This window comes from Burkholderia paludis, from assembly GCF_000732615.1.
GTDB lineage: Bacteria > Pseudomonadota > Gammaproteobacteria > Burkholderiales > Burkholderiaceae > Burkholderia > Burkholderia paludis.
On sequence record NZ_JPGL01000053.1, the window covers coordinates 1 to 56,166 of the forward strand.

Genomic DNA, 56,166 nt, shown 5'->3' on the forward strand with positions numbered 1-56,166 from the left:
TCTCACGCCGGCAAGATGGCCTCAGTCTTTTTTTGCGAGCGCCTCCGCCACGATCTCGGCCTTGATCTTCTCCTCGACGTACATCTTGCGCAACCGAGCATTCTCGGCCTCCAACTCCTTCATCCGCGCGATCAGTGAGACGTCCATGCCACCGTACTTCGAGCGCCATTTGTAGAACGTCGCCGTGCTGATGCCCAGTTCCCGGCACAGGTCCGGCACCGACAGCCCCGATTCCACGCGCTTGAGCGCGTCCATGATCTGGCTGTCCGTGAATCTCGATTTCTTCATGCTGTAGAACTCCCTCAACGAGAAAATTCTACTTCTGATCACACCGGTCTTTTGGGGGGGATTACCGATGCACCGAAGCTCGACCAACCTTTCGAGCCGGTGGCAATGAAGAACGGATACCCGATCCAGGCAGTGAAGGACGGCGACAAGGCGGTGAGTTTCTTCAACGAAGGCAACGACCCGCCTGCTTCGGACCGAGATATGAACAAGGCCGCGGTGAACAAGCGCGGAGGAGACGCGATTGACCAATATGATGGGTCTGCACCGGCAGAAGGCAATGCAGCGAGTGAAGCCGGGCTTCGATACGAGATGCATGCGATCGTGCGTCAAACAGCTCGCCGCGACCAAGACGCAGACGGCCCGATGTTCGGTCCGAACGGCAGCGTGATCTCGGAAACACCAGGTTACAACGCAGCCGATGATCGCACGCGATATGCGAATAGTACGGTTACGGCCTACCTCAAGAGCACTGAGAAGAACAACCCGACGAACCATTCGATAACCATGACGAACCCGATGCATGCGGAAAAGGCGCTCGCGTATGATCTGGCAATCGGCGTGTGTCGATTGACGTCGCAAGACTGGGCCGATCTGCGCATTGAGGCCGATTGGCGATTCAGCGGAAGCGTTAGCCAAGGCAATTCAAGTAAGAAGTACTCAGAGTATTTCAGTAAAGGAACAATGTCGAATGCCCCGCTCGAGGCGTGGCTCAAGACCGATCCAGATGCTGCAATGCCGAAGCGCATCTCGGACGAGCGGGATCCGTCGTGGATGCTCGATGTGGCCAAGTTCGTATGAACGCGCTGCTTTCGACATGGCCACGCAGGATCGGCGCGATAGCGGCACTCCTGCTGATAGCCTTTGGTGTGGCAACGGTTTCGCTCTACTATTCGACTCGTGGTGCCAGCCAACCCTTGACCCGAGGAGAAGTAATGAAGCAAATCTTGGTGCTGCCGATCCTGATCATCGTAGCGATCGTGGCGCTCAGTGTCGCATTTACGAAGTCGCGTTCGCCCAAAACAACGACTCCTGAGGCGATTCCCACTGCTGCCGCAGCATCGACGCAAAACAAGCCGTTTCGTGCACAGGTAGTCGGTCTCGCGTGGCTAAACCCACTCCAGCGACGGGACTACCCGACTGAATGGCAGTTGCTGTGGACCTTGGGTCTCGTCAAGCCGAACGAGCAAGACGATATGGTTAAGGCCGAGCCTCAGAAATTCACCACGCTACAACCGATCGTTGGTATTGCCGACGGCAACAACGGGCGAGAAACGTTCAGCGGTTTTTACGAAAAATACGTCGATCAGCTCCTCGCCCTGTTCGGCGAAATCTATGTCATGAGCCCGGTGTATTTTTATACCGTCCATTCGAAGAACCCAAAGGAATGGCGCGAACTCGCTGGCACACATATCGAGTTCGCCATCCCTGAAAAGCGCCTTGATCCGGAAGAGACTCGTAAATATTTGGACAAGGAATTTGTCTCCACGTTCGAGATAGGAAACAAGTACTTTCCGGATCTGTGGAGCAAAGATACGCCACCTGACATACACATCACTGCCGGTGGTGCAAACGCAGGATTTACATCGCTTAACCGCGCTCTCGACTTCTTGCAGGCCCATCCGGACCAAAGCGTTTGGGTCATGAACTGGGACGCGCCGAGCTTCCCGCCCAAAGATGGGCAGATGAACGAGAACATGGTGCTGTTGGTGCTCACGGGGCCCGATTTCAAGACCGACCGCGAACCACTCGCGTGGCTTGGTCGCGCTGCTGTTGGGAACGTGAACGACTTCGAGAAGAAAGCGGGTACGACACGCGGAGTCGAGGCGTGGAAATCAACCATCGACCAAGCGGCCCAGAATGCCGGCGTGACGACTACAGACCTGCACTATGTCATTCATGACGCCGGCAAGGGCAGTGACGCCGCGTCCGCCCGTCTCAGCGCGCTGTCACAGACGTTGACGGAAGTTCTACCCGAGTACGATTACCAGAAGCAGACGTTCAACACGTCGGCGTTACTTGGCGAGATGGGCGCCGGCACCGCGCTGACCGACGTGGCACTAGCCATCGGTCGTGCGAATCATCTCGGCGGCAATACGTTAGTGGCCGGCACAACCGATGCCGATCACCCAACGGCAGTCGTCGTTGCGCCTCCGACAAAGCTTAATTCGGTTGATCCGAAAGCGCCGTGGTTCCGCGCACGTGGCGGCGGATCGGCCTTTCTACCTTGGTGGGGAAAACGCCATGACATCGACTACAGCCGCTACGAACAGGGCTATACATTTTAGAGGCGCAGCCGAAGGCGCTTGTCCGATTCGGTGTCGCGTAGATCGGCACCGCCGGCTATTTCGGCTCGCGGGGAAAGTATGAATTCGGGGGTGTACAAACAGTCTCGCCCTCACCGTTTCTTGGCGTGGGGTGCCGGGATGCTTGTCGCGGGATTCGGCCTCTTCTCGGTCTTTTGCATATCCCTGGCGATCGGTGTGTTCGATCAGCTTGGGATCACGATGGACGACGTTTCATTTATTGTCATCGTCGCAGTCCTGATGGCGGCGATCGGACTGATCCTTATCGTTGTGGGGCTCGTGAATGCATTCCGAGCGCGCAGATCTGTCAATCAGGCCGAAGTCCGTAGATGATCGTGACGTTGATAGTTCGACGGGATCGTAGGCAGAATCCGCGCCGAGCTTGAACCAGGAGTAGGAGCTTTTATGCGCGGCGTGATTCGGGTAGGAGACGTGCACAGTCACGGCGGCCGTGTCGAGTCTGGTGCACCGAACAGCGAGGTCATGGGGCGACCGGTCGCGAGAATCGGCGATCGCTGTACCTGCCCGATCCATGGAGAGTGTGTGATCGTTGAGGGCGATACGGCGTTCGACGTCGAGGGAAGCTTCGCATCGTTCGACGGTCACAAGACTTCGTGCGGTGCAGTGCTGATCACATCCCTCCCTACGTCCGGGCGAACGTAGGCTCACCACACAGGTGCCGACCGCCTGTTCCGACCACAACGACCCGGTGTTCGCGCTATTGGTCTCGCGCGGCCACTACGGGCGAAAGTCGCACCTCCAGAGATCAATATGAGCGTGTTTCCTGACTTCGCGCAGGAGATTGCAGACGCGGCGCGAGTGACATATCGAGCCCTTCTCGCGGCATACCCGAACGACCATTTTTACGCGTTTGCACTCTTCACTGACGGTGGTGCGATGACCGTCGTGCCGGCCGCAAATTCTGATGAAGGGCTGAAGCGGGTCCGCGAGCTGATGGAGGTCGGTGAAGATGAGGATGCGCCCGAGTTTACATGGGCGCCCGCCGAGTGGGCATATGAATCAGCCGAAGCAGATTCGTTCAATTCGCTTTGCAAGAGGCTGGCCGATACGGTACTGAGTCCGAAATTTCAAGAAGCCAAGTTCGGCGAGTTTTTCAAAGACCTTCAACACGACATGATCGAGGCACTCAGGCTGCTCGATCAGGAAGGGTTGTTCGGTACGGGGGCGGAGCGCGAGAAATTCACGCTGTTCGTCTCGATCAGTGATGACGACGGCGCCGTGCAACTGGAGAACGAATCCGCCAAGGTCCTGAATCCTCCTGCCGCATTCGATCGCTTTATCAAACGCTACGAATAGAGGCAGAAAGGCCGACACGAGATGTTGACGGGATTTTGCAAACGGCAAGGTGTGGTGCCGACGGTCATTTACTGATCAGCAGGATGCGTGAACTCGTCGGCTTCACAGAAGAAATCTCGTTGACCGGGTGCCGATGACGTCGGTCGGCGCGCAGCGCGTGGCCGCGCGTGCCCTGCCCGTTTCAGCATGCGCGCGATTGCCTGCAATTGCACCCAAAGATGGTCGGCATCCTCCACAGACAAAGTATCCGCTGCAGCTTCGAGTGCAGCCACAATCGCTTCGAATTGCTGCGGGGCGCCGGCAAGAACCGGCATGGCTCGCGCACGGGCCTGATCTTCTCGATAGAGAAACATCCAGCATGCGAGCGTTCTGCGCTCATCGCGAGATAGCTCGTCGAGCAACTCCGCTGGTAATGGCTCGTCGATACGAAACGACCCGACGTACTCCGCGGCCGCCAGGCCGCGATCGCGCGACTGCGCCGGCCCCTTTCGACGGTTCGATGCGCACCAACTTGACTAGGCGTCCCTGTTTGCGAATCAGCATGGTGTGATGTCTGGGTTGATCCGCTTTAGGAATTCTGGACCAATCTGAGAGCGAGTTTTGCGGCAAACTTGACCCTGAACCAGGAGGTGGTTTGCCATGAAACGGAAGCGCTTTTCGATCGAACAGATTGTGGCCGTACTGAAGCAAGCAGATCCGGCGAGAATAACGCAAGCTGTCATCAACACCGTCTGCTTCCATGGAAAATCCCCGACTGGGCGATTACCGAAGCTAGAGGGGCAGATAACTATTAAAGAATAGAACCGTTTGACGGGAAAGCAAGTCCGCCCCCTCCGCGATGTGTCAGGAGGGCGTGAAAGTTACAAAATTGCTTTTCTCGTACGGCGAAGGAACAATTTCTCCAAGAATTTTATAAAGAAAAATTATTCCCATAATAGGATAAAACGCCCGATCCATGCAAAAACGGCAGGAACCAAATTACTTAAACGGACGATATCCGTCTGTTCAAGTAATTTGGTTCCCGGCCACCTCACCGAAGTGCCGAACTGCACGATCGAGCAAGTAATCCGGCTCTATGCGTCGAACCGGATCGCACCGTTCTCGATGACAGCCTGGCTGCCGTATTGCCAAGTGATGTTTCGGTGTTCATGTCCGATCGGCAAGCCCGAATATATTGGCAGATCGAGGGCGCCCAGTACGTCGACCAGCATCTGCTCGAGCGTGAAATCTGCGCCGTCCGGAATCGGGCAACGCGTGAATTGCCCGAGCACGAACGCGCGAGCTCCGTCGAAAGCACCGCTCAGTCGCAGTTGCGTCAGGCTTCGGTCGAGCCGATAGCCGAATTCCGTCACGTCCTCGAGTAGCACAATCGCGTCGCGCGAGCGAAGCGGCCAGCGTGTACCCGCGATGCTCGCCAGCACCGTCAGGTTACCGCCACACAGATGCCCCTGCACCACCCCGGAGTCGCCGGACAGGTGCCGCAGGTTCTGTACGGCGCGTTCGTCGCCGCTAAGCACGGCGCGGATATCGGCGCGCGTCGCATCGTCGACCTTAGTCGCCAGACTGTGAAATGTCGGACCATGCAGCAAACGCACGCCGGGCCGATCTGCGAGTGCGCAGAACAGCGACGTTGCATCGGAAAAGCCGATGATCGTCTTTGGCGTCGCGATCTCGTCGGGTAAGTGCTCGAGCAGATGCGCGCACCCGAATCCCCCTCGTGCGAGCCACACGATCTCGATCGACGGATCCATCAGGGTACGCCGCAGGTCGTCTGCGCGCTCCTCGGCGGTACCGGCGAAATAACGGTATCGGCTGCCGAGATGCGCGCCCGCCCTGACTTCGAAGCCCCAGCTTTCAACTAGCGCGATGCCACACGCGATGCTTTCCGGATCGGGAACACCAGCAGGCGCGACCACGCCCACCGTCTTGCGTCGTGATTCCATTGAATGGCTACCTGGACGATGGAGAACTCGCTGAATATACCCGCACCGCCCGCTAACGACTCAGCCTTGCAACGCGGCGTCAAGCGCGCGGAAATCACGATCGCCGGAGTCGTAGAGCAAAATGAAGTCGTCACCCTCTGCGAAGCAAAAATGTCAATTCGCCGACCGTTTTCGAGCGAGGATGCGAAACCCTCGTGAATTCACAACCATCCCTGATCAGCCAACCAGCTGGATGCGATCATATTGCACCGCGCGCACGCGCTGCCATGCACTGCAAGACGCCAGGCGGCGCTGAACTCTTTTCCACTGGAGCCTGAACAATGTCGTCGATCGATACCCCGATGGATACCCGGATCGATACCGTTACGCGGCGGTCCATCGTCCGCGCGAGCGCCGATTCCGTCTGGAAGCGGGTCACCGATCCAGCCGGCATCAACGACGAGCTTTTTCCAATCCTGCGCATGACCGTGCCGGCATCCATCCGAGGCAAAGTCATCGAGGAGATCCCGCTCGGCGTACCGGTCTGCCGCAGCTGGTTCCTGCTGTTCGGGGCGCTGCCGATTGACTATGACGACATCACCATCGCGCGCTGCGAACCAGGCCGGCAGTTTCGCGAGGAATCGACGATGTTCAGCATGCGTTCGTGGACCCACGAGCGCGTATTGCGCGACGTGCCAGGAGGCTGCGAGGTCACCGATACGCTGACCTATCGGCTGCGTTTTCCGTTGCGCTTCAAGCGATGGCTGATTCGCGGTGTCCTCGGCTATTTGTTTGCGCACCGTCATCGCCGGCTTGCCGAATGGTGCGAGAGACAGCCGCAGCAACCTCAAGCCGTCCGCGAGCGATAGCGGGCGCAGCGTCCGAGTAACGTCGCCGGCATAGCGTGCAGAATGGAATGCGCCGTGATCTACGTGACGCAATGGCACCATGGAAAAGCCAGCCCGACACACCTACCCGCCCGATACTGGCCGCCACGCCCGGACGATTCATCGCCGGTTGCCTCCAGGGCTGACGCCCATCCGCTGCCGATACATCTCGATAAAAGCCGATGCATTTCGATAACCCAGCTGATATGCAACCGCCTTCACGGACACCCCTTCGTCGAGCAGCGTGACGGCCCTGACCAGCCGCAACCGCTGTCGCCACTCGTTGTACGACATGAACAGGCCGCTTCGCCAGCGCCGCGATAACGTGCGCTCGGTCGAGCCGATCTGGTCGGCCCACTGGGCAAGCGTACGCCGATCGCCGGGGTCGGCTTCGATCGCCCGGATGATCGGCAGCAGCAACGGATCGTCCGTCAACGGCAGATACGTCGAGTAGCGCTCCGCGGCAACCATCTGGTCGATGACAACCTCGACCATGCGTCGATCCGCCGGCGTACGGGGATGCCCGACGCCACGCTTCGTCAAATCGAACACGAGCGTCTTGATGACCTCGCTCAGCTCGAGCGTACAAGGATTCCCCGGCAGATCGACACACCGGTGACTTGCGAGGTGAACGACCACAAACTCGGTCTCCGATGTCGTGACCGACTCATGTTCGACCTCAGGCGGAATCCAGATCGCGTACGCGGGCAGCGACAGATAACGCGCCCCCGCAATGCTGAACTCTACGATTCCGGACACGGCAAACAGCAACCGCCCCCACGGCTGACGCTGCGCCGGCACCGACATCTCCGGCCCGAAACGCGCGCGACGCAGCCAGACCGGATCCGGAGCCTCGCCGAACAGATTGGTCACGGGAGTACCCGTCGCAATATCGATATTCATTGTCCGATTACCGGCATTTACACAGATAAAGACATCATCGATCATAACTGCGTGGCGTGGTTGACGTAAATCACCCGCCCTCTCCCACTCATCACGAGCATCCAACATGTCCAGAAAAATCATCGACTTGTCCGTCGCCCTCCAGGAAGACATAGCCTCGGATCCCGAAGCATTTCTCCCGCGTATCGACCGCGTCCTTCATCGGCAAGGCGCTCGCCAGCTGGCCGATTGCTTTCCTGGCCTGGAGCCGGCGGCGCTCCGCGACGAGGAAGGCTGGGCCGTCGAGTTCGTGCAGATGAGCACGCATGCCGGAACGCACATGGACGCGCCGTTCCACTATCGATCGCATCAGGACGACGGCACCCCTGCGTTGACCATCGATCAGATCCCGCTCGACTGGTGCTTCGGACCTGGCGTGAAACTGGATTTCAGGCACTTTCCGGACGGATATGTCGTCACGCCGGCCGACATCGACGCCGAACTTGCCCGTATCGGCCACACACTCAAGGCCGGTGACATCGTTCTCGTGAACACCGCGGCCGGCGCACGCTACGGCCACGACGATTTCATCGACAAAGGGTGCGGGATGGGACGGGACGCGACCTTGCATCTGACCCGCCAAGGCGTGCGCATCGTCGGAACCGATGCCTGGAGTTGGGACGCCCCGTTCCGCTACACGAAGCAACGATTCGACGAGACCCGCGATCCATCCATCATCTGGGAAGGACACTTCGCCGGCAGCACCGTGCCGTACTGCCAGATCGAGAAGCTTGCCAATCTCGAACAACTCCCGGCCCACGGCTTCGATGTGATCTCCCTCCCGGTCAAGGTGGCCCGGGGATCCGCCGGATGGGCGCGCCCCGTCGCCGTCATCGACGCCTGAACGTCACGCCTCGAACTGGCTTCCCGCCTCTTGATTTTTAAACAGGACTCCATAATGTCACGCATCGAAATACCCTCCATTGACACACTTTCCGTCGAACAGAAGGCTCAGTACGAACGCTTTCCCGCCAACCTCACCCTGGCACTGCTGCGCACGACCAGTTTGACGTCGGGCTATCTGACGCTCGGCGGCGCTTTCCCGCGCGGTGCGATCCTCGACAAGGATCGGGAGATGGTGATCCTGCGCGTGGGCGCATTGAGTTCCAGCCGCTACGAAAAGATGCAGCACGTTCCGCTTGCGCTCAAGGCGGGATGGACCGAATCCGAGATCGAAGACATCGAGCACGGTCGCATGTCGGACCCGCGTTCACAGATCATTCTGCGGTTTGTCGACGAATGCGTCAGGGACATCAAGGTCACGTCACAAACTTTCCAGGCAATCCGCGGCTATTTCACCGAAACCCAGGTCGCGGAACTCACCTTGTTGGTCGGCCACTACATGATGACGGCCCGGTTCCTCGAAACACTTGAAGTACCGCTGGACGAAGCGGCAACATCCTGGGACAACATGTAATCCGGCGAGGCTCCACATGACCCATATCCAGACCGCCAGAGCGCCCAATCCATTGAAGGGCTGGCAAGTCGGTCCCGATGCAGTCAAGACGATCGGGCATGATCTGCAACGCCCCGAATGCATTCTTGCCGAGCGCGACGGCACATTATGGGCAGCGGATGCCCGAGGCGGCGTCATGCGTATCGATGCCGACGGTGGGCAGACGCTCGTCACGTCGCGCGTCGACAGTCAGTTCGACCTGCAGGCCAACGCAATCGGCAGCCTCGTGTCCGGGACCTTGCCGAACGGTCTCGCGTTTGCGGACAACGGCGACATCCTGATCGCCAATTTCGGTACCGATCGACTCGAACGAATGACGCGTCGAGGCGAAACGAGCGTGCTCGCCGACAGCATCGACGGCAAACCACTTGGCAAGGTCAACTTCGTGCTCCGCGATTCGAGGAATCGTATCTGGCTGACCGTCTCGACGCGCGTCAATCCGTGGACAGATGCCGTCTGTCACGACCTGGCCGACGGCTATATCGCCGTGCTCGACCAGCATGGCTTGCGGGTCGTCGCGGACGGCCTGCACTTCGCCAACGAAATCCGCTTTGACGCACGCGAAGAGTGGCTGTATGTGGCGGAAACCACTGCCAAGCGGGTTACGCGATTCCGCGTACAGTCCGACGGAGCGCTGACCGAACGACAGGTATATGGTCCGCGCGATCTGGGTCCGGGCCTGATCGACGGCATCACCTTCGATAGCTACGGCAACCTGTGGGCGACGATGATTTTCGCCGACCGACTGATCGCCATCACGCCGGAGGGTGACGCGCTCACGCTGTTCGCCGATGGCGATGAGCAGGCTCAGGCCCGGTTCGAAGCCGAATTTGCGAGCGGCAAGGCCGTCACCGACGAGACGCTCTTCGCGACGGGCGGCACCCTCTGCACATGGATGGCGAGCGTCACGTTTGGCGGTCCGGATCTGACGACCGTGTTTCTCGGTGGATTGCGCGCCAGCGCGATTCCTTGCTTTGACGCACCTGTCCGCGGTTTGCCGCCAGTGCACTGGTAAGTGAAGCGGACGCGCCTCATGTGTCGTCACGGTGATCCGGGTGTTCGCTCCGATCATCGCGCGGATTTTCATGGGCAGCGTCGCCGCTCGCGGCTGCACCGAACCCTCGTTTCAACCGGCGGGCAACGGCGACGCATGCCCTCCCCGCTGCATTGACGCTTTGCGCCGGCAGTCCGCAAACAGGTTGCCGATATCGGTTGCCCTCGCAACCACCCTGCTTCACTGCACGTTCGCCCGGGATGCAATATATTTCCCCCGTGATCGCGACATGTCCCGGCAACCGGGCCAGGAAATTCATCGTTGCCGGAATGCATCGTGTTCATTTTCATTGACCGGCGCCTGAAGCCATCAGGGGCATCCGTATCAGCAACCCATGTTCTCGACCAGATTCCGCATCCTCATCGCGGCCAGCGCAATTTTCGCGGCCCATGCATCAGCACAATCCACCGCGTCCGCGCCGGTTCCCGAACAACTGCCGTATGACATCCCCTACGGCCCGCCCATCACATTGACGCAGGCCCGCACCATCATCGCGGCAGCCGAAACGGAGGCGCGACGCCGACACTGGCAATACGCGATTGCTGTTGTCGACAGCGGCGGGAACCTGGTGTCGTGCGACAAAATGGACGACACCCAACTCGCGTCGCTTGAAATCGCGGAGGCCAAGGCGCGCGCGTCGGCTCGATTCCGCCGACAGACGCGGGATATGCAAAACGCCATCAACCACGGCGCGACCGGTAACCTGAGTATCCCGGGGATCCTCGCGGGCGAAGGCGGCATCCCGATCGTGATCGACGGGCGCCTGATAGGCGCGATCGGCGCCAGCGGTGGCGCGGGCGTGCAGGATAGCGTCATCGCTGCCGCAGGCGCCGCTGCAATCAGGTAAGTCGCGCCCGGCCATGGCTACTGTCGCAAACCCGAACCATTACCGATGCTCGCGTTGCCGACGCCCAGTTCATGCCATCGAAACAACAGTCGAATTCTGACGTTTTAATTACGATTTTCTTTCCATTTCGTTTTAAGCCGGTCTCGGTAAGCCGATAACGCGTCGAAAATACGCGATTCGACCGATATCGATACACTTCCCCCTGCAATGAACAATTTGAACGAGTTACTGGACGCCCGAATGGAACCGGTTCCATAATCTCGCATCGGCCGATACCGGGCAGGAACGGATAAAAACTGCTGCATGCGGCACGTGCAATACTTTGAGCCATCGGTGATGGTCGTTTGCCGGTGCGCTCGAACAGGTAACGCGGCGCCGCGAGGGAACGCATTCGGGTCGTTTCAGCCCGGTGCCGCGCTCAACGCAGACCATTCGGAAGAAAGAAAACAGGCGAGCAAGCGCTCGCGAAAAAGACGAAAACGACATGCCCCCAAACGATCATGAAAAGCGCGCCATTGCGCGCGGCGGCGTTACGCGGAGAACGGCGCTGAAAGTGATGGCGGCAGCACTGACGCAAGTCGGGCTGTTTACCGCCGCTCCCGGATCCGCATTCGAGCAGCAGCCGTCGCTCGACGGCAAGAGCTTCCTCGCGCTGTCGCAAGCACTGACAGGCCACGCGAACCTCGATCCGACGACGGCCTCGCGCCTCGTCGACGCATTCCACCGTACCGACCCGGGCTTCGCCGCGCGTGCGGCCGCGCTGGCGCAACGCGTGCGCGCCGGCCAGACACCCGCGCAACTGCTGGCCGATGCCGACGCCGCGGGCCTGCACGACACGGCGCTCGCGATTGTCGCGGCGTGGTACACGGGCACCGTCGGTCATGGCCAGAAGGCCGTGATGGTCACCTATGCCGATGCGCTGATGTACGACACGGTCCACGACGGAATGAGCGCGCCGACCTACTGTTCGAACGGCCCGCTGTGGTGGACCGCCGAACCGCCGCCGGCCGATGTCGCGCCACCCCGCAAAACGGTTGCGCCAGCAACTACCTCGCACCCGCAACAGCACGCGTGAACCTCATGAGAACTCCTGTTTTTGAATCGAACGGCGACGTATCGGCCGATGTCGTGATCGTGGGCTCCGGGGTGGTGGGCGGCCTGATCGCCGACCAACTGGTCAGCCAGGGCCATTCGGTGCTGATCATCGAATCGGGCCTGCGCATCGAACGTGGGCAGGCGGTCGAGAACTGGCGCAACATGCCCTTCGACAATCGCGTGGGCTCCGACTTCCAGGGGCTCTACCCGCAGGCGCCGAATGCCCCTGCCCCGCTGTATTTTCCGAAGAACAACTACGTCGGCCTGAGCGGCCGGGACGGCCAGAGTTTCCAGCAGGGCTACCTGCGCACGGTCGGCGGCACGACGTGGCACTGGGCCGCCTCGAGCTGGCGGCACCTGCCGGTCGATTTCCGGATGAAATCGATGTACGGCGTCGGCCGCGACTGGCCGATCTCCTATGACGATCTCGAGCCGTACTACTGCCGCGCGGAAGACGAGATGGGCGTCGCCGGACCCAGCGACCCGGCGATGCAGTCGCCGTCGCAACGCAGCCGCCCGTATCCGATGGACATGGTGCCGTGGGGCCACGGCGACCGGCGCTTCGCCGAAATCGTCAACGCGCATGGCTACCGGTCGATCCCGATTCCGCAGGCGCGCAGCACGCGGCCGTGGCAAGGCCGCCCGGTCTGCTGCGGCAACAACAACTGCCAGCCGATCTGCCCGATCGGCGCGATGTACAACGGCATCCACCACATCGAGCGCGCGGAGCGCAAGGGTGCGAAGGTGCTCGCGGAATCGGTCGTCTACAAGATCGACACCGACGCGAACAACCGCGTGACGGCCGTGCACTGGTACGACGCGTCGCACCAGTCGCACAAGGCGAGCGGTCGGATGTTCGTGCTCGCGTGCAACGGCATCGAGACGCCGCGCCTGCTGCTGCTCGCCGCGAACGAGCGCAATCCGCACGGCATCGCGAACGGCTCGGACCAGGTCGGCCGCAACATGATGGATCACTCGGGTTTCCACTGCACGTTCCTCGCGAACGAGCCGATGTGGCTCGGCCGCGGCCCCGCGCAGAGCAGTTGCATCGTCGGCCCGCGCGACGGCGATTTCCGCGGGCAGTACTCGGCGAACAAGATGATCCTGAACAACATCTCGCGCGTCGGGCCCGCCACCCAGCAGGCCCTGAAGCTCGGTCTGGTCGGCAATGCGCTCGACGAGGAAATCCGGCGCCGCGCGATCTACGGCGTCGACCTGTCGATCAGCCTCGAGCCGCTGCCGGATCCGGACAACCGGCTGACGCTCAGCAAGACGCGCTTCGATCCGCACGGCCTCGCCTGCCCGGACATCCACTACGACGTCGGTGACTACGTGCGGCGCGGCTACGACGCGGCCTGCAAGCAGCTCACGCACATCGGCAGCCTGTTCGACGCGGTCGAATTCAACATCACGACGACGCTGAACGCGAACAATCACATCATGGGCGGCACCATCATGGGCTCGGATCCGAAGAACTCGGTCGTCGACGGCGACTGCCGCGCGCACGACCATGCGAACCTGTGGCTGCCGGGCGGCGGCGCAATGCCGTCGGCGTCGGTCGTCAACACGACGCTGTCGATGGCGGCCCTTGGCCTGAAAGCCGCGGATTCGATTTCCGCGAGCCTGGCAAAGGGTTGACGCGATGACACACACGATTCAGCAAGACCGTCGCGCACGGCGCGGCGCCGGGTATCGCGCGGCCATTGCAGCGGGCCTTCTCGCGCTCGTCGGCGGCGCCTCCGCGTACGCGCAGGATGCGGCTGCCGGCGCGGCCCCGACATCGGCCGACGCAGCGGTGATCGAAAAGGGGCATCAGCTCGCGATCGCGGCGGACTGCATGGCTTGCCACACGGCGCTCGACGGCGGCAAGCCGTTCGCGGGCGGGTACGGCATCGCGTCGCCGATGGGGCAGATCTATTCGAGCAACATCACGCCTTCGAAAACGGCCGGCATCGGCAACTACACCGAGATGCAGTTTGCGCGGGCGCTGCGCGAAGGCGTGCGCGCGGACGGCGCGCACCTGTATCCCGCCATGCCGTATACGTCCTACAGCGGCCTCGGCGACGACGACGTGCACGCGCTTTACCGCTATTTCATGCAGGCCGTGAAGCCGGTCGACGAACCCGCGCCCGCGACGAACCTGCCGTTCCCGTTCGGCATGCGCAGCGCGATGGCGGGCTGGAACATGCTGTTCCTGTCGAACCGGCGTTTTGAAGCCGATCCGGCCCACGACGCACAGTGGAATCGCGGCGCGTACCTGACCAACGTGCTCGCGCACTGCAGTGCGTGCCACACGCCGCGCAACGCGCTGATGGCCGAAGACTTCGGCCGCAACCTGGGCGGTGCCCAGCTCGGTGCGTGGTATGCGCCGAACATCACGTCGGATCCGGTGAGCGGCATCGGCGCATGGACCGACGACGAGCTGGTGGCATACCTGAAGACCGGCCGCGCCCCCGGCAAGAACCAGGCGGCCGGCCCGATGGCGGAAGCCGTGCAGAACAGCCTGCAGTATCTGTCGGACGCGGACCTGAAATCGATCGTCACGTATCTGCGCAGCACGAAGCCGATCCGCGACGAGCAAGAGACCGCGCCGGCGTTCACGCACGGGCGCGCGGTCAGCAGCGAAGCGACGCTGCGCGGCGCGTCCGCGCTGAACGCGAACGGTACGCTGACGAGCGGCGCGGCGCTGTTCAGCGGGTACTGCGCGAGCTGTCACCAGGTCAACGGCAAGGGTAGCCCGAGCCAGGCGTATCCGTCGCTGTCGAACAATACCGCCACGGGCTCGCGCAATCCGTCGAACCTGATTGCGGCGATCCTGTACGGCGTCGATCGCGAAGCGGGCGGCCAGCACGTGCTGATGCCGTCCTTCGGCGAAGGCTCCTACGTCCAGCCGCTGAAGGACGATCAGATTGCCGCGATCGCGAACTATGTGCTCGCGCAATACGGCAATGCCGACGTTACCGTGACGCCCGACGATGTAGCCGTCGCACGCAACGGCGGCCCGGTTCCGCTGCTCGTGCGGGCACGGCCGCTGATGCTGGCAGCGCCGGTGGTGGTCGTGCTGCTGGTTGTCTTCGCCATCATGGTCCGGCGGCGACGAGCGCGTCGTACGGCACGTGCGGGCCTGACGTCCGGCAGGGCCGGATGATCGACGGGGCGGGCATACTGATCCGGGGCGCTTCTTGCAGCCCCTTGGCAAGCGGGTTCTCTTTTGTCCTGGAGGCAGGGAGAACCCGATGAAGACCGGAGCACTTGTGCCGACGACGTTCGCCCGCCCGATTCGAATATCGACGCGATACCTGCTGCCTGATTCGCCGCGACATTGCGCCTCGCGTCACCTGCGGTGATTGCCGGTTGGAGCAGACTGGCTAACGCAGATGAGGAAAGCGTGGCTTCACGACGGCGCCAGGCAGCATGTCGTAGGGGTGCCGCCATCCCGGTTGCCGCGCAATTCGGGCGCGCCATGCGGCGATGTTCGGGTGAGTCTCGTCCAGGTTGTAACCCGTCTCCTCGACGGGGAAGTACAGATAGCCGATCAGCGAAAAGTCCGCAATGCCGAGTCGGTCACCCACCATGAACGCATGACGATCAAGATGACGCTCCACCACATCGAACGCCGCGTCGATGCGCCCGCGGAGGAATGACAAAACCTCGGGATGCGGGGCTGTTTCGTCGAACGAACGCAGCCAGCGATACGTCACGAAATAGCTGGTGAACTTGTGATTGTCGAAGAGTATCCACCGCCAGATTTCGCGTTGTTCGTCGGCGGTTCGGCCACCGAATTGCCCCAGGCATTCGGCGAGGTACGTCAGGATCACGCCGGACTGCGCGAGGGTTTTGCCGCGATGTTCGAGGACGGGCACTTCCCCCATCTCGTTGACCGAGTCTCGCCATGCCCGGGTGAGCGTCACGCCACTGAAAAAATCGACGAACACGGGCTGCCAGTCGGCCCCGGCACAGGACAGCATGAGGGCGATCTTGTAGGCGTTTCCGGACTGGGCAAAGCAATGCAGTTTGAATTCGGACATGGTCATGGGCGACTATCGTCGTTCGGGAGACGATACCGATTCTGGCCACGCGATCCGGATCCCGAAAGTGGGAGAATCGGTCAATTCCGTCAGGATGATGCCAATGATGAAATCCGACGCACCGTTGGTGATTGCACTGGCCTACGACGATCTGTGCCCGTTCGAGTTCGCCTGCGCAGTGGAAGTCTTTGGATTGCCCCGCCCCGAGCTGGGTGCGAACTGGTACCGCTTCGCCGTGGCGGCGGTCGGGCCCGGCGTCATTCGCGGCATTGGCGGCGTGCGTATCGATGCCGACGGCGGGCTGGAATTGCTGGATCATGCGGCGACGATCATCGTGCCCGGCTGGCCTGGTCCGGACAGGCCGGTTCCCGATTCCCTGGTTCGGGCCCTGCGCGCGGCACATGCCCGAGGATGCCGCCTGGCGTCGATTTGCGCCGGCGCATTCGTGCTGGCGGCAACCGGCCTGCTTTCGGGGCGTCGCGCAACGACCCATTGGCATCACGTCGATGATCTGGCGCGACGGCATCCGGACGTGACTGTGGTACCCGACGTTCTGTACGTGGACGAGGGTGCGCTGCTGACGTCGGCAGGCAGTGCCGCCGGGCTCGATCTGTGTCTGCATCTGGTACGCCGGGATTTCGGCGCGCAAATGGCGAATCGGGTCGCGCAACGGCTCGTTCTGCCCGCGCACCGCTCCGGCAATCAGGTTCAGCGCGTCGCCCGACCCATTCCCGCCCGCTCCGGAATAGCGCTCGGCGCGTTACTCGACCATGTGCGCGCCGATTTATCGCGTCGCTGGACCGTAACCCGCCTCGCATCGGACGCCGGTGTCAGTGTGCGCAGTCTTCACCGTCACTTTCGGGAAACGACCGGTCTCGCGCCAGGAGAGTGGCTGATTGCCGAGCGGGTTTCGCGAGCGCTCGAACTCCTGGAGGAAACCACGTTGTCGGTCGAAGACGTTTCGATCGAGGTCGGCTTTGGCAGCGCATCGACGCTACGCGCACATTTCCGCAAAACACTCGGTGTGCTGCCGTCGGTCCGTCGAAAAAACACGTCGAATCAACCGGACTGAGCCGGCGGTCTCCGAAAGACGACAATATCCGACCCGGTCGTGCCGTCACGGATTCGCGAAACGACACGCCGTCGTGCGAGGCGGCGCACCAGTCGCATCTCGTCCAAGCCATGCCCGCTCGAGACTGCGCTTGCCCCCACATTGCCCGCCCCGCCCTTCCGCTTGCGCCGGACACCGCCGACAACCAGAGCCCGACAATGAGCCGGCGTCGATTCGACTCCGTCCAGGCCGGAGTCGTCAGAATCCGTCAGCCGTTTGCGCGAGACCTCCGGTAAAGACACCGCTCTATGAGTGAAGCTTCCTGGAAAGTCTCTGGCCGTCCCTCAAGAAGCCATGTCGCTCGTAGAAACGGTGGGCAGCCGGTCGGTGGTCGCCGCTCGTCACCTCCAGCTTTACACATCCGACCTGCCTGAACCAGTGTTCTGCCGCGGCGATCAGTGCGCTACCCACTCCGTTTCCGCGGTATCGCTCGTCGACGACCATGCTGGTTATGCGCCCGAGATTGCCCGGCGCGTGGAAGAGAGGAAGTGCGTGGAGGCTGATGCTCCCGACGACCTCATCTCGCGCGGATGCCACGATGATTTTGTCGGTCGGGCTCGGGAGCAGCGCTTCAATCTTCTCGAGGACCAGCGCCGGCGTTGTCTGGTAACCGAGTTGCTGCAGCAAGCACGCGATTGCGGCGTGATCCGACGCTCGCGGTTCGCGGATGAGGATGTCCAATGGCGTCATCAGGTACAGCGCTCCAGGATCAAATATCTTCGTAGTCCATGATAGTTGCCGCCATCGGCAGCCCCCTTGGCAGGGAGATCAAACAGCAAAGCGGATCGATGCCGAGAGAGGTTCGTCAGTCTGCAACGACGGCGAAATGGCAGCCGGGTGCACTTACAAACGTCCAATGCGCAGCCACTGGATGGCCGGATGATCGCCGGCGACGACTTCCGGGGCGACTGCATGGACAAGCCGCATCCCGCGCGCCGAGTTTGCGAACCATACGACAGCATCCCGGGTCGCTCGATTGGCAAGGACGAACGCCCGGAATCCGGGGCTATTGCCCCAATGAAAGAAACAGCCCTGAGCGGGTTCGAGCCCCCAGCCCAGCCCCCAGGCAACACGAAGATCGGGCGGGTTGTCGCCTTGCAAGTCTTCCGCATCGTCACCTTGGCGCGTGTGGACGCGCGGCAAAAACCACTGATCGTAGCTCGAGCCCGACAGTCCCCGGCCTGCGAGCACATTCCGTACGAACGCGAGATAGTCGGAAGCCGTTGTCAGAAGGGACCACGAGGCCTGCGCCGTGCTTACCCGGCACTTTGGCACGGGCTCGCCCTCCCACTCATGCCCCTGCGCATGATTTTCCGAAAAGCGCTCCTGCCATTCCAGGCTCGAACGACTCATCCCCCAGGGCTCGAACACGCGCTCACGCGCGAGTGCCTCGAGCGAGCGTCCGGTCGCCGTTTCCATCGCCCGTTGCAGCCATGCGAACGCGCTGCTGCCGTAGCTGAATCGCTCGCCCGGGTTGAAATATGTCCGCAGCGGAGCCTTGTCGCGCACGATATTGGGGAGGCCGCTCGTATGGGTGAGGACGTGGAACGCGCTTATCTGCCGCGATCCTGGATCGCCCGGCACATACTCTCCGCAAATGTCGAAGAGTGATTGCCGGAGGTCCAGAAGCCCTTCCTCCGCTAGCTGAAGCGCGACAAAGGAGACAACCGGTTTGGTGAGGGACGCTGCTTCAAAAACCGTTTGAGCATCGACCGGGGCGCGGTCATGCTCGCCCCGGATCCCGAAGTGGTATTCGGTGTCTTCCGTTCCTCCGCGAAGCGTGGCGAGTGACACGCCAGGAATGGGGCCGGTTGCCGTCACTGTCGCGAGAAATTTGCCCAGATCGGTCATCTGATTACCCTTCGGGTAATTGCCGGGACGGAAATTGTACCGACCGCGCCTCTGCCCGGGGAGTCGGGGAGTCGCGGGCTGGCGTCCGAGGCGATGTCAGCAACACGCATCGGTAATCCCCTCGACGCACGCCAAGCCAACAGTCGAAGATTGCAAGGCCGTTGTCGGCCGATTGAATGAATAAGCGCCGTTATGCCTTCGCGATTATCCAGCGCCCGGATTTTACGATATCGATTCAAACAACATCGATCATTTCCAAAAACCGAACAACCCCCTTCCCCATAAACATTTTCATAACCACTCCAAACTCTTCCTTGCGGAAACATAGTCCATCTGCTTTATTTACTCATACTCAATCAGGATAAAACGCTATCGGGGTATCACGGCTATTTTGCCATTCATGCCTGGCGAATCGGCACCGATTCGCCACGGCATCCCGCGCACACTAAAAACGCAGCCCCCTTTACCAGAGGGCATGCCACGCCAGTTGCGGGTGTCCTCACCACTCATGGAGGCGATCGAACGACCGCAGGCCTGCCTATACCTGTCGATTAACGCTTTCAAAACGCCAACCATTATCTGAATAAAACGAATCCGCTTGAATTCGAGTTCCGACCACCCTTTTCATCACCTGTTCGCATTCAAACCCTGCCGGCCAAACCGCAACGTCACCCAAGAAGGACATTGGACACATCATGAATAACGCACCCGGAATCAGAGTTCGTCCGTCGATCGAATCGTTGCAGGTCGAATATCGGAAAGGCAACAAGAAGCCGCTGGAAGACGTGATGCGCGCGTGGAAAGGCATCAAGGAATTGCCGCCCGACGATCCGAACTCGTTTTTCATGATCGGCGGCTTCCACGGCGAGCCGTTCCGCGGCGCCGGCTGGGGCTCGGCGTCTTACTGGGGCGGTTATTGCAACCACGGAAACGTGCTGTTTCCCACCTGGCACCGTGCCTATCTGCTGCGGCTGGAACAGGCGCTGCAGAGCATCCCCGGTTGCGAGCACGTGATGCTGCCGTACTGGGACGAAACCAGCGAAGAGTCGCTGACGAAGGGCATTCCGTGGGCACTGACCGACCCGGATTTCGAGCTCGACGGCGTAAAGATTCCGAATCCGCTGACCTCCTTCACGTTCAACAGGGCGATCAAGGACCACATCAACGGCGACGATCCGAACTACAGCAAGCCGCTGCCTTACGTCACGGTTCGCTACCCGCTATCGGGGCTCGTGGGTACTCCCGAGGACCAGGCCGCCACCAAAGCGCACAACGACAAGTTCCCCAACGCCAACGAGAACGTCATGTTGCTGAACCGGAACATCGTGGACTGGCTCACGTCCTACATCGTCGTGAAGGGCAAGGTGGTGCCGACCAACGTGAAGAGCTTGTTCGAGCGGTGCCTGGACGCGCCCAACTACACGCTGTTTTCCAACACGTCGTCCGCGGCCCAGTGGAACGACAATGTTCCGGAAGGCACGATTCCCGTCGTCTCGCTCGAGGAGCCGCACAACAACATTCACCTTGCGGTCGGCGGGTTCGACATACCGTCCTACGACCGCTCGCCGATTCCGGGCGCCAACGGCGACATGGGCGAAAACGACACGGCGGGCCTCGACCCGATCTTCTATTTCCACCACTGCTTCATCGATCGCGTGTTCTGGCTGTGGCAGAAGCGCCATGGCTTCACGCAGCACCTCGACGTCATCGCCGAGTATCCGGGCACCAACTCCGTCGACGGGCAGGGGCCGACGCCGGGCACGGTGCCCAACTCCTGGCTCACGCTCGAATCGCCGCTCGATCCGTTCAAGAAGAGCGAGAACGGCAAGGAGCGCGCCTATACGTCGCTCGACTGCATCAACATCGAGGAACAGCTCGGTTACACGTACGGCCCCGGTTCGCTGGAAAACCTGCCGAAGCTTTCGCTGGCGGCGATGACCGTGCCGGCGGGCAACAGCAGCAAGGTCGTGCGCGTCTCCGGGCTGAATCGTGCGCCGATTGCCGGGTCGTTCCTGGTTTCCGCGTACGTCAACATCGACGGCAAGCGGCAACTGCTCGGCACGCACGCCGTGCTGAGCCGCTGGAGCGTGCAGTCCTGCGCGAACTGCCAGACGCACCTCGAAGTGAGGGCGTTCTTTCCGCTGAACCAGTTCACGGAAAGTGCGGTGGAGGGTGCCCAGTACGAGGTCGAGGTCCATACGCGTGACGGCGTGCGCCATCAGACGCAACCCGCGTCGTCGCCCGTTACGCAAGCCGTCGCCGGCGCGGCCGCGCAAGCCGCACCGAAACTGTTCCGGCTCGAGGTCCGGTAACGACGATGCGGGACGAACCGGCGCCGTCGCCCGGCGCCGGTTCGCTGCGACACTTCGACGAGGGAGAAACCCGAGCATGAGCTACACACCCGAAACCGGCAGCCTCGTGGGCCAGTGGACCTATCGCAGTTTCCTGAACGATCCCGACCCGGCCACCGCATTCAACGACCTTGAATTCGGCCTCGGCACGATCGAGATCGCACCGGCCCCGGCGGGCATTTTCAAGGGGCGCATTTTCGGCCCGGGATGGGCGTTGCAGCTCAACGGCTGGATCACTTACGGGAACCCCGGCACCGTACGATTCCAGGGGCGCGGCGTGGTCGACGGCGAGGAATGGGTGTACGACTACGTCGGGTACGTGAGCGCGCCCTGGCCCAACGGCATCGACCAGCGTCCGGCGCTGACCGGCTCGATCGTCCGGACGGTCCCGCATGCGAGCGGCAGCGGCGGCGTCGCGCCGGCCGGTGTGGTGTGCTCGTGGTATGCCGTCATGAGAGACGCCGCCTGAACGGCCATGACCGCTCCGACCGCACCGCCTGCCGACACGGCCAGACGTCCGACGAGGACGGCGGACGCGATCCGCGCATGCGTCGGGTTCGGGCGCGCGCGGATCGCCCGCCTTGCGGCGTCCGGCCGGATGCGCGGCTTGGCGTGGTTCGCGCTCCTCGGCTACCTGACGTGCGACTTGCCGACGAGGCTGCACGGCGCCAGCCCCGGCTGGTTCTGGCCTTGCATCGGCGCCATTGCATGCGGGTTCGCCGGCTATTCGACGAGAGACGGATCGTCAGGCAGGTGTGCGCGCCGGTCGATGCTCCGGTGCATGGCCGCCATCTGTGCGGGATTGACGCTCGATGCGCTGCGCGCGCCCCTCGATGCGATTCTCGACATCTGCGGCGGAACGCTCGCGGCGGACGCCGTGTGGAATATGCTCGTGCTCCATCTGCGCTGGTTTCCGATGTCGATGCTCGCCATGCTGATGCTGCTGATCCTGCGCGAGGCTGAACGCACGGACAGGCGGCGACGCGGCACGATGCGCGTGCTCGTCGTGCCGCCGGTGCGGGTCGCGCTCGAAGCCGCGGCGATGTTGCTCGTCATGGCGCTCGGGATGACCGCGATCAAGGCCGTGGCGTTCAGTCTGGGAATGCGCTGGGACACGAGCGGCGTCGCTTTTGCGATGCTCGTCAGCATGCTGGCGTTCTACGCATTGATCGATCGCGCCGTGCCCGGAAGGGTGTCGTCGGCAGCCCGCTCATGAAACGGCGACGGCCGCCTGACTCGGGATGACGATCCACGCGGCCCGAATCCCGTCTTGAGCCGAACACCCGGGCGCCCTGCCGACCCGCCGCGCCGACGCCCCGGGTTGCCGGCGGGCCATCAATCCCCGACCGCTTCCGCCGGACGATCGTCGCGCCCGGCCGCCACGACACGCCGGCCGCGTCGCCCGGCCGATGCCACGACCCGGAACGCCACCGGTGCGAACACGAGCCCGAACACCGTCGCCGCCAGCACGCCTCCGAACGCACCGGTGCCGATCGACCGGCGGCTTTCCGCGCCCGCGCCCGTCGCCAGCACGAGCGGCACGACGCCGAGCAGGAACGCCATCGACGTCATCACGATCGGCCGGAAGCGCGTGGCGGCCGCATCGATCACCGCCTGCCGCAGCGGCACGCCGCGCGCCGCGAGTTCGCGCGCGTACTGCACGATCAGGATCGCGTTCTTCGCCGCCAGCCCGATCACGGTGATCAATCCGACCTTGAAGTACACGTCGTTCGGCATGCCGCGCGCGAGCGCCGCCGCGATCGCGCCGATCATGCCGAGCGGCACGATCGTCAGCACCGACAGCGGAATCGTCCAGCTTTCGTACAGCGCGGCAAGCGCCATGAACACCGCGAGCACCGACAGTCCGACGAGCAGCGGCGTTTGCCGCGCGGCGACCTGCTCCTCACGCGCCGCGTCGACCCAGTCGAAGCCGATCCCGGCCGGCAGCGCGCCGGCGAGCCGCTCCATTTCCGCCATCGCCGCGCCCGAACTCGTGCCGGGCGCCGCACGGCCGCTGATGTCGAGCGACGGATAGCCGTTGTAGCGATTCAGCATGACCGGGCCGATCGTCCAGTGCGGCGCGGCGATCGCCGACAGCGGAACCATGTCGCCGGTGCGGTTCGGCACGGTCAGCGCCATCAGTTGCGCATCGGTCGCGCGCGCGACCGGATCGGCCTCGATGATCACCCGCCGCATCCGGCCCGACGCCGGAAAATCGTTGATGTAGTTCGAACCGAACGTGCCGCCCAGCAGCCCCGCGATCCGCTCGAACGGTACGCCGAGCGCATACGCCTTCGCGCGATCGACGTCGAGCTCGATACGCGGCGCGTCCGGCAGGTCTTCGAAATGCACGGCGGCCAGCAACGGATCCGCCTTCGCGCGTTCGGCAAGCTGCGCGCGGGCCGCCTTCAGTGCATCGAGCCCGACTCCGCCGCGATCCTCGAGCCGGAACGTGAATCCGTCGGAATGCCCGATGCCGCGAACCGAAGGCGGCAGCGTCGCCTCGACGTCGCCGTCGAGGATCGCGCCGAAGCGCCGGTTGAGCCGGTCGCGCAACGCCATCGCGTCACCGTCGCGCTCCGCCCAGTCCTTCAGCTCGACGAACGCCATCCCGACGTTCTGCCCGCTGCCCGCGAAACTCCAGCCGATCACGCTCGTCACGTTCGCGATCGCCGGCTCGGCGCGCAGGATCGCCTCGACCTGCTCGACGACCGCGTGCGTGCGCGCCTGCGTGGCGCCCGCCGGCAACTGGATCATCACCTGCAGCTGCCCCTGGTCCTCGGTCGGCAGGAAGCCGCCCGGCATCATCCAGTACAGCAGCGCGCATGCGCTCACGAGCGCCGCGTAGACGGCGACGACGAGGCCCGTGCGGCGCACGGCAAACACGGCGACGCCGCGGTAGCCGGTTTCGGCGCGCGCGAAGGCCGCGCCGAACCGGTCGGCCAGACGTGCGCCGATGCCGCGCCGCGTCGTCCGGCCGGTTTCGCGATCGGGCCGCGCGACCGGCTTCAGCAGGTTCGCGCACAGCGCGGGCGTGAGCGACAGCGCCATGAACGACGACACCAGCATCGACGCGATCATCGACACCGCGAACTGCCGGTAGATGCCGCCGACGCTGCCCGGGAAGAACGCCATCGGCACGAACACGGCCGTCAGCACCGCCGTCACGCCGACGATCGCCCCGCCGATCCGCTTCATGGCCCGGCGCGTGGCATCGCGCGGCGACACGCCCTCCTCCATCACGCGATGCACGCTCTCGACGACGACGATCGCGTCGTCGACCAGGATGCCGATCGCCAGCACCAGGCCGAACATCGTGAATACGTTGATCGACAACCCGAACGCCCACAACGCGACGAACGCACCCATCAGCGTGACCGGAATCACGACGGTCGGCACGAGCGTGTAGCGCAGGTCGCGCAGGAACAGCCACATCACGCAGAACACCAGCACGACGGCCTCGACGAGCGTCAGCACGACTTCGTGAATTGCGATCCTGACGAAATGCGCGCCGTCGAACGGAATCTCGACCGCGACGCCCGGCGGCAGCGTGCGCGACAGCTCGGCGAGCCGCGCGCGGATCGCGTTCGACGTTTCGAGCGCGTTGCCGCGCGGGCCGAGCTGGATGCCGACCGTCGCGGCCGGCCGGCCGTTCAGCCGCGAATAGAACGAATAGTCGTCGCGACCGATCTCGATGCGCGCGACATCGGCCACGCGCACCGCCGAGCCGTCCTGCTTCGACTTCAGCACGATCCGGCCGAACTCCGCGGGCGACGCGAGCTGCCCCTTGACGACGATCGTCGCGGTGAGCTGCTGGCCGCGCACGAACGGCGCGTCGCCGATCGCACCGGCCGTGACCGTCGCGTTCTGCGCGCCGATCGCCGCGATCACGTCGTCGGCGCCGAGGTTGTATTCGCGCAGCTTGTCCGGATCGAGCCAGATCCGCAGCGCCTCGTCCGCATCCCACAGCTCGGCCGCGCCGACGCCCGGTGCGCGTTTCAGCTCGCGCAGCACGTAGCGGTTCAGGTAATCGCCGAGCTGCGCGGAATCGCGCGTGCCGTCGGTCGACGTCAGCGTGACGAGCATCAGGAAGGTGTTCGCCGCCTTGAACACGCCGATCCCCTGCTGGACGACCTGCTGCGGCAGCCGCGGCTCGACCTGCTTCAACCGGTTGTTGACGTCGACGAGCGCGATGTCCGGATCGGTGCCGGGCGAAAACGTCACGTCGATCTCGAGGTTGCCGTGGCCGTCGCTGCTCGTCTCGTAGTACAGCAGCCCGTCCGCGCCGTCGAGGCTTTCCTCGATGATGCTGCCGACGTCGGCGTCGACCGTCTCGGTCGACGCGCCCGGGTAGGACGCGTCGATCACGACCCGCGGCGGCGCCAGGCGCGGATACTGCGCGATCGGCAACTGCGGAATGGCCAGTACGCCCGCGACGACGATCGCGAGCGCGACGATCCATGCAAATACGGGGCGATCGATGAAAAACGACGGCATCGGCAGGTGTCGTCGATACGCGCTACAGCGTCAGTTCGAACGAGCGTGCGAGCAACCCCGGCAGCTTCGCGCCTCCGGTGGCGCGCTCGCCATACGTGCTGTCGTTCGCGAGCAGCGCCGGCGCCGCGCCGAGCTGCTCCAGCTCCGAACCGAACAGCCGGTAGGCGCTGTCGTCGAACCGCATCGCATCGACCGGCGCGACGATTCGCCCGCCTTCGACCCAGAACGTCGCGAAACGCGTCATCCCCGTCATCCGGCAGGCGATCGGGTCCGAGAAGTTCAGGTACCAGAGGTTGCCGACGTAGAGCCCCGTATCGAGCGCGGCAAGCACGTCGGTCTCGGCGAGCGTGCCGCCGGCGATCGTCAGCGACTGCGGCGATTCGCCGTCGTCCGCGCCGTTCGGCGCTTGCCCGTGCTCGCGGGCCGTGCGTGCGCACACGAGCTGGCCGGCGCCCCGCCCGGCGACGACGAGCGGCACGCTGTCGCGCCGGTAGCCGTCCGCGTTGAACGCCGGCGCGATGCCCAGCGAGAAATCCTCGGTGATCGACACGCGCGGGTCGAGCACGACCTCACCCGCGTACAGGCGGTGCAGCGGGCTGCGGGCGCTCGCCAGCGCGCGCGCCGAAAAGCCGCTCCAGCCGAGCAGGTTCGTCATTTCGTGCACGGCGTCCGGTGCGAAATACGCGCGGTAGCGCCCGGGCGCGAGCGCCTTCGGCGTACGGCCGAGCACGGGCAGCCGCGCGGCGGCCGCATCGACCCGGGCCGCAAACGCCGCATCGCTCCAGTCGTCGCCGGCATAGACGGTCTTGATCGCGCGTCCGCTCGGGTCGTACAGCGACCAGCTGAAATCGAAATTCTCGACCTCGTACCAGCCGCGGCTGCCGGTCGACGACGCGAAACCGCGCGCCTGCGTGCCGCCCGCGTAAAAACCGACGAAGTCGAGACCGCGCGCGCATTCGGCCACGACCCGCGCGAGCCCGTCCGCATCCGGCAGGCGCCCGGCCCGGCGCGTTTCCTGCACCCACGACGAGGTGTCGAACAGCAGGTGCGGATCGTCCGGCGCATCGCGCAGGCCGTCGCGCAGTACGGCCAGCGCGGCCGCCAGTTCGGGCAGGTCGGCCGCCGGATCGCCGCAGACGGTCAGCGACGAGTGCGCCTGCCGCGCCCCGTCGACGAGCCGCACGGACAGTCGCCCCTGCATCACGCGCCCGGTCTGGCGAATCCTGCCGCCATTGAAGCGAATGAAGTCCGACGTCTCGCAGGAAAAGCCGAGCAGCACGGTTTGCGCCGGCGCGATCAGCCGTTGCGCGTCGTCGGCCAGCCGGGTGAAATGCGCACGCCAGTCGATGCCGGCTCGTTGCACCATCGAATCGATTGCCGCCATCACGCGCCTCCGAATACGTCGACGCCGGCGAATACGCAGGCCGGCGCTGCGTGGCCGACGCGGATGATCTGCGCCGGTTCGCCTTTCCCGCAGTAAGGCGTGCCGTAGATGCCGAACGTGCTCGCGTCGCCGACCGCGCGCAGGCTGCGCCAGAACTGTGCGGAGATGCCGCGGTAGTTCGGGCGCTTGACGACCTGCGTCAGCCGGCCGTTCTCGATCAGCTGCCCGAATTCGCAGCCGAACTGGAATTTGTTGCGGTGGTCGTCGATCGACCAGGACGTGTTGGTGCGCATCAGGATGCCGCGCTCGGTGCCCGCGACCAGCGCGTCAAGCGACTGGTCGCCGGGCTCGACGTTCAGGTTCGCCATCCGGTCGATCGGCGCGCGGTTCCAGCTCGAGGCGCGCGAGTTGGCGACGCCCGGCAGGCCCGCGCGCTGCTGCGACAGCGCCCCGCCCAGCAGCCGTTCGAGTACGCCGTTGCGAATCAGGTACTGCTTGCGCGCCGGCGTGCCGTCGTCGTCGAACGCGTAGGACGCGGCTTCGGCGGCCGGTTCGGGATCGAACGTGACGTTCAGCAGCGGCGAGCCGTACTGGTAATGGCCGACCATCTCCGGCTTGACGAAGCTCGAACCGGCGAAGTTCCGCTCGTCGCCGAGAATCCGGTCGAGTTCGAGCGGATGGCCGATCGACTCGTGGATCTGCAGCATCATCTGGTCCGGCATCAGCAGCAGGTCGCGCGGGCCGGTCGGGCAGTTCGGCGCGGCGAGCAACTGCAGCGCCTCGTCGGCGACGCGCGCGCCGGCGCCGTCGAAGCCGTAGCGCGCCAGCACGTCGAGCCCGCCCTGCGCCAGCGTGCCCGATTGACCGAGCGAGCGCATCTGCGTGTCGCCGTCGCCGTGGGCGACCGCGCGCAGCTCCGGCATCAGGAAGCGGAACCGCTGGTCGATCCGCACGCCGTCGCTCGTCACGTAACACTGCTCGGTGCGCACGATCATCACGCTCGCCGCGCGCTCGACGATGCGCGCGCCGAGATTCGCCGCCGCGCATTCGTGCGCGAGACGTTCGATCCATTCGGCCCGGGACGGCAGCGCCGCATCGACGTCCGGCGACGCGTACTCGCCGCTCGCCTGCGGCCGCGCGGCCTGGCGATGATCGACCAGCGCCCACGGCGCGCTCGCCCGCGCCCGCGCGGTCGCGATGTCGAGCGCCGCCTGCAGCCCGGCCGCAGACAGGTCGGGGGTCGCCGCATAGCCGGCGCCGCTGCCGGCCCAGGCCGTCAGCATCGCACCGCGCTCGCGCGCACGGGAGAACGGCTGCGCGACGTCGTTGCGCACCGCATGTTCGTCGATCGTCTCGTCGACGATGCGCAGCGACCAGAAATCGGCGTCGCTGCGCAACGCCTGCGCGGCCTGCACGGCTCGGGCGGCCGGCGCCCGGTTCTCGTCAATCATCGGTTCTCTCTTGCCTCTCCCGCGGGCCGCGCCCCGGGCCCGGCATGGGCGACGCGAGCAGCACCAGCGGATACGGTTGGAACGACGCGTGCAGCACGTCGGGCGTAACGCCTCCTCGACCACGCACCCCGCCTTCGTCGCGATGACCCGGCGGGCCGTCGCGCGCATCGCCGCCCGATCGCGGGCGATGAACAGGTAGCCGAGTGTGTACTTCTTTTGCGGATTCGTCAGCAGATTCGCCGCCGGCCTCCGGATCGACGCGGAAAGGATCGGCGGGGCCGAGGCCGGCGGCGCGCGCCGGCTCCCGATCGGGTGCTGAAGATAGCAAGGAAGAAAATTTGCCGTCAAACTTTATTTGATGGCCGGGTGCCTGGCATGGGCGCAATGCGATGGTCCGGCAAGCACGCACCCACCTTTCATTCATGAAGGTGGATCGATTCGCATGCGTGCGAAACCGGGTATCCCGCCGTTGCGGCGGACATATCGGCGCGATTTGCCGCACCGCATCAAAACGATGCCGCCGCGGGGACGACGGGCCGGGTGTCAGCCGGGTGCGAGCCGCATCTCGTCGGCATCGATCGCGGACATCCGATACCACGCTCGCCGGCACTCCGAGTGCCTCTCGTCGCGAAGCATCCGGCAAACGACAGATACGCGAACCGTTTCGCTTCGATCCGGTGCAGGTCTCGAACCGCGCATTCCAACGGGAATTCACGGCCCATATTTCGCACAACGAATCAGTCGAATCACGCACTTCCCGCCGATGCCGCGCGCAACCCGGTCACACACGCATCGGCAAGCAAGCACGCGCCGCACGCGTCACGAATGCATCCCCTGCATCTTGTGCGAGAAATGCGCGCGCTCCGCCGTCTCCATCAGCATCAGGAATTCATCCTGCATCATGTGGATGAGCGCTTCGTGGTCGCCGGCCTCGAAATACACTTCCGGCTGCTGCGCTAGACGCTCCTCGAGGAACGTCTTCATCCCGTAAGCCATGCAGACCGGCGGCAGCGCGCCCATGTCGCAATCCTTGAACAGCTCGCGCAGTTCGACCTCCCGGGCGAGCACGAGATGGCGTCCCGTCTTCACCCAGAGATCCGACAGGCGCACCGCGTGCGTCGTCGGCAATACGGCGGCGACGTAACCCTCGTCGTCCTCGAGGAGCACGGTTTTCGCGAGGCGATCGCCGGGAATGTGCGCGGCGGCGGCCGTCTCCATGCTGGTATGGCTATAGGGGTGGTACACGACTTCGTACCGCGACGACTTCTGGCGCAGGCAATCCTGCAGGGTGGCTGAGACTGGCATGACACACCTCGTCTGGGCGAATCGGGCGAACGGAGTTCGCACCGGATTCGTTCAGCATAGGTCGCATTCGGGCCAATGGAAACGCCTTCGCGCGGCGCCCGCTCCGGTGGCCCGATGCCCGGCTCCGATCCTGTTCCGGTCCGGCCGGCCGACGGCACCGGCACGTGAAATCCGGCGCCGGAATGCGCCGGGCGCACCCTCTTTTCCTGCAGGCAAATAATGGGCACTGCGATGGCGGTGCGGCGACGCACAACAAGGTGCCGACGTTGGCGCGATAGACCGTTAGTTGCGTTTATAACGTGACCGACAAGAATCTGCCCTTTATCAATCCGCGCCCGACACCGGCTGACGGCTGACGGCAGGGACGCGAACCCGCGCCGCCCGACGCGGCACGGTGGCCTATACTGAGCCGGCCTGCCCGCCATCCGGAGACGGCAGCCATTCCTGGAGCGACCATGCATTACCAGTTGACCTACGAACTCGTCGACGATTACCTGACCCGCCGCGAACCGTTCCGCGCCCAGCACCTCGCCCTGGCCCAGGCCGCGACCGAGCGCGGCGAACTCGTGCTCGCCGGCGCGCTGGCGGACCCGGCCGACCAGGCCGTGCTCGTGTTCGAAGGCGATTCGCCGGAAGCGGCCGAATCGTTCGCCCGCGCCGATCCGTACGTGCAGAACGGCCTCGTCAAATCGTGGCGCGTGCGTCCGTGGCGCGTCGTGATCGGCAAGCACGCGCCGCGCTAGGCGCGCGGCGCGATTACAGCCACCCTGCCCGCCTGAACCGCCACCACAGCGCGAAGTCGGCGACGACCATCACCGCGATGCAGCCGTAGAAACCGTATTTCAGGTGCAGTTCGGGCATGTTCGCGAAGTTCATCCCGTAGATGCCGGCGATCATCGTCGGTATCGCGAACAGCGCGGCGAACGAGCCGAGCCGCTTCGTCACTTCGCTCTCGGCCAGCGAGATCATGCCGAGATTGACCTGGATCGCCGTCACGACCATCTCGCGGCGTCCTTCGATCGTCTTCACGATCCGCTGCAGATGGTCGTACACGTCGCGGAAATACGCGTCCATCCCGCTGCAGACCTGCGGAACGCGACCGCCGGTGAGCTTCGCGAGCGGCTCGATCAGCGGCGCCGTGTGCTGGTACAGCATCACGAGCCGGCGCTTCAGCGAATAGAGATCCTCGATGATCGCGCGCGACGCCGCGGGCGTGGCCTTCGCGAAGATGCGGTCCTCGAGCGCCTCGAGTTCGTTGCCGAGCGTTTCGAGGATCGGAAAGTAGCGGTCGACGACCTGATCCATCAGCGCATAGAACACGAACGCCGAACCTTCCTGCAACAGATGCGGCTCGCGCTCGCAGCGCTTGCGCACTTCGCGGAAATCCTGCTCGGTGTGGTTGCGGATCGACAGCACGTAGTTCGGGCCGACGAACACGTTCAGTTCACCCACCTTGAATTCGTCGTCGTCGTCGAGCTCGACCGTATGCAGCACCGCGAACAGCGAATCGCCATACTCCTCGATCTTCGGCCGCTGATGCCCCTTGCGGGCATCCTCGAGCGCCAGCTCGTGCAGCCCGAACTCCTCGCCCATCAGGTCGATTTCCTCGGGCGTCGGATCCTTCAGCGCAACCCACACGAAACATTCGGGCTTCGACACGTAGTCGCTGATGGCCTCGATATCGATGTCGGCCAGCTTGCGGCCGTCCTGGTATGCAGCACAGTTGATCAGCATGTTGTCCGTGATGTTGCGGTTTGCGCATCAGTTTACCGGTTTGCTGCGCGGGCAGCCCGGCTTGCGCGCCACGGCGATATTGGTCATGATCGGGCTGCGTGCGCCGCCGCACGCGCACCGGGGTACTTCGCAGGCACGCGCGGCCTGGATTGCGCAACGCGCAATGGCCATGCGGCCCAACCGTCAAGGAGACAGACCTATGTGGTATTTCTCGTGGATACTCGGCATCGGCGTGGCGCTCGGCTTCGGCATCATCAACGCGATGTGGCTCGAGGCGGAGGTGTTCCCGCGCGGCGACAAGCGCGGCGACACGTCGAAACAGGGCGCCGGGAGCAAGTATTCGTGACGCACCTGGTGTTCTTCTGCGGTCACGCCGGCACCGGCAAGACCACGCTCGCGAAGCGGCTCATCGGGCCGCTGATGCGCGCAACCGGCGAGGCCTTCTGCCTGCTCGACAAGGACACGCTGTACGGCCGCTACAGCTCGGCCGCGATGGGCGCGCTCACCGAGGATCCGAACGATCGCGACAGCCCGCTCTACCTGAAACACCTGCGCGATCCCGAATACCAGGGCCTGCTCGACACGGCCCGTGACAATCTCGCGCTCGGCATCGGCGCGCTCGTGGTCGGGCCGCTGTCGCGCGAAGTACGCGACCGGCGCATCCTCGATCGCGCGTGGCTCGGCATCGGGCCCGACGTCACGCTGACGGTCGTGTGGGTCCACACGGCGGAAGACGTCGCCCACCAGCGGATCGTCGCGCGCGGCAATCCGAACGACGCGTACAAGCTCGCACACTGGGACGAATACCGGCAGCGACGCTTCGTGCCGACCGGCCACGAATGCGACGGTATCGTGATGTTCGACAACACCGCGCCGTCCGACGCGGAAGTCAACGCGCTGCTGTACCGCATCGCGCCGCCTCCGCCAGCAGCAACGATCGTCCCGCCGCTGCCGGCCTGACCGGCGCCCGGCCGGCTCTCCAAAAAACAACGCCGGAAGCGCTGCTGCGCTCCCGGCGTCGCACGGCCCTCAAGCCGCAGGCTGGCTGGCGCTCAGGCCACCGCGTGCATGCGCTCCATCGTGCCGCCGTCGTACAGCTTGCCGAAGCGGTTCGACAGGAACGCCTTCAGCGACACCTTTTCCTGCGGGATGAAGCCGTTCTGCGGCAACTTCTTCTCGCGGAACAGATCCAGCACCGCGCACATCGCGCCGGCCGTCGTGATCTGGATCGCGCTCATGTGCATCCCGCACACGTCCTTCGCGAAGATCTTGCGCGTGAACACGTCCTGCACGAGCTGACCGTCCTTCACGCCCGTCACCGTGACGAACACGAGCACGACGTCCTGCTTCGTCGACGGCACCGCGCGGCGCATGATCGACTTCAGCGTATCGCGGTCGGTCGACAGGCGCAGGTCCTCCAGCAGGAACTGCACGAGTTCGCGATGGCCCGGGTAGCGCACCGACTTGTAGTCGAGCGTCTCGACCTTGCCCGACAGCGTCTCGCACAGCGTGCCGAGGCCGCCCGACGTGTTGAACGCTTCGTATTCGGTGCCGTCGAGCGAGAAGTGCTCGAGGCCTTCGAGCGGCTGCACCCACTGCTTGCGGCCGTCGCGGATCGCTTCGCACGGCTGGCAGTATTCGTTGATCAGGCCGTCGACGCTCCACGTCAGGTTGTACTTCAGCGCGTTGGTCGGATACTCGGGCAGCGCGCCGACGCGCATCTTCACGTCGCGCACTTCGCTGAAGCCGTTCACCAGCTCGTGGGCGGCGATGCCGATGAAGCCCGGCGCGAGGCCACACTGCGGCATGAACGCGCGGTCGGAGCCGTCGGCCAGTTCGCGGATCGCGTGGGTCGCGCGCACGTCTTCGGTCAGGTCGAAGTAATGGACGCCGGCCGCCTTCGCAGCGGCCGCCACGTTCACCGCGAGGTAGTAAGGCAGCGCATTGACGAGTGCGTCGAAGCCCTTCACCGCTTCGCGAATCGCGTTCGCATCGGCCGAATCGACCCGTTGCGTCGCGATGCCTTCGCGCGACAGCTTCGCGAGCGCATCGGCGTCGCGGTCGAACGCGACGACCTCGTAGTCGCCCGTTTCACGCAGCATGTGAGCAATGGTGTGGCCGATCAGACCTGCGCCGACGATGGCGATTTTCATGCGCTTATCTCCTGATGATGGGTTGGTGTTGTGTACGGCGTCGAGCCATGAACACAGTGTAGGGACGCGCAAAATCAGTTCCAAGACGAAGAATGATGCGAAACGACCGATAATTTCGACGGAATGACGATGCATTTGGTCTGAACGACCAAATCATCTAAAAATCGTGTAGATGCGCCGCTGCGTGCGGGCCGTTGCAGGCCGCATTCGGGAGAAGGACAAAGGGAGATGAGTGGCGCGGCACCGTACGCGCGTCATGAGCGACACGCCGGCAAGGGCCGATGCAGAAGGATCGCCGGCGCACGGCGCCGAATGAGACGGAAAGCGCGACCGCGAGCGCCGCGCCGTTCATGAAATACGGCGGCGTCGCATGCGAAAGCCCGATGCGCGCGCATGCGCCGGACACACGCAAACCGGTGCGCCCGCAACGGCGAGACGGCCGCTGCCACGCATGCGCCCGAGCGAGCGGGCGCGGCGGCGCACGCGCCGGACGTCAGCCGCCGACCGTCCCGCGATCGATCTTGCGCGACAGAATGATCGACGTGGTCGTACGCTCGACGCCTTCGAGCATGCCGATCTGGTCGAGCAGGTCGTTGAGCCGCTCGGGCGAATCGGCGCGCAGCCACGCGACGTAGTCGTATTCGCCGCTCACCGCGCACAGCAGCTGCACCTCCGGCATCCGGTCGAGCTTGCGCAGTACGTCCTTGCCGAATTTCGGCGTGAGGATGATGCCGACGTACGCATAGATGCTCGCGTCGAGTACGTCCTGCCCGAGCCGGACGCTGTAGCCGGCGATCACGTTGGTCCGTTCGAGCCGCGCGATGCGTGCGACCACCGTCGTGCGCGCGACGTCGAGCTGGCGCGCGAGATCCGCGACGCTCGCGCGCGCATCGGCCTGCAGCAGCGCGACGAGTTGCCGGTCGAGATCGTCGAGTTGGTCGAGGCGAGGTGGACGCATGAGGCTGGGCCGGAGCGCGACGCGCCGGCTGAGTGAAAGGTGACGCGATGATAGCGCCGAACGCCGGCGCGCCCAAACGGCACCGTCCCGAACCGATACGAACCTTTCAGTTTCGATTCGTATCGGATGTAAGCAAGTGTCGCATTCACTGCCGCATCGCACGCAACGTGCTACTAATAGCGGGCGACGCGAGATGCGCGCCTGCGGCCGTCGCCGCCGCGCCCGCTCGCAAGACACTACCCCGGAGAGCCAACCATGAAGAAAATCTCGCTCACCCTCGCTACGCTCGCCGTTGCAGCCAGCGCGTTCGCGCAAACCCCGGCGCAGCCGCAGGCGCCCGCCCAGGTCGCGGCCGCCACGGCGTCGGCCCCGAGCGCCGAGCAGCGCGCGGAGCGCCGCGAGGCGCGCGTCGAGCAACGCATCAAGTACCTGCACGACCAGTTGAAGATCACGTCGGCGCAGGAGCCGCAATGGAAGGCGTTCGCCGACACGATGCGCGACAACGGCGACACGATGGGCCGCCTCTATCGCGAGCGGATGGCGAAGCACGACGTCTCCGCGCTCGACGACATGAAGCAGTATGCGGAACTGTCGCAGGCGAACGCCGACGGCGCGAAGAAACTCGCCGACGCCTTCGCCCCGCTCTACGAGAGCTTCCCGGCCGACCAGAAGGCGCTGGCCGACACCACGTTCCGCAGCTGGCTGCACAACGGCGGCGAGCATCGCGGCAAGGGCAAGGCGAAGGGCAAGGACGGCAAGGCGGCCGCCGCCCAGGCCGCCAGCGCACCCGCGCAGCCCTGATACCCTCCCCGCCGGCGCCGCGCCGCCCGTCCGGGCCGAACGGCGCCGCGCCTCCGCTGGCGAGCGGCGCGCCACACGGCGCGCCGATTTCGAGATAAGCTCCCGGCTTTTCCCGCACTTCCCCCGCCATGCTCGAACTCAAGCACATCGATCTACGCACCGATCCGCAGGCCCGTCGCGTCGTCAAGGACGAAACCGTCGCCGTTGCCTTCGCGGAAGCCGACGGCGAACTGATGAGCCTCGAAGGCCCGAACCGGTATGTCGCCGGCGACGCGCTGATCACGGGATCGACCGGCGACCGCTGGGTCGTGTCACGCGCGCGCTTCGACGCCAAATACCTGCCCGCCGATCCGGCGCTTGCGCACGGCGCCCCCGGCGCCTACCGCAACCGGCCCGCCGTCGTGCTCGCCCGTCGCATGGACGAGCCGTTTACGATCGCCCGCTCGGAAAACGGCGACACGCTGCGCGGCGTCGCCGGCGACTGGGTCATGCAGTACGCGCCCGGTGACTACGGTGTCGTGCAGGCGCAGCGCTTCGCGCAGGTCTACCGCGACGCGTAAGGCGGTGCGCCGGAACCGCGCCGGCGCGAACGTTCACGCGAAGTCTTCGTCGAGCTCGAGTTCGGCGTCGCGCTCGACGGCCTCGCCGGCCGCATGGCGCTCCTCGAGCGACCCCAGCATCGCTTCCGTGTATGCGTGCAGCACCGCATGGCTGCGCGCGCGCTGCATCGGCTTGAGCGCCAGATAGCGGGCGAGCGCGGCCGGCACGATGCGGATCGAGAGCGTCATCCGTTTCGGCGCCGAACCGAAACGCATCGCGAGCCAGTGCACGGCCAGGAACCGTCCACGCGCGTCGCTGTTTTCGGCGAATCGCGTCTGCTCCGGAAAGAGATCGCAGATCACGCGCGCGAGCGCGTCGAATTCCGCGCTCTGGCATTCGATCAGATAGTCATCCATCCCGTCTCTCCTGTCAGGCCGCCGTGCGCGGCGGCCGGCACACCTTCACCAGCACGACCACCAGGACCGCGGCCAGCACGAAATGCCCGGCCTCGACCCACGCGGCCGGCACGGCGCGCACCTGGTACAGCAACGCCGGCGCGGCCGCGAGCGCATGCAGCACGATCGCGACCGGCAACACGCTCGCCCGGCCTGCGCGCACGCCGCGCCACACCAGCACCGACAGCGCGAGCTGCAGCACGAATGCCGCGCAGCGCTCGAGCAGCAACAGCAGGATCGACTGCGCCGACAGCGTCGCGAGCATCACGTGCAGCCGCACGACCGTATCGCCCGGCAGATCGGCGAGCTGCGCCTCGAGTTGGCCGCGGCTCGCCAGCCACGCAAGATACGACCACTGGCCCCATACCAGCACGCCGACGAACCATGCTTCGGCGCCGGCGTGACCGATCCCGTAGCCGATCCCGCGGCTGTCGCCGGCCGACGGGCCGTAGCGGCGGTTCAGGAAGCGCATCCCGAGATAGCGGCCGACTTCCTCGAACACGGCGGTCGCAAGCGCGCTGTATGCCACGAACGCGAGCGGCTGCGTCAGCCAGCCGTCGGGCGGGGTCTGGCTCAGCACGAGCCCGTGAAATGCGCGTTCGACGATCATCGCGAACAGCGTGAAGACGGCAACGCCGACGATCGTGTCGCGGCGGTTCAGCGCAAGCGGCTTGCGCAGGATGCGGAAGAGGACGAGCGGCAGGAGCGCGATGATCAGCGTGGCGGCGATCAGCACCGCCAGCGTGACGGGAGCGACAGTCATGTATTTCCTTGTTCGGGGCAGCGCACCTGGCGCGCTGCGTGCCCCGAATGATACTCAGCTTGCGGTCGACGCGCGCGCAACCAGCTCGCCAGGCAGCAGCGAGACGCGCACGTCGCCCGCCGCGCCGTCGATCCGCTCGTGCACGAATTCGACGGCCTTGTAGCCGATTTCGTAGGTTGGCTGGCGGATCGTCGTGATGCCGATCAGCTCGGCCCATTCCGGATCGTCGATCGACAGCAGCGCCGCCTTCTGCTGCCATGCGGCGCCGAAGCGCGCGCGCAGGTGGCGTGCGATCGCGAGCGCGACCGGCGCGTTCGCGGCGAACAGCGCCGCCCGCACGCCGCGCCGTGCCGCGTCGTCGATGCGGGCGTCGACGTCGGCGAGCGCCGCCTCGGCCGCGTCGGGCGTGTTCAGGTCGAGCACCACCGTCGACGGCACCGTCAGGCCGCGCGCGGCCAGCGCCGCACGGAACGCGGCCTCGCGCACGCGCCGCGAGCTGACGCGCTCGAACGGCTGCACGACGAAGTGGATCGCGTCGAAGCCGTGTGCGATCAGATGCGCGAGCGCCACCTCGATCGCGTCGGCATTGTCGAGGCCGATCAGGTCGGCCTCGAAGCCCTCGACGGTCCGGTCGACGAGCACGGCCGGGATGCCGGCGCCGCGCAGCGGGCGCAGCACGTCCTCGTCCGCGCCGAGCGCGTTGACGATCAGCCCTTCGACGCGATAGGTCGTGAGCAGCTGCAGGAAGCGACGCTCCATCTCGACCTCGTTCGCCGCGTGACAGATGAGCGGCATGTAGCCGAGCGCCTGGCATGCGGCTTCGACGCCCTGCAGCACTTCGATGGTGTAAGGATTGGTCAGGTCGGCCGCGAGCATGCCGAGCAGCCGGTTGCGGCCGCGCTTGAGCCCGCGCGCCATCTGGTTCGGCCGGTAGTTGAGCCGCGCGATCGCCGTCTCGATCCGCTGGCGCAGATCGGCGGACAGCACGTGCGTCTCGCCGTTCAGGTAGCGCGACACGCTGGTCTTGCCCGTGCCGGCCTCGCGTGCGACGTCGCTGATCGTCGCCGGACGCATCGTGGTAGGTTGCGAATCGGTCACTGTCGTGCCTCGCGACGTACGATCCGCGCCGCTTCGTGAGCAGACGGACCTTTGTTGTTGGAAACGTAAGCCATCCGGGGGACTCTCCTGTCGGTCAGCGCGTGGCAGACCCATGCTTCGCGGTCGGTCAGCGTCCGCCCTCCGGCGCTTGCGCTGCTCCCTTGCTTCACAGTCGATCCACCGAAGCCGGCGTGGATGTCCATCGCGCGACGCCGCCGGCAGCACTGCCGAACCGTCGACGCGACAAGCGGGCGATCATAACGCAGCCCGCCCGCCAGCACCACGATCATGAACTCTAACAGCGCCGCCGCCCCGCCGGCAGCCTGTCGTCCGCCGCCACTCAGGCGCGCGCGAGCACGTCCGGATTGACCAGGTTCGTGCGCAGCGTGCCGGCCAGCGCGCCGACCAGGTTTTCCGCGGCGCAGCGCGCCATCGCGTGGCGCGTCTCGTGCGTCGCCGAACCGATATGCGGCAGCGCGACGACGTTCTTCATCTGCAGCAGCGGCGAATCCGCCGGCAACGGCTCCTTCTCGAACACGTCGAGCCCCGCGCCGCGGATCGTGCCCGCACGCAGCGCGTCGACCAGCGCCGCTTCGTCGACGACCGGCCCGCGCGATGCGTTGATCAGGATCGCGCCGCGCTTCATCTTCGCGAATTCGGCCGCGCCGATCAAGTGGTGCGTCTGCGGCGACAACGGCACCTGCAGGCACACGAAATCCGACTGCGCGAGCAGTTCGTCGAGCGTGACGCGCCGCGCGCCGTACTGCGTCTCGGCGTCGGCATGCGCGGACCGGTTCGCGTACAGCACCTGCATCCGGAAGCCGAGCGCCGCGCGTCGCGCGACCGCGCCGCCGATCCGGCCGAGCCCGACGATGCCGAGCGTCTTGCCCTGCACGTCGGTGCCGTACAGGTCGGGGCCGATGCTGCGCTGCCAGTGGCCGGCCTTCACCCACTCGGCCAGTTCGACCACGCGGCGCGCGGACGCGAGGATCAGCGAGAACACCGTATCGGCGGTCGACTCGGTCAGCACGTCCGGCGTATGCGCGAGCAGGATGCCGCGCCGTGTGAGATCCGCCACGTCGAAGTTGTCGTAGCCGACCGAGATCGTCGACCACGCCTTCAGCCGCGGCGCGCGGTCGAGCATCTGCGGCGTCACCTTCAGGCTCGCGCCGATCGCGCCGTCCGCGTCGCCGAGGGCATCGGCGAGGGCGTCGGGGCCATCGGCCTGCACGACGTCCGCGTGCTCGCGCAGGTAGGCGAGAACGTCATCGGGCAGCGGCTTGTACGCGACGATACGGGGCTTCATCGGTTTCATTTTCCTTGCAGGGGCGCCGCGAGCGAATGCGTGTCGGGCGCCTGGGGTTTGACGGACAGCGTGAGGATCACCGCGGCGACGAGGGCGGCGCTCATGAAGGCATACGACGCGACGGGCGAGCCGGTCGCCCCGTTCAGGTAGCCGACGAAATACGAGCCGACGAACGAGCCGAGCGCGCCCATGCTGTTGATCAGCGCCATTGCACCGCCGGCGACGTTCTTCGGCAGCAGTTCCGGCACGATCGCGAAGAACGGGCCGTACGGCGCGTACATCGCGGCGCCCGCCACGACCAGCAGCGCATACGAGATCCAGAAATGCGACGAGCCGAGTGCGTACGATGCGGCGAACGCGGCCGCGCCGATCAGCAGGAACGGCCACACGAAACCGCGCCGCGAGCCGACCTTGTCGGACGCCCACGATGCGGCCACCATCGCGATCGTCGCCGCGAGATACGGCAGCGCGGACAGCCAGCCGGTCGCGACCATTCCGAGGGCGGAGCCGTTCTTGACGATCGACGGCAGCCACAGCACGAAGCCGTACACGCCGATGCTCCAGCAGAAATACTGTGCGCACAGCTTGATCACGGCCGGCGAGCGAAACGCCTCCGTATAGTTGCGCACGGGCTTGATCGCGGCCTGCTCGGCTGCGAGCGCGGCGTCGAGGTCGCGCTTTTCCTGGGCGTTGAGCCACGGCGAATCGGCCGGCTTGTCCTGCACGAGGACCCACCAGCAGAAGGCCCAGATGATGGCCGGCACGCCTTCGGCGATGAACATGTGGCGCCAGCCGAATTCGTGCACGAGATAGCCCGACACGATCGACATCCACAGCACGGTGACCGGGTTGCCGAGAATCAGGAACGTGTTCGCGCGCGAGCGTTCGTTCTTCGTGAACCAGTTGCTGATGTAGATCAGCATCGCCGGCATCACGGCCGCCTCGACGACGCCGAGCGCGAAGCGGATCGCCATCAGCGACGGGATGTTGCTGACCACGCCCGTGAGCGCCGCGCAGGCGCCCCACAGAATGAGGCTGACGAACACGAGCTTCTTCACGCTGCGGCGTTCGGCGTAGATCGCGCCGGGAATCTGGAAGAAGAAGTAGCCGAGGAAGAACAGTGCGCCGATCAGCGACGACAGGCCTTTGCTGATGCCGAGGTCCTGGTTGATGCCGGCCGCGGCCGCGAACCCGTAGTTCGCGCGGTCGAGGTAGGCGAGGCTGTACGTGATGAAGACGATCGGCATGATCGTCCACCAGCGTCGGGCTGCGAGAGTGTTAGCCATCAGAATGTCTCCTGTGTCGATCAGAGTTAGCGCTTTAGCGCTTACTCTGATCCCATGCTTCGCGGTCGATCAGAGTTGGCGCTTTAGCGCTTACTCTGATCCCATGCTTCGCGGTCGATCGGAGTTGGCGATTTAGCGCTTGCCCCGATCCCATGCTTCGCGGTCGACCCGAGTCAGCCCTTTTGGCGCTTACCCGGGTCCCATGCTTCACGATCGACCCGAGTCAGCCCTTCAGGCGCCGACCCAGGCCCCATGCTCCGCATTCGACCGGAACAGACGCCTCAACGCATGTCCCGGCCCCGTACGTTGCCGTGCGCGTGCACGACAAAATGAGTCCGCGGATTGTGCCGTGTCCGGCCTCTCATTGCGCGGTGAAGGTTTCCTCTAAGCGATCGGCGCGATTGCTGACGTTTTCGAACCGATCAAGCGCTTCGCGCGTCGGCAGGCCTTCCGAATCGCCGATCACCTGGACCGCGAGCGCGCCGATCCGGTTGCCGCGCGCCACCGCCTGCTCGATCGCCTTGCCTTCCAGCAGCGCGCTGACCACGCCGACCGCGAAGCCGTCGCCGGCGCCGACCGTATCGACGACCTTGTCCACCCGCTCGCCGGCAACCGTCCCTTCGCGGCCGTCGGCCGTGCGATAGTACGCGCCCTGCGCGCCGAGCTTGATGACGACGCCGCGCGCGCCCTGCGCAAGATAGAAGCCCGCGATGTCCGCCGGCGTGTCGTGCCCGGTGAGCTGCCGCCCTTCGGCAAGGCCCGGCAGCACCCAGTCGGCAAGCGATGCGAGCGCGTTCAAAGTCGTCGCCATCGCATCGGCGGACGGCCACAGCGTCGGGCGCAGGTTCGGGTCGAACGAGATCGTCTTGCCGGCCGCGCGCATCTCGCGCGCCAGCTTGAAGGCAAGCTCGCACGACGTCGCGGAGATCGCCGGCGCAACGCCCGTCAGGTGCAGGTGGCGCGCGCCGAGCACGTAGTCGGCCACGTAGTCGTCGCACGACAGGTGGCTCGCGGCCGAGCCCTTGCGGAAATATTCGACGGTCGGATCGCTGCCGTCGTCGTTGCGCGACTTCAGCTGGAAGCCGGTCGGGTAACACGGATCGACGGTCACGCACGACGCATCGATGCCTTCGCGCGCCAGCGTGTCGAGCACGTAGCCGCCGAACGAATCGCTGCCGACCCTGCTCATCCAGCCGACCCGGAAGCCGAGCCGCGACAGGCCGATCGCGACGTTCAGGTCGGCGCCCGCGATCCGCTTCGCGAATTGCGTCGCGTTCGCGAGATGGCCCGGCTCGGTCGCGACGAACATCGCCATTGCCTCGCCGTAGGTCACGACATCGAGTGCTGCTTTCATGAATGCATTCTCCAGGAAGCGTCCGTCGTCATGCGGTCGCGAGCCACGCGACGCGCCGGCCGGCATCGCCCGCCAGGTCGGCCGCGTCGAACGGAAACTCGATGCCCCGCGGCGCCTGCCGCGGCAGCGCCGCGAGCACGCCGGTCACGAGCGGATCGTTCGGCGCCGGCGCGACGGCAAAACGGCGCGCGCCCTCGCCTGCGACCGCCTTGCAATGAATGTATTCCACATGCGGCGCGAGTACCTGCGCGCAATCAAGCGGCGCTTCGCCCGGCCACTGCCAGTTGCCGATGTCGAACGTCATCCCGAGCGCATCGGGCAGGCCCGCCGCGGCCAGCGCCTCGAACAACCCGCGGAATTGCGCGAGCGCGCCGCCGACCGGCAACTGGCCGTTCTCGACCACCAGGCGGGCCCGCGCGCCGCGCGACAGCGCAACGATCTCGGCCGCGTGCGCGTCGCCGACGAAACCGCCGAGCTGGAATTTCACGAAGCGCGCGCCGAGCGCGTCGGCTTCCTCAAGCGCGCCGCGCAATGCGTGTGCATCGAGCGCGCCCGTTTCCGTATACAGCGTGGCCGGCGTCGAATAGACCGACCACATCCCGTGGCCGGTCAATTGCGCGCCGAGCGCGGCCAGCGCGCCGGGTGTCGCGTCGTCGTCCGATGCGAACAGTTCGCGCCGCACCTCGAAACCGGTCGCGCCCGATGCCGCCGCAGTGGCGACGAATGCGCCGTGGCCCTCCTGGCGCACGCGGTCCGTCCCGAATGCGCTCGCCACGATCACGATGTCTGTCATGGTGTCCCTCTCACCGGATTGGAACCGGTTCCATTTACGTGAAGCGGATGGTGCGCTTCGCTTCGGACGCACGCCATAGAGGAAATCCCTAGGGCCGGACCCGGCGCAAACGCGCACCCGGGCCCGCTTCGCCGGTTCAGGCGACGTCGTGCGCGAGGCTCATTTCGAGGAATTGCGCGGCGACCCGCGACGGTGCGCCGCCATGCGGCACGAGGATGGAGAAATGACGCGTCAGCGGCATGGGCGCGAGCGAGCGCAGGACGAGTGCCGCGTCGTCGTGACGCAGCGACATCGCGGAGACGAAGCCGATGCCCATTCCGGCCCGCACGGCCTCCTTCACGGCCTCGACGCCCGCGATCTCGAACGCCACCCGCATCGGCGCCGCGCCGTGCGCGAACGCACGCTCGACGAGTTGCCGCACGGCGGAGCCCGCTTCGCGCAGCACGAGCGGATGGGCCGCCAGCGCGTCGAGCGTCACCCCCGGCGCGTATTCGGGCGCCGCCAGCGGATGGCCGGTCGGCACGATCGCCACGATCTCGTCCTCGCGCCACGCGTGCACCGCGGTCCCCGGCGGCAGCGCCTCGCCGGGCGGCCCTTCGATCATCGCGATATCGAGCGTCGGCAGCGCCGCGACCACGTCGGCGGTATTGCCGCTCATCGTCTGGATCGCCACGCGCGGCGCGCGCGGCTGGAACGCCGCGATCAGGTACGGCAGCAGGTAGCTGGCGGGCGTCGTGCTCGCGCCGATGCGCAGCGTGCCGGCCTCCAGCCCGCGCACCGCATCGCGAAACGCGCGCGCCTGCGCGAACGTGTCGCGCTGCGCCTTCGCGTACTGCGCAAGCTGTTCGCCGACGGGCGTCAGGCGGATGCCGCGGCCGTCGCGCTGGTACAGCGGCTCGCCGAATTCGTCCTGCAGCAGCCGCAGCTGGCCCGACACGGCGGGCTGCGACAGATGCAGCGCCACGGCGGCGTGGCTGATGTTCAGGTGTTCCGCGACGGCGGCGAACGTTATCAGTTGATCCGGGGTCATGGGGATAAATTATCGGCTTTCCGGATAGTTTACGTCACAAATCACAATTTTTCATATCGATATAACGAAATTAGGATTACACCATCGCAACGACGCTCCTCACGGTGCTGCCATGTCCACTGCCCCGACTCAACCTCTCAACCACGCCGCGCCGTCGATGCGCGGCCAGTTGAACGGCGTCCTGTTCGTCGCGCTATTCGCGGCCGCCGTCACCAGCCTGTCGCAACTGCCCGCGATCGCGGGCCTCGGCCTGTCGCCGCTGATCGTCGGCATCGTCGCCGGCGCGCTGTACGGCAACGCGCTGCGCGACGGCATGCCGGCAAGCTGGGCTGCCGGCGTCAACTTCTCCGCGCGCAAGCTGCTGCGCATCGCGGTCGCGTTCTTCGGGCTGCGCGTGAGCCTGCAGGAAATCGCGCAGGTCGGCCTGCCGGGCCTGACCGTATCGGTGCTGGTGGTTGTCAGCACCCTCGTGATCGGCACCTGGGCCGGCATGAAGATCATGAAGCTCGATCGCGATTCCGCGCTGCTGACCGCCGCCGGCAGCGCAATCTGCGGCGCGGCCGCCGTGCTCGCGTTCGAATCGACGCTGCAGTCGAAGCCGCACCAGAGCGCGATGGCCGTGGGCAGCGTCGTGCTGTTCGGTACGCTGTCGATGTTCCTGTACCCGGTCGCCTATCACGCCGGGCTGCTGAACCTCAACCCGGCCGGCCTCGGCCTGTTCTTCGGCGGCACGATCCACGAAGTCGCGCAGGTGGTCGGCGCCGCGAGCGACATCAGCCCGCAGGTCGCCCACATCGCGACGATCGTCAAGATGACGCGCGTGATGCTGCTGGTGCCGGTGCTGCTGGTGCTCGGCTGGTGGCTCGCCCGCTCGGCGCGTGCGACGGCCGGCGGCGCGCAAGGCAAGCGCAAGGTGGCGGTGCCCTGGTTCGCGCTCGGCTTCCTCGGCTTCGTGATCGTCAATTCGCTGAACGTGCTGCCCGCCGACGTCACGCACACGCTGAACATGCTCGACACCTTCGCGCTGACGATGGCGATGACCGCGCTCGGCATCGAAACCCGCGTGGCGCAGATCCGCGCCGCCGGCCCCCGGGCCCTGATGACCGGCCTGATCCTGTACGTGTGGTTGATCGTCGGCGGCTACGGGATCACCTGGGCCGTGCAGCACTGGCTTGGCTGAGCTGCCCGCCCATGACACTTCGCGCGCCGCGCCCGACGGGATGGTCCCGCGGGCGCGGCGCAGTGCTATGCTTCGCGTCGTTTTCCATCGCCCTCTTTCAGCCGTGCTCTCGTTCCTGCTGAAGCTGCGCACTCGCGCCCAAACGCTGCTCCGCCTGTCGGACGCCCATACGATGCTGATCTGGTCGGCCATCGTCGGCGTCGGCGGCGCCTTTGCCACGATGGCGTTCCGCGAAGGCATCGACCTGATGCAGCACCTGATCTCCGGGCAAAGCGGCAGCTTCGTGGAGATGGCGAAACGCCTGCCGTGGTACGTGCGGTTCTGGATGCCGGCCGCGGGCGGCTTCCTCGCCGGCTGCGTGCTGCTGCTCGCCACGCGCGGCGACAAGCAGGCCGCCAAGACCGACTACATGGAATCGGTCGCGCTCGGCAACGGCGTCGTCCCCGTGCGGCAGAGCCTGTGGCGCAGCGTGTCGTCGCTGCTGACGATCGGCAGCGGCGGCTCGATCGGCCGCGAAGGCCCGATGGTGCAGCTCGCGGCGCTCGCCGCGTCGCTCGTCGGCCGCTTCGTGCATTTCGACCCGCCGCGCCTGCGCCTGCTGGTCGCCTGCGGGGCGGCGGCCGGCATCACGTCCGCGTACAACGCGCCGATCGCCGGCGCCTTCTTCGTGTCGGAAATCGTGCTCGGCACGATCGCGATGGAGAGCTTCGGGCCGATGGTCGTCGCGTCGGTCGTCGCGAACATCGTGATGCGCGAATTCGCCGGCTACCGGCCGCCGTACGAAATGCCGGTGTTCCCGGCCGTCACCGGCCCCGAGGTGCTGCTGTTCGTCGTGCTCGGCGCGCTGTGCGGCGTGCTCGCGCCGCAGTTCCTGCACCTGCTCGACGCGTCGAAGAACCAGTTCAAGCGGCTGCCCGTGCCGCTGCCCGTGCGGCTCGCCATCGGCGGCCTTGTCGTCGGCGTGATCTCGGTATGGATTCCGGACGTGTGGGGCAACGGCTACAGCGTGGTGAACCACATCCTCCATTCGCCGTGGACGTGGCAGGCGCTCATCGCGGTGCTCGCGTTCAAGGTGATCGCGACCGCCGCGACCGCCGGCTCCGGCGCGATCGGCGGCGTGTTCACGCCGACGCTGTTCGTCGGCGCGGTGTTCGGCTCGCTGTTCGGGCTCGCGATGCAGGCGCTGTGGCCCGGCCACACGTCGGCGTACTTCGCCTACGCGATCGTCGGGATGGGAGCGTTCATGGCCGGCGCCACGCAGGCGCCGCTGATGGCGATCCTGATGATCTTCGAGATGACGCTGAGCTACCAGGTCGTGCTGCCGCTGCTGGTGTCGTGCGTCTTCGCGTATTTCGTCGCGCGCGCGACGGGCACGACGTCGATGTACGAAATCACGCAGCACCACTACCAGGACGCGCAGGAAAAGCTGCGGCTGCGCACCACGCAGATGCGCGAACTGATCCAGCCCGCGCAGACGGTCGTGCCGCTCACGGCGAGCGTCGCCGACATGACGCGCGTGTTTCTCGAATATCCGGTGAAATACCTGTACGTGACCGACGACGCCGGACGCTTCCGCGGCGCGGTCGCGCTGAAGGACATCACGTCCGACCTGCTCGACAAGCGCGACACGACCGACAAGACGGCCGCGCACTACGCGCACACGCCGTTTCCGCTCCTCACGCCCGACATGCCGCTCGCGACCGCGCTCGAACGCTTCATGGCGTTCCAGGGGGAACGGCTGCCGGTGATCGAGAGCGAAGCCGAACCGACGCTCGCGGGGGTCGTCTACAAGACGTCGCTGCTCGACGCCTACCGGCGCATGACCGGCGAGCGCTGACCGGGCGGTTCACTGACTGCCGCGCGAGCGCGAACCTCGAGCGAGCGCGAACCGGACCGCCGGCCCGATCCGGTTCAATCCGGCGCACGCCCCAGCACGACCCGTGCGAAGAAGCCGGCCAGCACCGACTCGGCCACCTCGGCCGACACGTGCTGCGGATCGGCCGTGTAATACGACTGCACACCGTCGCACAGACACATCAGCCCGAACGCGAGGGTCTCCGCCGGCAGCAGCAGCGGCGTGCCCGAGCGCTCGGCGAAACGCCGGATGAACTCGGCCATCTGCAGGCGCTTGCCGTGCAGGAACTGGTTGAAGCGCACGCGGAATTTCGCGTCGCGCGCGGCCTGCAGCTTCGCCTCGCCCCACAGCAGCGCGTATTCGTCGTCGTGGAACAGCGTCCGGTAATACGCGAGCGTCATCGATTCCATCTGCTCGCGCGATCCGCCCTCGTCGAAAATCGCCTGGAAGTCGGCCTGCACCCCCGCGTGGTCGCGCTCCAGCAACTCCAGCAACAGGTCGGACTTGCTGCGGAAGTTCGAATAGAACGCGCCGCGCGTATAGCCGGCCGCCGCCGCGATGTCCTCGACGCTCGCGGCGACATAGCCTTTCTTCAGAAAAATCCGGTGCGCGGCAATCAGCAGACGTTCGCGCGTCTGGTCCCTGCTCTGCTCGCGAGTTAAACGCTGTGGTTTCATGGCGCGCAGTCTAGCACCCTTTCGCATTCGGATTCACCTTTGCATTCAGATACAGGTGTGTATTAGAATCCACCGCAGTTTCCGAAAGATGTTGTCCGTGCGCCCATGTCGGCGCCGCTCGGGGCAAGTGCGCGTCGCGCTTGCCGGCTTCGTTCCGCTTCACCTCACCTGGGGGTTTCGTGAATCGCTCCGGTTCCCGCGCCGCGCTGCTGGTCAGCGCCGCGTTCGTCCTTGCCGCCTGTCATCCGAAAGAATCCGCGCCGCCCTCACCGCGCCCCGTCGTCGCGCTGCCCGCGCGGGCCGACACCGCCGCGGCCGCCCGCACGCTCCCCGGCGAGATCCAGCCGCGCTACGCCACCCCGCTGTCGTTCCGCATCGCCGGCAAGATCGTCGAGCGCAAGGTGCGCCTCGGCGATACGGTCAAGGTCGGCCAGGTCGTCGCGCTGCTCGATCCGTCCGACGTCGAGAAAAACGCCGCGAGCGCGCAGGCGCAACTCGATGCCGCGACGCACAGCCTCACGTTCGCGAAGCAGCAGCTCGATCGCGACCGTGCGCAGGCCCGCGAAAACCTGATCGCGACCACCCAGCTCGAGCAGACCGAGAACAGCTACACGTCGGCGCTTGCGCAGCGCGACCAGGCGCAGCAGCAACTCGCGCTCGCGAAGAACCAGCTCCGCTACGCGACGCTCGTCGCCGATCACGCGGGCTACATCACGGCCGAGCAGGCCGACACCGGCCAGAACGTGTCGGCCGGCCAGCCCGTGTACCAGCTTGCGTGGTCGGGTGACGTCGACGTCGTCAGCGACGTGCCCGAGGCCGCGCTCGCGTCGCTCGCGCCCGGCCAGGCGGCGACCGTCACGCTGCCGTCGCTGCCGGGCCGCACGTTCGCCGCGAAGGTACGCGAGATCGCGCCGGCCGCCGATCCGCAAAGCCGCACCTATCGCGTGAAGCTGACGCTCGCCACGCCCGATCCGGCGATCCGCCTCGGGATGACCGCCGGCGTCGCATTTGCCGGCGCCGCGGCCGCCGGCGACGCGCCGCCGGTCACGCTGCCCGCGACCGCGCTGTTCCACGACGGCGCGCAACCGGCCGTCTGGGTCGTGCGCACGAAGGACGACACGCTCGAGCTGCGCCGCGTCGACGTCGCGCGCTTCAACGAGCGCACGGTGACCGTGTCGCACGGGCTGCAGCCGGGCGAACGCGTGGTGCTGCTGGGCGTGCACACGGTCAGCGCGGGCGAGAAGGTGCGCCCGATCGCGCCGCTGCATCCGGAGGACTTCGCATCGTGAGCGTCTCCCACGAAGAAGGCCGCTTCAACCTGTCGGCGTGGGCGCTGCGCCACCAGGCGCTCGTCGTCTACCTGATCGCGCTCGCGACGCTCGCGGGCATGCTCGCGTACACGCGGCTCGCGCAATCCGAAGACCCGCCGTTCACGTTCCGCGTGATGGTGATCCGCACGTTCTGGCCCGGCGCGTCCGCGCGCCAGGTGCAGGAACAGGTGACCGACCGGATCGGCCGCAAGCTGCAGGAAACGCCGGCCATCGACTTCCTGCGCAGCTATTCGCGCCCCGGCGAATCGCTGATCTTCTTCACGATGAAGGATTCGGCGCCCGTGAAGGACGTGCCCGACACCTGGTACCAGATCCGCAAGAAGGTCGGCGACATCGGCTACACGTTGCCGCCCGGCGTGCAGGGCCCGTTCTTCAACGACGAGTTCGGCGACGTCTACACCAACATCTGGACGCTCGAGGGCGACGGCTTCACGCCCGCGCAGCTCCACGACTATGCGGACCAGCTGCGCACCGTGCTGCTGCGCGTGCCGGGCGTCGGCAAGGTCGATTATTTCGGCGACCCCGACCAGCGGATCTTCATCGAGGTGAACAACGCGCAGCTCACGCGCCTCGGCATCTCGCCGCAGCAGCTCGGGCAGGCGATCAACGCGCAGAACGACATCTCGTCGGCCGGCGTGCTGACGACCGCCGACGATCGCGTGTTCGTGCGGCCGGGCGGCCAGTTCGACAACGTCGACGCGATCGCCGATACGCTGCTCCGCATCAACGGCCGCACGTTCCGGCTCGGCGATCTCGCAACCGTGAAACGCGGCTACGACGATCCGGCCGTCACGCAGATGCGCGCGAACGGCAAGGCGGTGCTCGGCATCGGCGTGACGATGCAGCCCGGCGGCGACGTGATCCGTCTCGGCAAGGCGCTCGACGCCGAATCGAACGACCTGCAGGCGCAGCTGCCGGCCGGCCTCAAGCTGACCCTCGTATCGAGCATGCCGCACGCGGTGTCGCACTCGGTCGACGACTTCCTCGAAGCCGTCGCCGAAGCCGTCGCGATCGTGCTGGTCGTGAGCCTCGTGTCGCTCGGCCTGCGCACCGGGATGGTCGTCGTGATCTCGATCCCGGTCGTGCTCGCGGTCACCGCGCTGTTCATGTTCCTGTTCGACATCGGGCTGCACAAGGTGTCGCTCGGCACGCTCGTCCTCGCGCTGGGGCTGCTCGTCGACGATGCGATCATCGCGGTCGAGATGATGGCCGTGAAGCTCGAACAGGGTTACACCCGCGCGCGCGCAGCCGCGTTCGCCTATACCAGCACCGCGTTCCCGATGCTGACCGGCACGCTCGTCACGGTGTCGGGCTTCCTGCCGATCGCGCTCGCGAAATCGAGCACCGGCGAATATACGCGCTCGATCTTCGAGGTGTCGGCGATCGCGCTGATCGCGTCGTGGTTCGCGGCCGTCGTGCTGATCCCGCTGCTCGGCTATCACATGCTGCCCGAGCGCAAGCGGCACGCGCACGAGGCGCACCTGCCCGACGACCACGAGCACGACATCTACGACACGCGCTTCTACCGCCGGCTGCGCGGCTGGATCGACTGGTGCATCGAGCGGCGCTTCGTGGTGCTGCTGATCACCGGCGCGCTGTTCGTCGTGGCGCTGGCGGGCTTCTCGCTGGTGCCCCAGCAGTTCTTCCCGAGCTCCGACCGGCCCGAGCTGCTGGTCGACCTGCGGCTGCCCGAGGGCGCGTCGTTCGCGGCCACGCTGCGCGAGACCGAGCGCCTCGAGAAAGTGCTCGACAAGCGCCCGGAGATCGACCATTCGGTGAACTTCGTCGGCAGCGGCGCGCCGCGCTTCTACCTGCCGCTCGACCAGCAGCTGCAACTGCCGAACTTCGCGCAATTCGTGATCACCGCGAAATCGGTCGAGGATCGCGAGAAGCTCGCGACCTGGCTCGAAACCGAGCTGCGCAACCAGTTCCCGGCCGTGCGCTCGCGGCTGTCGCGGCTCGAGAACGGCCCGCCGGTCGGCTACCCGGTGCAGTTCCGCGTGAGCGGCGACAGCATCGCGACGGTCCGCTCGATCGCCGAGAAGGTCGCGGCGACGATGCGCGGCGACGCGCGCACGGTCAACGTGCAGTTCGACTGGGACGAGCCGGCCGAGCGCTCGGTGCGCTTCGAGATCGACCAGAAGAAGGCGCGCGAGCTGAACGTCACGTCGCAGGACGTGTCGAGCTTTCTCGCGATGACGCTCTCCGGCACGACCGTCACGCAGTACCGCGAACGCGACAAGCTGATCGCGGTCGACCTGCGCGCGCCGAAGGCCGACCGCGTCGACCCCGCGAAGCTCGCGGGCCTCGCGCTGCCGACCCCGAACGGCCCGGTGCCGCTCGGCTCGCTCGGCCGCTTCGAGCCGACGCTCGAATACGGCGTCGTGTGGGAGCGCGACCGCCAGCCGACCATCACCGTTCAGTCGGACGTGCGCACCGGCGCGCAGGGCATCGACGTCACGCACGCGGTCGACGCGAAGCTGGACGCGCTGCGCGCGCAGTTGCCGGTCGGCTATCAGATCAACATCGGCGGCTCGGTCGAGGAAAGCGCGAAGGCGCAGAAGTCGATCAACGCGCAGATGCCGCTGATGGCGATCGCGGTGTTCACGCTGCTGATGATCCAGTTGCAGAGCTTCGCGCGCGTGCTGATGGTCGTGCTGACCGCGCCGCTCGGGCTGATCGGCGTGGTCGCCACGCTGCTGCTGTTCGGCCAGCCGTTCGGCTTCGTCGCGATGCTCGGCGTGATCGCGATGTTCGGGATCATCATGCGCAACTCTGTGATCCTCGTCGACCAGATCGAACAGGACATCGCAGCCGGGCACGGCCGCGTCGACGCGATCATCGGCGCCACCGTGCGGCGCTTCCGCCCGATCACGCTGACGGCCGCGGCCGCCGTGCTCGCGCTGATCCCGCTGCTGCGCTCGAACTTCTTCGGGCCGATGGCCACCGCGCTGATGGGCGGCATCACGAGCGCCACCGTGCTGACGCTGTTCTACCTGCCCGCGCTGTATGCGACGTGGTTCCGCGTGAAGCGCGACGAGCGCGATCCGCAGGACGGCCCGCCGCATGAAGGCGGCACGCCGGCCGCCTCGCCGGGAGCCTGACCATGGATCGATCGATGAACCTGAAAACGAAAGCCGCGCGGGCGCTCGCGGCCGCGAGCCTCGCCGGCCCGCTCGCGGGCTGCGCGTGGTTCGCGCCAAGCAGCGAGCCGCCGGCGATGCCGGCGCCCGCGCACTACGGCACCGCGCCGCAAGTGCGTCAGACCGTGTCCGCGCAAGGCGTCGCGCAGCAGTTCGAGGTCGGCGCGCAGCCGGTGCCCGACTGGTGGACGCAGTACCGCTCCGATGCGTTGAACGCGCTCGTCGACGAAGGGCTGCGCAACAGCCCGACGCTCGGGGCGGCGTCGCACTCGCTGGATGCCGCACGCGAGCAGTTGCGCGGTCAGATCGGCAGCTCGATGCTGCCGTCGATCGACGCGGGCGGCCAGGCGGCGCGCCAGCGGGCGCTCGGCGTGCCGATTCCCGCGCTCGGCGCGCCGACGCTGCTGTACGACTCGTTCGTCGGGCAACTGCAGGCGAGTTACACGATCGACCTGTTCGGCGCCACCCGCTTCGCGAACCGCGCGCTCTCGAAACGCGTCGACGTCAGCGCGTTCCAGCTCGAATCCGCGCGGCGCGCGCTGGCCGCGAACATCGTCACCGCGTCGATCACGGTGTCGGTGCTGAATGCGCAGATCGGCACGACCGAGCGGCTCGTCGCGCTCGCCAACGACCAGGCGCACGACGCGGAGCGCCGCTTTGCGCTCGGTTCGGCATCGCGCAGCGACGCGCTGAACGCGCGGCAAAGCGCCGACACGTTCGCGGCGAGCCTGCCGGCGCTGCGCCAGCAGCGCGACTCGGCGCGCCATGCGCTCGCGGTGCTGATCGGCCGCACGCCCGACCGGCCGCCGGCCGATCTCACGCTCGCCGATCTGCACTTGCCCGAACAGGTGCCCGTCGTCGTGCCGTCGGATCTGCTGCAAAGCCGTCCGGACATCCAGGCGGCCGACGCGGGGTTGAAGGCGGCCGCGGCCGAAGTGGGCGTCGCGACCGCGCAGATGTTCCCGCAGCTGTCGCTGTCGGCGGCGATGGGCAAAGGCGGCTTCAGCTGGCCGGCGATGCTGTCGGGCGCCGGCGCGATCTGGAACGTCGGCGCGTCGCTGAGCCAGCCGATCTTCCACGGCGGCGCGCTGCTCGCGCAGCGCCGCGCGGCAAAGGCGACCTACGAGGCGGCGGTCGACCAGTACAAGCAGGCCGTGCTCGGCGCGTTCCAGAACGTCGCCGATTCGCTCGCGGCGCTCGAGCACGACGCGGAAGCGCTCGACGCGTCGTCCCGCGCCGCCCTTTCGGCGCGCGGCGCGTACGACGACGCGGCGGCCCGCGTGCGGCTCGGCGCGCTGCCGCCGTCGGCCGCGCGCGCCAGCGAGCTGCAGTACCGCAATGCGCGGCTCGACGAGATCCGCGCGACCGGCGCGCGATTCGCCGATACCGCGCGGCTCTACCAGGCGATGGGCACGCCGCCGGCCGGACAGGCCGGCACGGCCGCCCCGACCGGCAACGCGACCGGCCAGCCGGCGCACGCCGATACCGCCGCCCGCGCCGAGACTCCGCCGTCGCCGCAATAGGCCGGCCCTGCCGTCGGGTGCGCACCGGGCGCCCGACGGCCGATCTTCCGCTTGACCCTCACGTAGCGTAACGTTCGAGACTCCAGGGTGCGCACCGAACGGAGGGACGAATGCGACTGAAGGTGGGAGAACTGGCGAAACGCAGCGGGCTGACGGTCCGCACGCTTCATCACTATCACGCAATCGGTCTGTTGACGCCTTCGGCGCGCGCCGACAACGGCTACCGGCTGTACGACCGCGACGACGTCGCCCGGCTCCACCGGATCCAGGCGCTGCGCCGCTTCGGCCTGTCGCTCGCCGAAATCGGCGACCACCTGAACCGGCCCGGCGCCCCGCTCGCCGATCTCGTCGCGAAGCAGATCGCCCTGCTCGACCGCCAGCTTGCGCAGACCGCGCAGCTGCGCGAGCGGCTCGTGAGCCTGCATGCGCAGCTCGCCGCGGGCGCGGAGCCGGAGCTGGCCGACTGGCTCACCACACTGGAATTGATGACCGTGTACGACAAATATTTCTCCGAGGAAGAACTCGCGCGCCTGCCGATGTACCGGAAAAGCCAGGCGGGCGACGCGGAATGGATCGCGCTCGTCGGCGAGGTCCGCGCGCTGCACGACGCGGGCGTGCCCGCCGAGGACGCGCGCGCCCGCGCGCTTGCCGCGCGCTGGATGGCGCTGCTCGTGCGCGACACGAACAACGACCCGCGGCTGCTGGCGAAGCTGAACCTGATGCACGAACACGAGCCGGCGATGCAGTCGAAGGTCGGCATTTCGACCGCGCTGCGCGACTATGTGCTGCGCGCGTCGTCGGAAGCGAAGATGCGGATCTTCGAGAAGTACCTCGCCCCGGACGAGATCCGCTTCATGCGGGCGCACTATGGCGAACGCGCGATGGAATGGCCGCAGCTGATGGGGGATGTGCGCGACGCGATCGAGGCGGGCGCGCAACCCGGTTCGCCGCAGGGCCGCGCGCTCGCGCAGCGCTGGCTCGACCTGTTCTGCAGCTACGCGGGCCACGATCCCGCCACGCACGCGAAATTCCGCCGTGCGCTGGCCACCGAGCCGCTGCTGACGCAGGATTCGTGGGCCGACGAGACGCTGATCGGCTTCGTCCGCGAAGCGATGGCGCAGCTTGCGCCCGCGAGCTGAACGCATGAAGGTACGGGGGGCAGCCGGGTTTCCCGCGTGCCGCCCGTCTCACCATCGGCAGCCGGTGTCGCGAACCGCATCCAGCGCGAGCATCGGCAATGCGAGCAGGCCCGCGCCCGCATGCGCTTGCCGGCAGTCGGCGCGACGGGCGTCCGACATGCCGCCGGCCAGCCTCGCATCGACGGTGTCGCGGCGCGGCGCAAGGCCGCCGGACGACGTGCCCAACGCACCGACCGCCGCCTGCGCCGGGCTGCGCGCGACGGCTTGCCGCGCGCCGATGGCATCGAGGTCGCGCTGCCAGTCGACCTCGGCGTCCGATGCGGTCTGCACACGGTTTTCATCTCCGCTTGCGACCGCGCCTGCAGGTGTCTCGCGTTGTCGCGGCGGATCCAGCACGCGCGGGGTGTCGGACAGCGCGCTCGCATGCAGCGCCAGGCGCGAGGTTGCGATCGCGGCGGATCGCTGCGTCGCTCGCCCAGTGCTGCGCGCCCCTTCGGACGGGCCGGCTTCACCATCGGCCGGCGCATTCGCCACGAGCGCCGCACGCGCGAGAATCAGCTCGACGCGCAGCGCGATCCCCGGCCGCGCACCGGCTTTCGGGCCGGCCGCCGATAACGCCCGTTGCAGCACGAACCATCCGGACAGGTGAATCGAGACGGAGGCCGCGACGGCCAGTGCAACGATGCGCGCCCGTCGGCGTCGCGCCGGATCGCCCCGCTGCGGTCGCGATGCGTCAGTCCGACGCGCCGCCGCCGTCATCGCTGAACGCGAGCAGGTCGCCCGGCTGGCAGTCGAGATAGCGGCAGATCGCCTCGAGCGTCGCGAAGCGGATGCCCTTGACCTTCCCTTGCTTGAGCAGCGACAGGTTCTGTTCGGTGATGCCGACGGCCGCCGCGAGGTCCTTCGAGCGCACCTTGCGCGTTGCGAGCATCACATCCAGCTTGACCACGATCGACAT

At 66.0% G+C, this 56,166-nt stretch carries 53 protein-coding genes and 1 pseudogene; 29 read left to right on the forward strand and 25 right to left on the reverse strand.

Annotated features, from left to right (window positions below; all coding sequences use genetic code 11):
* A pseudogene (locus tag GQ56_RS0127525) lies at positions 1 to 288 on the reverse strand (transposase); the annotation flags it as partial.
* A 105-nt stretch (positions 289 to 393) separates the two neighbouring features.
* On the opposite strand from GQ56_RS0127525, the gene GQ56_RS0127530 reads away from it, so the two are divergent.
* The 5 genes from GQ56_RS0127530 to GQ56_RS0127545 all read left to right on the forward strand — a co-directional run bounded on the left by GQ56_RS0127530 (position 394) and on the right by GQ56_RS0127545 (position 3,908).
* Positions 394 to 1,086, forward strand: coding sequence for a hypothetical protein (locus GQ56_RS0127530; protein WP_031401717.1), 693 nt, complete (start codon positions 394 to 396; stop codon positions 1,084 to 1,086).
* Positions 1,083 to 2,573 carry a hypothetical protein gene (locus GQ56_RS0127535; RefSeq protein WP_031401718.1) on the forward strand — a complete coding sequence of 497 codons (1,491 nt, stop codon included), beginning with the start codon at positions 1,083 to 1,085 and terminating at the stop codon, positions 2,571 to 2,573. The genes GQ56_RS0127530 and GQ56_RS0127535 overlap by 4 nt, the downstream gene beginning before the upstream one ends.
* 138 nt (positions 2,574 to 2,711) lie before the next feature.
* Entirely contained in the window at positions 2,712 to 2,924 is a 213-nt protein-coding gene (locus GQ56_RS0127540) for a hypothetical protein (protein WP_031401719.1), read from the forward strand.
* Positions 2,925 to 2,996: 72 nt separating this feature from the next.
* Entirely contained in the window at positions 2,997 to 3,254 is a 258-nt protein-coding gene (locus GQ56_RS42020) for a PAAR domain-containing protein (RefSeq protein ID WP_075123041.1), read from the forward strand.
* A gap of 108 nt (positions 3,255 to 3,362) precedes the next feature.
* Positions 3,363 to 3,908, forward strand: coding sequence for a DUF4303 domain-containing protein (locus GQ56_RS0127545; protein ID WP_031401720.1), 546 nt, complete (start codon positions 3,363 to 3,365; stop codon positions 3,906 to 3,908).
* A gap of 68 nt (positions 3,909 to 3,976) precedes the next feature.
* Here the strand turns inward: GQ56_RS0127545 and GQ56_RS42025 are convergent, their stop codons facing one another.
* Both GQ56_RS42025 and GQ56_RS0127550 read right to left on the reverse strand, forming a co-directional pair.
* Entirely contained in the window at positions 3,977 to 4,261 is a 285-nt protein-coding gene (locus tag GQ56_RS42025) for a hypothetical protein (protein ID WP_075123043.1), read from the reverse strand.
* Between the two features lie 720 nt (positions 4,262 to 4,981).
* A complete protein-coding gene (locus GQ56_RS0127550; protein ID WP_031401721.1) occupies positions 4,982 to 5,851 on the reverse strand; it encodes a S66 peptidase family protein in 870 nt (289 codons plus the stop codon).
* Between the two features lie 3 nt (positions 5,852 to 5,854).
* On the opposite strand from GQ56_RS0127550, the gene GQ56_RS44810 reads away from it, so the two are divergent.
* Together GQ56_RS44810 and GQ56_RS0127555 are read left to right on the forward strand one after the other, a co-directional pair.
* Positions 5,855 to 6,049: a hypothetical protein gene (locus GQ56_RS44810; protein WP_152601880.1), complete on the forward strand. Its 195-nt coding sequence runs from the start codon at positions 5,855 to 5,857 to the stop codon at positions 6,047 to 6,049.
* Between the two features lie 122 nt (positions 6,050 to 6,171).
* Positions 6,172 to 6,699 (forward strand): SRPBCC family protein, encoded by a 528-nt coding sequence (locus GQ56_RS0127555; RefSeq protein ID WP_052007353.1) that lies wholly within the window; start codon positions 6,172 to 6,174, stop codon positions 6,697 to 6,699.
* Positions 6,700 to 6,837: 138 nt separating this feature from the next.
* On the opposite strand, the gene GQ56_RS0127560 is transcribed toward GQ56_RS0127555, so the two are convergent.
* Positions 6,838 to 7,743: an AraC family transcriptional regulator gene (locus tag GQ56_RS0127560; RefSeq protein ID WP_161788589.1), complete on the reverse strand. Its 906-nt coding sequence runs from the start codon at positions 7,741 to 7,743 to the stop codon at positions 6,838 to 6,840.
* Between GQ56_RS0127560 and GQ56_RS0127565 the strand changes: the two genes are divergently transcribed.
* The 7 genes from GQ56_RS0127565 to GQ56_RS0127595 all read left to right on the forward strand — a co-directional run bounded on the left by GQ56_RS0127565 (position 7,727) and on the right by GQ56_RS0127595 (position 15,259).
* On the forward strand, positions 7,727 to 8,503 hold the full coding sequence (locus GQ56_RS0127565) for a cyclase family protein (RefSeq protein WP_031401724.1): 777 nt from the start codon (positions 7,727 to 7,729) through the stop codon (positions 8,501 to 8,503). The genes GQ56_RS0127560 and GQ56_RS0127565 overlap by 17 nt on opposite strands.
* A gap of 54 nt (positions 8,504 to 8,557) precedes the next feature.
* Positions 8,558 to 9,076, forward strand: coding sequence for a carboxymuconolactone decarboxylase family protein (locus GQ56_RS0127570; protein WP_031401725.1), 519 nt, complete (start codon positions 8,558 to 8,560; stop codon positions 9,074 to 9,076).
* A 16-nt stretch (positions 9,077 to 9,092) separates the two neighbouring features.
* The gene (locus tag GQ56_RS0127575; RefSeq protein ID WP_031401726.1) at positions 9,093 to 10,130 is read left to right on the forward strand and encodes an SMP-30/gluconolactonase/LRE family protein; all 1,038 of its coding nucleotides are present in this window, start codon (positions 9,093 to 9,095) and stop codon (positions 10,128 to 10,130) included.
* Positions 10,131 to 10,503: 373 nt separating this feature from the next.
* Positions 10,504 to 11,016: a GlcG/HbpS family heme-binding protein gene (locus GQ56_RS0127580; RefSeq protein WP_031401727.1), complete on the forward strand. Its 513-nt coding sequence runs from the start codon at positions 10,504 to 10,506 to the stop codon at positions 11,014 to 11,016.
* Positions 11,017 to 11,500: 484 nt separating this feature from the next.
* Positions 11,501 to 12,091, forward strand: a complete 591-nt coding sequence (locus GQ56_RS39610) for a sugar dehydrogenase complex small subunit (protein ID WP_052007354.1) — start codon at positions 11,501 to 11,503, stop codon at positions 12,089 to 12,091.
* Between the two features lie 5 nt (positions 12,092 to 12,096).
* Entirely contained in the window at positions 12,097 to 13,749 is a 1,653-nt protein-coding gene (locus tag GQ56_RS0127590) for a GMC family oxidoreductase (protein WP_031401729.1), read from the forward strand.
* A 4-nt stretch (positions 13,750 to 13,753) separates the two neighbouring features.
* Positions 13,754 to 15,259 carry a cytochrome c gene (locus tag GQ56_RS0127595; protein ID WP_031401730.1) on the forward strand — a complete coding sequence of 502 codons (1,506 nt, stop codon included), beginning with the start codon at positions 13,754 to 13,756 and terminating at the stop codon, positions 15,257 to 15,259.
* A 220-nt stretch (positions 15,260 to 15,479) separates the two neighbouring features.
* Here GQ56_RS0127595 and GQ56_RS0127600 read toward each other — a convergent pair whose 3' ends face one another.
* Positions 15,480 to 16,145, reverse strand: coding sequence for a glutathione S-transferase family protein (locus tag GQ56_RS0127600; RefSeq protein WP_321029206.1), 666 nt, complete (start codon positions 16,143 to 16,145; stop codon positions 15,480 to 15,482).
* 88 nt (positions 16,146 to 16,233) lie between these two features.
* On the opposite strand from GQ56_RS0127600, the gene ftrA reads away from it, so the two are divergent.
* On the forward strand, positions 16,234 to 17,211 hold the full coding sequence (gene ftrA / locus GQ56_RS0127605; RefSeq protein WP_407638610.1) for a transcriptional regulator FtrA: 978 nt from the start codon (positions 16,234 to 16,236) through the stop codon (positions 17,209 to 17,211).
* A 285-nt stretch (positions 17,212 to 17,496) separates the two neighbouring features.
* Here ftrA and GQ56_RS0127610 read toward each other — a convergent pair whose 3' ends face one another.
* Both GQ56_RS0127610 and GQ56_RS0127615 read right to left on the reverse strand, forming a co-directional pair.
* Positions 17,497 to 17,940, reverse strand: a complete 444-nt coding sequence (locus GQ56_RS0127610) for a GNAT family N-acetyltransferase (RefSeq protein WP_031401733.1) — start codon at positions 17,938 to 17,940, stop codon at positions 17,497 to 17,499.
* 153 nt (positions 17,941 to 18,093) lie between these two features.
* Positions 18,094 to 19,101, reverse strand: a complete 1,008-nt coding sequence (locus GQ56_RS0127615) for a serine hydrolase domain-containing protein (RefSeq protein WP_031401734.1) — start codon at positions 19,099 to 19,101, stop codon at positions 18,094 to 18,096.
* A gap of 695 nt (positions 19,102 to 19,796) precedes the next feature.
* Here GQ56_RS0127615 and GQ56_RS0127620 point away from each other — a divergent pair.
* From GQ56_RS0127620 to GQ56_RS0127630, 3 genes are all read left to right on the forward strand, one after another.
* Positions 19,797 to 21,413 (forward strand): tyrosinase family protein, encoded by a 1,617-nt coding sequence (locus GQ56_RS0127620; RefSeq protein ID WP_031401735.1) that lies wholly within the window; start codon positions 19,797 to 19,799, stop codon positions 21,411 to 21,413.
* 76 nt (positions 21,414 to 21,489) lie between these two features.
* Positions 21,490 to 21,921, forward strand: coding sequence for a hypothetical protein (locus GQ56_RS0127625; protein ID WP_031401736.1), 432 nt, complete (start codon positions 21,490 to 21,492; stop codon positions 21,919 to 21,921).
* 333 nt (positions 21,922 to 22,254) lie between these two features.
* Complete coding sequence (locus GQ56_RS0127630; RefSeq protein ID WP_152601881.1) at positions 22,255 to 22,668, forward strand: hypothetical protein; 414 nt, start codon at positions 22,255 to 22,257, stop codon at positions 22,666 to 22,668.
* Between the two features lie 119 nt (positions 22,669 to 22,787).
* Here GQ56_RS0127630 and GQ56_RS0127635 read toward each other — a convergent pair whose 3' ends face one another.
* The 4 genes from GQ56_RS0127635 to GQ56_RS0127660 all read right to left on the reverse strand — a co-directional run bounded on the left by GQ56_RS0127635 (position 22,788) and on the right by GQ56_RS0127660 (position 30,089).
* Entirely contained in the window at positions 22,788 to 25,949 is a 3,162-nt protein-coding gene (locus GQ56_RS0127635; RefSeq protein ID WP_031401738.1) for a multidrug efflux RND transporter permease subunit, read from the reverse strand.
* 22 nt (positions 25,950 to 25,971) lie between these two features.
* Positions 25,972 to 27,333 (reverse strand): metallopeptidase TldD-related protein, encoded by a 1,362-nt coding sequence (locus GQ56_RS0127640; RefSeq protein WP_031401739.1) that lies wholly within the window; start codon positions 27,331 to 27,333, stop codon positions 25,972 to 25,974.
* Positions 27,333 to 28,784, reverse strand: a complete 1,452-nt coding sequence (locus GQ56_RS0127645) for a TldD/PmbA family protein (protein ID WP_031401740.1) — start codon at positions 28,782 to 28,784, stop codon at positions 27,333 to 27,335. The genes GQ56_RS0127640 and GQ56_RS0127645 overlap by 1 nt, the downstream gene beginning before the upstream one ends.
* Positions 28,785 to 29,603: 819 nt before the next feature.
* Positions 29,604 to 30,089, reverse strand: coding sequence for an aminoacyl-tRNA deacylase (locus tag GQ56_RS0127660; protein ID WP_031401741.1), 486 nt, complete (start codon positions 30,087 to 30,089; stop codon positions 29,604 to 29,606).
* Positions 30,090 to 30,544: 455 nt separating this feature from the next.
* Between GQ56_RS0127660 and GQ56_RS0127665 the strand changes: the two genes are divergently transcribed.
* Positions 30,545 to 30,832 carry a YciI-like protein gene (locus GQ56_RS0127665; RefSeq protein WP_031401742.1) on the forward strand — a complete coding sequence of 96 codons (288 nt, stop codon included), beginning with the start codon at positions 30,545 to 30,547 and terminating at the stop codon, positions 30,830 to 30,832.
* Between the two features lie 13 nt (positions 30,833 to 30,845).
* Here the strand turns inward: GQ56_RS0127665 and corA are convergent, their stop codons facing one another.
* Positions 30,846 to 31,823 carry a magnesium/cobalt transporter CorA gene (corA, locus tag GQ56_RS0127670; RefSeq protein WP_031401743.1) on the reverse strand — a complete coding sequence of 326 codons (978 nt, stop codon included), beginning with the start codon at positions 31,821 to 31,823 and terminating at the stop codon, positions 30,846 to 30,848.
* A gap of 199 nt (positions 31,824 to 32,022) precedes the next feature.
* Here corA and cydX point away from each other — a divergent pair, with 199 nt between their 5' ends.
* Entirely contained in the window at positions 32,023 to 32,169 is a 147-nt protein-coding gene (gene cydX / locus GQ56_RS40405) for a cytochrome bd-I oxidase subunit CydX (protein WP_031401744.1), read from the forward strand.
* Complete coding sequence (locus GQ56_RS0127680) at positions 32,166 to 32,783, forward strand: AAA family ATPase (RefSeq protein WP_031401745.1); 618 nt, start codon at positions 32,166 to 32,168, stop codon at positions 32,781 to 32,783. The genes cydX and GQ56_RS0127680 overlap by 4 nt, the downstream gene beginning before the upstream one ends.
* 92 nt (positions 32,784 to 32,875) lie before the next feature.
* Here the strand turns inward: GQ56_RS0127680 and GQ56_RS0127685 are convergent, their stop codons facing one another.
* Positions 32,876 to 33,976 (reverse strand): saccharopine dehydrogenase family protein, encoded by a 1,101-nt coding sequence (locus GQ56_RS0127685; protein ID WP_031401746.1) that lies wholly within the window; start codon positions 33,974 to 33,976, stop codon positions 32,876 to 32,878.
* A 493-nt stretch (positions 33,977 to 34,469) separates the two neighbouring features.
* Positions 34,470 to 34,934 (reverse strand): Lrp/AsnC family transcriptional regulator, encoded by a 465-nt coding sequence (locus GQ56_RS0127690; RefSeq protein WP_031401747.1) that lies wholly within the window; start codon positions 34,932 to 34,934, stop codon positions 34,470 to 34,472.
* A gap of 255 nt (positions 34,935 to 35,189) precedes the next feature.
* Between GQ56_RS0127690 and GQ56_RS0127695 the strand changes: the two genes are divergently transcribed.
* Both GQ56_RS0127695 and GQ56_RS0127700 read left to right on the forward strand, forming a co-directional pair.
* Positions 35,190 to 35,735, forward strand: coding sequence for a Spy/CpxP family protein refolding chaperone (locus GQ56_RS0127695; RefSeq protein ID WP_031401748.1), 546 nt, complete (start codon positions 35,190 to 35,192; stop codon positions 35,733 to 35,735).
* A 128-nt stretch (positions 35,736 to 35,863) separates the two neighbouring features.
* Positions 35,864 to 36,295: a PGDYG domain-containing protein gene (locus GQ56_RS0127700; protein ID WP_031401749.1), complete on the forward strand. Its 432-nt coding sequence runs from the start codon at positions 35,864 to 35,866 to the stop codon at positions 36,293 to 36,295.
* A gap of 33 nt (positions 36,296 to 36,328) precedes the next feature.
* Here the strand turns inward: GQ56_RS0127700 and GQ56_RS0127705 are convergent, their stop codons facing one another.
* From GQ56_RS0127705 to GQ56_RS0127740, 8 genes are all read right to left on the reverse strand, one after another.
* Entirely contained in the window at positions 36,329 to 36,691 is a 363-nt protein-coding gene (locus tag GQ56_RS0127705; RefSeq protein WP_031401750.1) for a DUF3022 domain-containing protein, read from the reverse strand.
* A 13-nt stretch (positions 36,692 to 36,704) separates the two neighbouring features.
* A complete protein-coding gene (locus tag GQ56_RS0127710; protein ID WP_031401751.1) occupies positions 36,705 to 37,493 on the reverse strand; it encodes a YhfC family intramembrane metalloprotease in 789 nt (262 codons plus the stop codon).
* A gap of 54 nt (positions 37,494 to 37,547) precedes the next feature.
* Complete coding sequence (locus tag GQ56_RS0127715) at positions 37,548 to 38,591, reverse strand: LacI family DNA-binding transcriptional regulator (RefSeq protein WP_031401752.1); 1,044 nt, start codon at positions 38,589 to 38,591, stop codon at positions 37,548 to 37,550.
* 340 nt (positions 38,592 to 38,931) lie between these two features.
* Positions 38,932 to 39,897, reverse strand: a complete 966-nt coding sequence (locus tag GQ56_RS0127720; protein ID WP_031401753.1) for an NAD(P)-dependent oxidoreductase — start codon at positions 39,895 to 39,897, stop codon at positions 38,932 to 38,934.
* A 5-nt stretch (positions 39,898 to 39,902) separates the two neighbouring features.
* On the reverse strand, positions 39,903 to 41,183 hold the full coding sequence (locus GQ56_RS0127725; RefSeq protein WP_031401754.1) for an MFS transporter: 1,281 nt from the start codon (positions 41,181 to 41,183) through the stop codon (positions 39,903 to 39,905).
* A gap of 361 nt (positions 41,184 to 41,544) precedes the next feature.
* Positions 41,545 to 42,537 carry a sugar kinase gene (locus tag GQ56_RS0127730; protein ID WP_031401755.1) on the reverse strand — a complete coding sequence of 331 codons (993 nt, stop codon included), beginning with the start codon at positions 42,535 to 42,537 and terminating at the stop codon, positions 41,545 to 41,547.
* A gap of 28 nt (positions 42,538 to 42,565) precedes the next feature.
* Positions 42,566 to 43,330, reverse strand: coding sequence for a xylose isomerase (locus GQ56_RS0127735; protein ID WP_031401756.1), 765 nt, complete (start codon positions 43,328 to 43,330; stop codon positions 42,566 to 42,568).
* Between the two features lie 136 nt (positions 43,331 to 43,466).
* A complete protein-coding gene (locus GQ56_RS0127740) occupies positions 43,467 to 44,360 on the reverse strand; it encodes a LysR family transcriptional regulator (RefSeq protein WP_031401757.1) in 894 nt (297 codons plus the stop codon).
* A gap of 112 nt (positions 44,361 to 44,472) precedes the next feature.
* Between GQ56_RS0127740 and GQ56_RS0127745 the strand changes: the two genes are divergently transcribed.
* Together GQ56_RS0127745 and GQ56_RS0127750 are read left to right on the forward strand one after the other, a co-directional pair.
* Positions 44,473 to 45,540 (forward strand): YeiH family protein, encoded by a 1,068-nt coding sequence (locus GQ56_RS0127745; RefSeq protein ID WP_031401758.1) that lies wholly within the window; start codon positions 44,473 to 44,475, stop codon positions 45,538 to 45,540.
* A gap of 103 nt (positions 45,541 to 45,643) precedes the next feature.
* On the forward strand, positions 45,644 to 47,377 hold the full coding sequence (locus GQ56_RS0127750) for a ClcB-like voltage-gated chloride channel protein (protein ID WP_031401759.1): 1,734 nt from the start codon (positions 45,644 to 45,646) through the stop codon (positions 47,375 to 47,377).
* 74 nt (positions 47,378 to 47,451) lie between these two features.
* Here GQ56_RS0127750 and GQ56_RS0127755 read toward each other — a convergent pair whose 3' ends face one another.
* Positions 47,452 to 48,072: a TetR/AcrR family transcriptional regulator gene (locus GQ56_RS0127755; protein ID WP_031401760.1), complete on the reverse strand. Its 621-nt coding sequence runs from the start codon at positions 48,070 to 48,072 to the stop codon at positions 47,452 to 47,454.
* A gap of 179 nt (positions 48,073 to 48,251) precedes the next feature.
* On the opposite strand from GQ56_RS0127755, the gene GQ56_RS0127760 reads away from it, so the two are divergent.
* The 4 genes from GQ56_RS0127760 (at position 48,252) to GQ56_RS0127775 (ending at position 55,208) form a co-directional block, all read left to right on the forward strand.
* Positions 48,252 to 49,361 carry an efflux RND transporter periplasmic adaptor subunit gene (locus tag GQ56_RS0127760; protein WP_031401761.1) on the forward strand — a complete coding sequence of 370 codons (1,110 nt, stop codon included), beginning with the start codon at positions 48,252 to 48,254 and terminating at the stop codon, positions 49,359 to 49,361.
* Positions 49,358 to 52,507: an efflux RND transporter permease subunit gene (locus tag GQ56_RS0127765; RefSeq protein WP_031401762.1), complete on the forward strand. Its 3,150-nt coding sequence runs from the start codon at positions 49,358 to 49,360 to the stop codon at positions 52,505 to 52,507. The genes GQ56_RS0127760 and GQ56_RS0127765 overlap by 4 nt, the downstream gene beginning before the upstream one ends.
* Positions 52,508 to 52,509: 2 nt before the next feature.
* Positions 52,510 to 54,069, forward strand: coding sequence for an efflux transporter outer membrane subunit (locus GQ56_RS0127770; protein WP_031401763.1), 1,560 nt, complete (start codon positions 52,510 to 52,512; stop codon positions 54,067 to 54,069).
* A 110-nt stretch (positions 54,070 to 54,179) separates the two neighbouring features.
* Positions 54,180 to 55,208 carry a MerR family transcriptional regulator gene (locus tag GQ56_RS0127775; RefSeq protein WP_031401764.1) on the forward strand — a complete coding sequence of 343 codons (1,029 nt, stop codon included), beginning with the start codon at positions 54,180 to 54,182 and terminating at the stop codon, positions 55,206 to 55,208.
* 48 nt (positions 55,209 to 55,256) lie between these two features.
* Here the strand turns inward: GQ56_RS0127775 and GQ56_RS0127780 are convergent, their stop codons facing one another.
* Both GQ56_RS0127780 and GQ56_RS0127785 read right to left on the reverse strand, forming a co-directional pair.
* Positions 55,257 to 55,838, reverse strand: coding sequence for a hypothetical protein (locus tag GQ56_RS0127780; protein WP_321029207.1), 582 nt, complete (start codon positions 55,836 to 55,838; stop codon positions 55,257 to 55,259).
* Between the two features lie 103 nt (positions 55,839 to 55,941).
* The gene (locus GQ56_RS0127785) at positions 55,942 to 56,166 is read right to left on the reverse strand and encodes a helix-turn-helix domain-containing protein (RefSeq protein ID WP_031401766.1); all 225 of its coding nucleotides are present in this window, start codon (positions 56,164 to 56,166) and stop codon (positions 55,942 to 55,944) included.

Excerpts from the sequence above, each read along its gene's own strand:
- GQ56_RS0127640 (WP_031401739.1), bottom strand. The coding sequence starts at position 27,333 with ATGGCGGCAATCGATTCGATGGTGCAACGAGCCGGCATCGACTGGCGT.
- GQ56_RS0127745 (WP_031401758.1), top strand. The coding sequence starts at position 44,473 with ATGTCCACTGCCCCGACTCAACCTCTCAACCACGCCGCGCCGTCGATG.
- GQ56_RS0127625 (WP_031401736.1), top strand. The coding sequence starts at position 21,490 with ATGAGCTACACACCCGAAACCGGCAGCCTCGTGGGCCAGTGGACCTAT.
- GQ56_RS0127560 (WP_161788589.1), bottom strand. The coding sequence starts at position 7,743 with ATGATTTTTCTGGACATGTTGGATGCTCGTGATGAGTGGGAGAGGGCG.
- cydX (WP_031401744.1), top strand. The coding sequence starts at position 32,023 with ATGTGGTATTTCTCGTGGATACTCGGCATCGGCGTGGCGCTCGGCTTC.
- GQ56_RS0127580 (WP_031401727.1), top strand. The coding sequence starts at position 10,504 with ATGTTCTCGACCAGATTCCGCATCCTCATCGCGGCCAGCGCAATTTTC.
- ftrA (WP_407638610.1), top strand. The coding sequence starts at position 16,234 with ATGATGCCAATGATGAAATCCGACGCACCGTTGGTGATTGCACTGGCC.
- GQ56_RS0127660 (WP_031401741.1), bottom strand. The coding sequence starts at position 30,089 with ATGCCAGTCTCAGCCACCCTGCAGGATTGCCTGCGCCAGAAGTCGTCG.
- GQ56_RS0127600 (WP_321029206.1), bottom strand. The coding sequence starts at position 16,145 with ATGACCATGTCCGAATTCAAACTGCATTGCTTTGCCCAGTCCGGAAAC.
- GQ56_RS0127690 (WP_031401747.1), bottom strand. The coding sequence starts at position 34,934 with ATGCGTCCACCTCGCCTCGACCAACTCGACGATCTCGACCGGCAACTC.
- GQ56_RS0127700 (WP_031401749.1), top strand. The coding sequence starts at position 35,864 with ATGCTCGAACTCAAGCACATCGATCTACGCACCGATCCGCAGGCCCGT.
- GQ56_RS0127595 (WP_031401730.1), top strand. The coding sequence starts at position 13,754 with ATGACACACACGATTCAGCAAGACCGTCGCGCACGGCGCGGCGCCGGG.
- GQ56_RS0127530 (WP_031401717.1), top strand. The coding sequence starts at position 394 with ATGAAGAACGGATACCCGATCCAGGCAGTGAAGGACGGCGACAAGGCG.
- GQ56_RS0127615 (WP_031401734.1), bottom strand. The coding sequence starts at position 19,101 with ATGACCGATCTGGGCAAATTTCTCGCGACAGTGACGGCAACCGGCCCC.
- GQ56_RS0127710 (WP_031401751.1), bottom strand. The coding sequence starts at position 37,493 with ATGACTGTCGCTCCCGTCACGCTGGCGGTGCTGATCGCCGCCACGCTG.
- GQ56_RS0127685 (WP_031401746.1), bottom strand. The coding sequence starts at position 33,976 with ATGAAAATCGCCATCGTCGGCGCAGGTCTGATCGGCCACACCATTGCT.
- GQ56_RS0127570 (WP_031401725.1), top strand. The coding sequence starts at position 8,558 with ATGTCACGCATCGAAATACCCTCCATTGACACACTTTCCGTCGAACAG.
- GQ56_RS0127535 (WP_031401718.1), top strand. The coding sequence starts at position 1,083 with ATGAACGCGCTGCTTTCGACATGGCCACGCAGGATCGGCGCGATAGCG.
- GQ56_RS0127575 (WP_031401726.1), top strand. The coding sequence starts at position 9,093 with ATGACCCATATCCAGACCGCCAGAGCGCCCAATCCATTGAAGGGCTGG.
- GQ56_RS39610 (WP_052007354.1), top strand. The coding sequence starts at position 11,501 with ATGCCCCCAAACGATCATGAAAAGCGCGCCATTGCGCGCGGCGGCGTT.
- GQ56_RS0127635 (WP_031401738.1), bottom strand. The coding sequence starts at position 25,949 with ATGCCGTCGTTTTTCATCGATCGCCCCGTATTTGCATGGATCGTCGCG.
- GQ56_RS0127755 (WP_031401760.1), bottom strand. The coding sequence starts at position 48,072 with ATGAAACCACAGCGTTTAACTCGCGAGCAGAGCAGGGACCAGACGCGC.
- GQ56_RS0127565 (WP_031401724.1), top strand. The coding sequence starts at position 7,727 with ATGTCCAGAAAAATCATCGACTTGTCCGTCGCCCTCCAGGAAGACATA.
- GQ56_RS0127770 (WP_031401763.1), top strand. The coding sequence starts at position 52,510 with ATGGATCGATCGATGAACCTGAAAACGAAAGCCGCGCGGGCGCTCGCG.
- GQ56_RS0127550 (WP_031401721.1), bottom strand. The coding sequence starts at position 5,851 with ATGGAATCACGACGCAAGACGGTGGGCGTGGTCGCGCCTGCTGGTGTT.
- corA (WP_031401743.1), bottom strand. The coding sequence starts at position 31,823 with ATGCTGATCAACTGTGCTGCATACCAGGACGGCCGCAAGCTGGCCGAC.
- GQ56_RS0127720 (WP_031401753.1), bottom strand. The coding sequence starts at position 39,897 with ATGAAGCCCCGTATCGTCGCGTACAAGCCGCTGCCCGATGACGTTCTC.
- GQ56_RS0127705 (WP_031401750.1), bottom strand. The coding sequence starts at position 36,691 with ATGGATGACTATCTGATCGAATGCCAGAGCGCGGAATTCGACGCGCTC.
- GQ56_RS0127590 (WP_031401729.1), top strand. The coding sequence starts at position 12,097 with ATGAGAACTCCTGTTTTTGAATCGAACGGCGACGTATCGGCCGATGTC.
- GQ56_RS0127725 (WP_031401754.1), bottom strand. The coding sequence starts at position 41,183 with ATGGCTAACACTCTCGCAGCCCGACGCTGGTGGACGATCATGCCGATC.
- GQ56_RS0127540 (WP_031401719.1), top strand. The coding sequence starts at position 2,712 with ATGCTTGTCGCGGGATTCGGCCTCTTCTCGGTCTTTTGCATATCCCTG.
- GQ56_RS0127695 (WP_031401748.1), top strand. The coding sequence starts at position 35,190 with ATGAAGAAAATCTCGCTCACCCTCGCTACGCTCGCCGTTGCAGCCAGC.
- GQ56_RS0127785 (WP_031401766.1), bottom strand. The coding sequence starts at position 56,166 with ATGTCGATCGTGGTCAAGCTGGATGTGATGCTCGCAACGCGCAAGGTG.
- GQ56_RS0127665 (WP_031401742.1), top strand. The coding sequence starts at position 30,545 with ATGCATTACCAGTTGACCTACGAACTCGTCGACGATTACCTGACCCGC.
- GQ56_RS42020 (WP_075123041.1), top strand. The coding sequence starts at position 2,997 with ATGCGCGGCGTGATTCGGGTAGGAGACGTGCACAGTCACGGCGGCCGT.
- GQ56_RS0127645 (WP_031401740.1), bottom strand. The coding sequence starts at position 28,784 with ATGATTGACGAGAACCGGGCGCCGGCCGCCCGAGCCGTGCAGGCCGCG.
- GQ56_RS0127730 (WP_031401755.1), bottom strand. The coding sequence starts at position 42,537 with ATGAAAGCAGCACTCGATGTCGTGACCTACGGCGAGGCAATGGCGATG.
- GQ56_RS0127775 (WP_031401764.1), top strand. The coding sequence starts at position 54,180 with ATGCGACTGAAGGTGGGAGAACTGGCGAAACGCAGCGGGCTGACGGTC.
- GQ56_RS0127610 (WP_031401733.1), bottom strand. The coding sequence starts at position 17,940 with ATGACGCCATTGGACATCCTCATCCGCGAACCGCGAGCGTCGGATCAC.
- GQ56_RS0127555 (WP_052007353.1), top strand. The coding sequence starts at position 6,172 with ATGTCGTCGATCGATACCCCGATGGATACCCGGATCGATACCGTTACG.
- GQ56_RS0127545 (WP_031401720.1), top strand. The coding sequence starts at position 3,363 with ATGAGCGTGTTTCCTGACTTCGCGCAGGAGATTGCAGACGCGGCGCGA.
- GQ56_RS44810 (WP_152601880.1), top strand. The coding sequence starts at position 5,855 with ATGGCTACCTGGACGATGGAGAACTCGCTGAATATACCCGCACCGCCC.
- GQ56_RS42025 (WP_075123043.1), bottom strand. The coding sequence starts at position 4,261 with ATGTTTCTCTATCGAGAAGATCAGGCCCGTGCGCGAGCCATGCCGGTT.
- GQ56_RS0127740 (WP_031401757.1), bottom strand. The coding sequence starts at position 44,360 with ATGACCCCGGATCAACTGATAACGTTCGCCGCCGTCGCGGAACACCTG.
- GQ56_RS0127735 (WP_031401756.1), bottom strand. The coding sequence starts at position 43,330 with ATGACAGACATCGTGATCGTGGCGAGCGCATTCGGGACGGACCGCGTG.
- GQ56_RS0127620 (WP_031401735.1), top strand. The coding sequence starts at position 19,797 with ATGAATAACGCACCCGGAATCAGAGTTCGTCCGTCGATCGAATCGTTG.